The 57,671-nt window shown below is 38.0% G+C and carries 52 protein-coding genes, 5 tRNA genes, 1 other RNA gene and 1 pseudogene (2 of these 59 cut by a window edge); 34 read left to right on the forward strand and 25 right to left on the reverse strand.

Annotated features, from left to right (window positions below; translation table 11 throughout):
- The 5 genes from T432_RS0102445 to T432_RS0102465 form a co-directional block, all read left to right on the forward strand.
- A protein-coding gene (locus T432_RS0102445; protein WP_028884035.1) for an FAD-dependent oxidoreductase crosses the window boundary here: on the forward strand, positions 1–1,373 show its 3' portion. Its footprint begins 358 nt before the window's first position; the window shows 1,373 of its 1,731 coding nt (coding positions 359–1,731); the start codon falls outside the window, past its left edge; it ends in the stop codon at positions 1,371–1,373.
- 51 nt (positions 1,374–1,424) lie between these two features.
- The gene (locus T432_RS0102450) at positions 1,425–3,500 is read left to right on the forward strand and encodes a glycoside hydrolase family 31 family protein (RefSeq protein ID WP_028884036.1); all 2,076 of its coding nucleotides are present in this window, start codon (positions 1,425–1,427) and stop codon (positions 3,498–3,500) included.
- A 9-nt stretch (positions 3,501–3,509) separates the two neighbouring features.
- Entirely contained in the window at positions 3,510–4,391 is an 882-nt protein-coding gene (locus tag T432_RS0102455) for a polysaccharide deacetylase family protein (RefSeq protein ID WP_028884037.1), read from the forward strand.
- A 57-nt stretch (positions 4,392–4,448) separates the two neighbouring features.
- A tRNA-Lys gene (locus T432_RS0102460) sits at positions 4,449–4,524 on the forward strand.
- Between the two features lie 259 nt (positions 4,525–4,783).
- Positions 4,784–5,185, forward strand: coding sequence for a hypothetical protein (locus T432_RS0102465; RefSeq protein WP_028884038.1), 402 nt, complete (start codon positions 4,784–4,786; stop codon positions 5,183–5,185).
- Between the two features lie 447 nt (positions 5,186–5,632).
- Here the strand turns inward: T432_RS0102465 and T432_RS0102470 are convergent, their stop codons facing one another.
- From T432_RS0102470 to T432_RS0102480, 3 genes are read right to left on the reverse strand one after another with little or no spacing between them, the layout of a single operon-like run.
- On the reverse strand, positions 5,633–6,424 hold the full coding sequence (locus tag T432_RS0102470) for a thiazole synthase (RefSeq protein ID WP_028884039.1): 792 nt from the start codon (positions 6,422–6,424) through the stop codon (positions 5,633–5,635).
- 1 nt (position 6,425) lies between these two features.
- On the reverse strand, positions 6,426–6,644 hold the full coding sequence (thiS, locus tag T432_RS0102475) for a sulfur carrier protein ThiS (protein ID WP_028884040.1): 219 nt from the start codon (positions 6,642–6,644) through the stop codon (positions 6,426–6,428).
- A gap of 1 nt (position 6,645) precedes the next feature.
- A complete protein-coding gene (locus tag T432_RS0102480) occupies positions 6,646–7,728 on the reverse strand; it encodes an FAD-dependent oxidoreductase (protein WP_028884041.1) in 1,083 nt (360 codons plus the stop codon).
- On the opposite strand from T432_RS0102480, the gene T432_RS0102485 reads away from it, so the two are divergent.
- On the forward strand, positions 7,727–9,322 hold the full coding sequence (locus tag T432_RS0102485; RefSeq protein ID WP_248646260.1) for a RecQ family ATP-dependent DNA helicase: 1,596 nt from the start codon (positions 7,727–7,729) through the stop codon (positions 9,320–9,322). The genes T432_RS0102480 and T432_RS0102485 overlap by 2 nt on opposite strands.
- Here T432_RS0102485 and ruvB read toward each other — a convergent pair.
- From ruvB to dusB, 8 genes are read right to left on the reverse strand one after another with little or no spacing between them, the layout of a single operon-like run.
- Positions 9,303–10,376 (reverse strand): Holliday junction branch migration DNA helicase RuvB, encoded by a 1,074-nt coding sequence (gene ruvB, locus T432_RS0102490; RefSeq protein WP_014111900.1) that lies wholly within the window; start codon positions 10,374–10,376, stop codon positions 9,303–9,305. The genes T432_RS0102485 and ruvB overlap by 20 nt on opposite strands.
- A gap of 12 nt (positions 10,377–10,388) precedes the next feature.
- The gene (locus T432_RS0102495; RefSeq protein WP_028884043.1) at positions 10,389–11,624 is read right to left on the reverse strand and encodes a TRAP transporter large permease; all 1,236 of its coding nucleotides are present in this window, start codon (positions 11,622–11,624) and stop codon (positions 10,389–10,391) included.
- Positions 11,624–12,079 (reverse strand): TRAP transporter small permease, encoded by a 456-nt coding sequence (locus tag T432_RS0102500; RefSeq protein ID WP_028884044.1) that lies wholly within the window; start codon positions 12,077–12,079, stop codon positions 11,624–11,626. Before T432_RS0102500 ends, T432_RS0102495 begins: the two co-directional genes overlap by 1 nt.
- Positions 12,080–12,082: 3 nt before the next feature.
- On the reverse strand, positions 12,083–12,658 hold the full coding sequence (ruvA, locus tag T432_RS0102505; protein WP_014111897.1) for a Holliday junction branch migration protein RuvA: 576 nt from the start codon (positions 12,656–12,658) through the stop codon (positions 12,083–12,085).
- Positions 12,659–12,663: 5 nt separating this feature from the next.
- Positions 12,664–13,212: a crossover junction endodeoxyribonuclease RuvC gene (gene ruvC / locus T432_RS0102510; protein ID WP_028884045.1), complete on the reverse strand. Its 549-nt coding sequence runs from the start codon at positions 13,210–13,212 to the stop codon at positions 12,664–12,666.
- Between the two features lie 12 nt (positions 13,213–13,224).
- The gene (purH, locus tag T432_RS0102515) at positions 13,225–14,817 is read right to left on the reverse strand and encodes a bifunctional phosphoribosylaminoimidazolecarboxamide formyltransferase/IMP cyclohydrolase (RefSeq protein ID WP_028884046.1); all 1,593 of its coding nucleotides are present in this window, start codon (positions 14,815–14,817) and stop codon (positions 13,225–13,227) included.
- Positions 14,818–14,820: 3 nt separating this feature from the next.
- The gene (locus T432_RS0102520; protein WP_028884047.1) at positions 14,821–15,066 is read right to left on the reverse strand and encodes a helix-turn-helix domain-containing protein; all 246 of its coding nucleotides are present in this window, start codon (positions 15,064–15,066) and stop codon (positions 14,821–14,823) included.
- A 17-nt stretch (positions 15,067–15,083) separates the two neighbouring features.
- Positions 15,084–16,064, reverse strand: coding sequence for a tRNA dihydrouridine synthase DusB (gene dusB / locus T432_RS0102525; RefSeq protein ID WP_014111893.1), 981 nt, complete (start codon positions 16,062–16,064; stop codon positions 15,084–15,086).
- A 31-nt stretch (positions 16,065–16,095) separates the two neighbouring features.
- Here dusB and T432_RS0102530 point away from each other — a divergent pair, with 31 nt between their 5' ends.
- Both T432_RS0102530 and T432_RS0102535 read left to right on the forward strand, forming a co-directional pair.
- Positions 16,096–16,905 carry a cytochrome c oxidase assembly protein gene (locus T432_RS0102530; RefSeq protein ID WP_014111892.1) on the forward strand — a complete coding sequence of 270 codons (810 nt, stop codon included), beginning with the start codon at positions 16,096–16,098 and terminating at the stop codon, positions 16,903–16,905.
- A 2-nt stretch (positions 16,906–16,907) separates the two neighbouring features.
- Entirely contained in the window at positions 16,908–18,242 is a 1,335-nt protein-coding gene (locus tag T432_RS0102535; protein ID WP_028884048.1) for a DEAD/DEAH box helicase, read from the forward strand.
- Here T432_RS0102535 and T432_RS0102540 read toward each other — a convergent pair.
- From T432_RS0102540 to T432_RS0102550, 3 genes are read right to left on the reverse strand one after another with little or no spacing between them, the layout of a single operon-like run.
- Positions 18,228–18,608 carry a thioredoxin family protein gene (locus T432_RS0102540; protein WP_028884049.1) on the reverse strand — a complete coding sequence of 127 codons (381 nt, stop codon included), beginning with the start codon at positions 18,606–18,608 and terminating at the stop codon, positions 18,228–18,230. The two genes, T432_RS0102535 and T432_RS0102540, sit on opposite strands and share 15 nt — an antisense overlap.
- On the reverse strand, positions 18,605–19,642 hold the full coding sequence (locus T432_RS0102545; protein WP_028884050.1) for a quinone-dependent dihydroorotate dehydrogenase: 1,038 nt from the start codon (positions 19,640–19,642) through the stop codon (positions 18,605–18,607). Before T432_RS0102545 ends, T432_RS0102540 begins: the two co-directional genes overlap by 4 nt.
- A gap of 2 nt (positions 19,643–19,644) precedes the next feature.
- Entirely contained in the window at positions 19,645–20,235 is a 591-nt protein-coding gene (locus tag T432_RS0102550) for an NUDIX hydrolase (protein WP_028884051.1), read from the reverse strand.
- A gap of 152 nt (positions 20,236–20,387) precedes the next feature.
- On the opposite strand from T432_RS0102550, the gene T432_RS0102555 reads away from it, so the two are divergent.
- The 5 genes from T432_RS0102555 to T432_RS0102575 all read left to right on the forward strand — a co-directional run bounded on the left by T432_RS0102555 (position 20,388) and on the right by T432_RS0102575 (position 22,533).
- A tRNA-Leu gene (locus tag T432_RS0102555) sits at positions 20,388–20,476 on the forward strand.
- 57 nt (positions 20,477–20,533) lie between these two features.
- Positions 20,534–20,624, forward strand: a tRNA-Ser gene (locus T432_RS0102560).
- Positions 20,625–20,644: 20 nt separating this feature from the next.
- Positions 20,645–20,721 (forward strand) — tRNA-Pro (locus T432_RS0102565).
- 89 nt (positions 20,722–20,810) lie between these two features.
- Positions 20,811–21,482: a c-type cytochrome gene (locus T432_RS0102570; RefSeq protein ID WP_028884052.1), complete on the forward strand. Its 672-nt coding sequence runs from the start codon at positions 20,811–20,813 to the stop codon at positions 21,480–21,482.
- A 1-nt stretch (position 21,483) separates the two neighbouring features.
- Positions 21,484–22,533, forward strand: a complete 1,050-nt coding sequence (locus tag T432_RS0102575; protein WP_028884053.1) for a c-type cytochrome — start codon at positions 21,484–21,486, stop codon at positions 22,531–22,533.
- Positions 22,534–22,547: 14 nt separating this feature from the next.
- On the opposite strand, the gene T432_RS0102580 is transcribed toward T432_RS0102575, so the two are convergent.
- The gene (locus T432_RS0102580; RefSeq protein WP_028884054.1) at positions 22,548–23,906 is read right to left on the reverse strand and encodes a phosphoglucose isomerase-related protein; all 1,359 of its coding nucleotides are present in this window, start codon (positions 23,904–23,906) and stop codon (positions 22,548–22,550) included.
- A 45-nt stretch (positions 23,907–23,951) separates the two neighbouring features.
- Here T432_RS0102580 and galU point away from each other — a divergent pair, with 45 nt between their 5' ends.
- Positions 23,952–24,812, forward strand: coding sequence for a UTP--glucose-1-phosphate uridylyltransferase GalU (gene galU, locus T432_RS0102585; protein WP_028884055.1), 861 nt, complete (start codon positions 23,952–23,954; stop codon positions 24,810–24,812).
- Here galU and folK read toward each other — a convergent pair.
- The 3 genes from folK to T432_RS0102600 are packed head-to-tail and all read right to left on the reverse strand — an operon-like array spanning position 24,794 to position 27,343.
- Positions 24,794–25,285: a 2-amino-4-hydroxy-6-hydroxymethyldihydropteridine diphosphokinase gene (gene folK, locus T432_RS0102590; RefSeq protein WP_028884056.1), complete on the reverse strand. Its 492-nt coding sequence runs from the start codon at positions 25,283–25,285 to the stop codon at positions 24,794–24,796. The genes galU and folK overlap by 19 nt on opposite strands.
- Complete coding sequence (gene pcnB, locus T432_RS0102595; protein ID WP_028884057.1) at positions 25,278–26,633, reverse strand: polynucleotide adenylyltransferase PcnB; 1,356 nt, start codon at positions 26,631–26,633, stop codon at positions 25,278–25,280. Before pcnB ends, folK begins: the two co-directional genes overlap by 8 nt.
- 26 nt (positions 26,634–26,659) lie before the next feature.
- Entirely contained in the window at positions 26,660–27,343 is a 684-nt protein-coding gene (locus tag T432_RS0102600; protein ID WP_028884058.1) for an HdaA/DnaA family protein, read from the reverse strand.
- Between the two features lie 69 nt (positions 27,344–27,412).
- On the opposite strand from T432_RS0102600, the gene purM reads away from it, so the two are divergent.
- Positions 27,413–28,468: a phosphoribosylformylglycinamidine cyclo-ligase gene (purM, locus tag T432_RS0102605; RefSeq protein ID WP_028884059.1), complete on the forward strand. Its 1,056-nt coding sequence runs from the start codon at positions 27,413–27,415 to the stop codon at positions 28,466–28,468.
- Here purM and miaA read toward each other — a convergent pair.
- Genes miaA through tsaE form a run of 4 tightly spaced genes read right to left on the reverse strand, consistent with a single transcriptional unit; the run spans position 28,442 to position 33,188 of the window.
- Positions 28,442–29,380: a tRNA (adenosine(37)-N6)-dimethylallyltransferase MiaA gene (miaA, locus tag T432_RS0102610; protein ID WP_028884060.1), complete on the reverse strand. Its 939-nt coding sequence runs from the start codon at positions 29,378–29,380 to the stop codon at positions 28,442–28,444. The two genes, purM and miaA, sit on opposite strands and share 27 nt — an antisense overlap.
- Positions 29,380–31,119, reverse strand: coding sequence for a DNA mismatch repair endonuclease MutL (gene mutL, locus T432_RS0102615; protein ID WP_028884061.1), 1,740 nt, complete (start codon positions 31,117–31,119; stop codon positions 29,380–29,382). Before mutL ends, miaA begins: the two co-directional genes overlap by 1 nt.
- 3 nt (positions 31,120–31,122) lie before the next feature.
- Positions 31,123–32,700 (reverse strand): N-acetylmuramoyl-L-alanine amidase, encoded by a 1,578-nt coding sequence (locus T432_RS0102620; protein ID WP_028884062.1) that lies wholly within the window; start codon positions 32,698–32,700, stop codon positions 31,123–31,125.
- Positions 32,664–33,188: a tRNA (adenosine(37)-N6)-threonylcarbamoyltransferase complex ATPase subunit type 1 TsaE gene (gene tsaE, locus T432_RS0102625; protein ID WP_028884063.1), complete on the reverse strand. Its 525-nt coding sequence runs from the start codon at positions 33,186–33,188 to the stop codon at positions 32,664–32,666. The genes T432_RS0102620 and tsaE overlap by 37 nt, the downstream gene beginning before the upstream one ends.
- A gap of 63 nt (positions 33,189–33,251) precedes the next feature.
- Here tsaE and xerD point away from each other — a divergent pair, with 63 nt between their 5' ends.
- The 3 genes from xerD (at position 33,252) to T432_RS0102640 (ending at position 35,280) form a co-directional block, all read left to right on the forward strand.
- Positions 33,252–34,154: a site-specific tyrosine recombinase XerD gene (gene xerD / locus T432_RS0102630; RefSeq protein WP_028884064.1), complete on the forward strand. Its 903-nt coding sequence runs from the start codon at positions 33,252–33,254 to the stop codon at positions 34,152–34,154.
- Between the two features lie 33 nt (positions 34,155–34,187).
- Positions 34,188–34,262 (forward strand) — tRNA-Arg (locus tag T432_RS0102635).
- 223 nt (positions 34,263–34,485) lie between these two features.
- Complete coding sequence (locus T432_RS0102640; RefSeq protein WP_028884065.1) at positions 34,486–35,280, forward strand: DODA-type extradiol aromatic ring-opening family dioxygenase; 795 nt, start codon at positions 34,486–34,488, stop codon at positions 35,278–35,280.
- On the opposite strand, the gene T432_RS0102645 is transcribed toward T432_RS0102640, so the two are convergent.
- A complete protein-coding gene (locus T432_RS0102645; RefSeq protein WP_028884066.1) occupies positions 35,281–36,555 on the reverse strand; it encodes an O-antigen ligase family protein in 1,275 nt (424 codons plus the stop codon).
- 2 nt (positions 36,556–36,557) lie between these two features.
- The gene (locus tag T432_RS0102650) at positions 36,558–37,076 is read right to left on the reverse strand and encodes a hypothetical protein (protein WP_028884067.1); all 519 of its coding nucleotides are present in this window, start codon (positions 37,074–37,076) and stop codon (positions 36,558–36,560) included.
- A gap of 71 nt (positions 37,077–37,147) precedes the next feature.
- Here T432_RS0102650 and T432_RS0102655 point away from each other — a divergent pair, with 71 nt between their 5' ends.
- The 12 genes and pseudogenes from T432_RS0102655 to greA all read left to right on the forward strand — a co-directional run bounded on the left by T432_RS0102655 (position 37,148) and on the right by greA (position 52,897).
- Complete coding sequence (locus T432_RS0102655) at positions 37,148–39,952, forward strand: PD-(D/E)XK nuclease family protein (protein ID WP_028884068.1); 2,805 nt, start codon at positions 37,148–37,150, stop codon at positions 39,950–39,952.
- Complete coding sequence (locus T432_RS0102660) at positions 39,942–43,280, forward strand: UvrD-helicase domain-containing protein (RefSeq protein ID WP_028884069.1); 3,339 nt, start codon at positions 39,942–39,944, stop codon at positions 43,278–43,280. Before T432_RS0102655 ends, T432_RS0102660 begins: the two co-directional genes overlap by 11 nt.
- A gap of 28 nt (positions 43,281–43,308) precedes the next feature.
- An RNA gene (gene ffs / locus T432_RS08260) (signal recognition particle sRNA small type) lies at positions 43,309–43,406 on the forward strand.
- Between the two features lie 16 nt (positions 43,407–43,422).
- Positions 43,423–44,511 (forward strand): annotated as a pseudogene (gene dnaX / locus T432_RS07870) (DNA polymerase III subunit gamma/tau); the annotation flags it as partial.
- Between the two features lie 92 nt (positions 44,512–44,603).
- Positions 44,604–44,993: a DNA polymerase III subunit gamma/tau C-terminal domain-containing protein gene (locus T432_RS0102670; protein WP_028884070.1), complete on the forward strand. Its 390-nt coding sequence runs from the start codon at positions 44,604–44,606 to the stop codon at positions 44,991–44,993.
- 4 nt (positions 44,994–44,997) lie between these two features.
- Complete coding sequence (locus tag T432_RS0102675) at positions 44,998–45,324, forward strand: YbaB/EbfC family nucleoid-associated protein (RefSeq protein ID WP_028884071.1); 327 nt, start codon at positions 44,998–45,000, stop codon at positions 45,322–45,324.
- Positions 45,325–45,327: 3 nt separating this feature from the next.
- Positions 45,328–45,924, forward strand: coding sequence for a recombination mediator RecR (gene recR, locus T432_RS0102680; RefSeq protein ID WP_028884072.1), 597 nt, complete (start codon positions 45,328–45,330; stop codon positions 45,922–45,924).
- 44 nt (positions 45,925–45,968) lie between these two features.
- Positions 45,969–47,120 (forward strand): glutamine-hydrolyzing carbamoyl-phosphate synthase small subunit, encoded by a 1,152-nt coding sequence (gene carA / locus T432_RS0102685; RefSeq protein WP_028884073.1) that lies wholly within the window; start codon positions 45,969–45,971, stop codon positions 47,118–47,120.
- A 5-nt stretch (positions 47,121–47,125) separates the two neighbouring features.
- Positions 47,126–50,371 (forward strand): carbamoyl-phosphate synthase large subunit, encoded by a 3,246-nt coding sequence (gene carB / locus T432_RS0102690; RefSeq protein WP_028884074.1) that lies wholly within the window; start codon positions 47,126–47,128, stop codon positions 50,369–50,371.
- A 119-nt stretch (positions 50,372–50,490) separates the two neighbouring features.
- Positions 50,491–50,955: a bacterioferritin gene (bfr, locus tag T432_RS0102695; protein ID WP_028884075.1), complete on the forward strand. Its 465-nt coding sequence runs from the start codon at positions 50,491–50,493 to the stop codon at positions 50,953–50,955.
- 44 nt (positions 50,956–50,999) lie between these two features.
- Positions 51,000–52,325, forward strand: a complete 1,326-nt coding sequence (locus T432_RS0102700) for a solute carrier family 23 protein (RefSeq protein ID WP_028884076.1) — start codon at positions 51,000–51,002, stop codon at positions 52,323–52,325.
- A gap of 95 nt (positions 52,326–52,420) precedes the next feature.
- Positions 52,421–52,897: a transcription elongation factor GreA gene (gene greA, locus T432_RS0102705; protein WP_028884077.1), complete on the forward strand. Its 477-nt coding sequence runs from the start codon at positions 52,421–52,423 to the stop codon at positions 52,895–52,897.
- Here the strand turns inward: greA and yhbY are convergent.
- A complete protein-coding gene (yhbY, locus tag T432_RS0102710) occupies positions 52,894–53,481 on the reverse strand; it encodes a ribosome assembly RNA-binding protein YhbY (RefSeq protein WP_028884078.1) in 588 nt (195 codons plus the stop codon). The two genes, greA and yhbY, sit on opposite strands and share 4 nt — an antisense overlap.
- Here yhbY and T432_RS0102715 point away from each other — a divergent pair.
- From T432_RS0102715 to glmM, 4 genes are all read left to right on the forward strand, one after another.
- Positions 53,480–54,115 (forward strand): RlmE family RNA methyltransferase, encoded by a 636-nt coding sequence (locus T432_RS0102715; RefSeq protein ID WP_028884079.1) that lies wholly within the window; start codon positions 53,480–53,482, stop codon positions 54,113–54,115. The genes yhbY and T432_RS0102715 overlap by 2 nt on opposite strands.
- A 116-nt stretch (positions 54,116–54,231) precedes the next feature.
- Entirely contained in the window at positions 54,232–56,133 is a 1,902-nt protein-coding gene (gene ftsH, locus T432_RS0102720) for an ATP-dependent zinc metalloprotease FtsH (protein WP_028884080.1), read from the forward strand.
- Position 56,134: 1 nt separating this feature from the next.
- Positions 56,135–56,986 carry a dihydropteroate synthase gene (gene folP / locus T432_RS0102725; protein ID WP_028884081.1) on the forward strand — a complete coding sequence of 284 codons (852 nt, stop codon included), beginning with the start codon at positions 56,135–56,137 and terminating at the stop codon, positions 56,984–56,986.
- On the forward strand, positions 56,983–57,671 hold the 5' portion of the coding sequence (gene glmM / locus T432_RS0102730; protein ID WP_028884082.1) for a phosphoglucosamine mutase. Its footprint extends 679 nt past the window's final position; the window shows 689 of its 1,368 coding nt (coding positions 1–689); the start codon lies at positions 56,983–56,985; the stop codon falls past the right edge of the window. The genes folP and glmM overlap by 4 nt, the downstream gene beginning before the upstream one ends.

Consider the following 57,671-nt stretch of genomic DNA (forward strand, 5'->3'; position numbering starts at 1 on the left):
TTTCCGCTCAAATCGATATTATTGTGGCTGACTCTTTGCAAAGCCAAGCTCTTAGAGTGGCATCTCCTGAGGCACTTCTTGCTACTTACGATGGTCTCGAAGAAGTCCAAGATTTAGTTCATGCAAAACAGTACAAAATCATATCAAGCGAAGAGATCCCCAACTCACATAAGCTTTACAAAATATCCAATCCACATCGCCCGCAAATTATACCTGTTGCGAATCCTAGTTCTGTTGCCATTATCGGAGCAGGGATAGCAGGCACTAGCATTGCCAACGAACTAGCTTCTCGTGGTCATAAAGTCGATATATATGACCCCAAATTCGCACATATGCCTGTAGGTGAAGCCCTAGAGACATCCGCAGGTGCAATAACTCCTGTAATTACGGCCGATGATAGCCCTAAATCTCGCATATCTCGTGCTGGTGTTTTAAGGGCATACGCTAGGTGGCAATGCTTTTTTGACCATCAAATTTTCCCATGTGGCACGCTTGAGGTTGATCGGGACAAAGGGTATGCAAAATCGCTTGCTGAGGCTGTTGAAATATTGAATTTCCCTAAGGACTGGATTCGCAGAGTTACAGCTCAGGAGGCGTCTGAAATTTCTGGATTTCATATAAAAAAGGATGCTGTATTTCTACCCTATGGAATGCAAATCTCACCGCTTAAGATGATTAATGCATTACTGGAGCGGGAAAATATATCAACGCATGCACAATACATAACTGCAGTGAAGCCTTCATCGGAGGGAAAGTATATATTATGTGGCAATGATAACTTTAACTCACCAGAGTATGAATACGTGGTCATTGCCACCGCAATAGATACGCCTAAACTTCTAGCATCAAGTGGACTTGATTTCACAATCTTGAAATCTGGTCATCGCACGCCATCGGTACCAAAATTTGAAACTTTGCATGCACTTAGCGGCGAGACGCTTCGTGTACCGAGTCAGATGGTCAATGGTGGCCCCAAATGCATAATTGGGGGCTTGGGATATTTTTTACCTCAAATGGGCGGATATTGTGTTATGGGATCTACATATAAACACGGTGAGATGAATCCGCAATTAACGGCTGAAGGGGAGAAGGCTATACTCTCAAAAATTCCCGTGGATTTTGAATTTACTGCGGATGAACTTATCGAGAATCAGGGATTAAGAGGACATGCTTGTATAAGGGCTGTAATCAATGGAAGAACGCCTATTATTGGGCGTCTTAAGGGAACAAATGTTTTTTTAGCTTGTGCTTATGCCTCTCATGGTATGACTTGGGCTAGCTTAGGGGCGGAAATTATTGCCACAGAAATTGCGGGTGAACCTGCTCCTCTTACTAGGGATTTATTGAAAATAATGGCCCCTGAGAGTACGTGATAGGGTCGTTTGGTTTAAAATATAGGACTACCATTTTAAGAATTCAAGCCTGTGACTACAATTAAGCATTTAGAATTAAGTTCATCATCTATTAGCGGCCCCGTAGAATTCTGTGAGTTCAAAGTCTCCAAAACATTCAATTTTAGAATTGAAGTTTCTGCGTTCGGGGCTTTTAGGTTAAGAATCACGCCCATTAAATCCAAGGAATCAGAAATTAAATCTGTAGGTCCTGAGTTGCTTATCTCTGATTTATATACGACTGCAGAGATTGAATTTAAAACGATTAAATTAGGAAAAAGTTGGAGTTTGACTTATCAGAACTACTGCTTAGAAATTAGTTCTAGTCCTTTGTGTTTTAAATTTTTTAAAGATGGAAAATTGGTATTGTCATCTGGGGCAGAAGCCCTTTCCTATGATGATGGTAGATGGGGTCTTAGTCTTGATACTAAAGAGGACGATATTTATGGTCTCGGCTATCTAAGACCTGATATAGAATGCACCGAGATTTCTGAAGGTAGCTTACCATACGCATGGAGTACTAGTGGTTGGGGAATTTATGCTGCCTCAGCTCATAATGTGAGCTATAGTTTTAAAGATGAATTCAAAATTTTATTTTCTGAAGATCAGCTGGATTTGTTTGTATTTTTAGGGAATATAGAGGAATTATTTAATCAATTCAATTCCCTGATTGGTAGGGCTTATGGGTCACCGCTTCTGAGTTCTGGGCATTGGTTGGTCCAAACTAAATCTTCTCCTTTGAATGAATTTATTAACTATAGTCGAAAATTAATAGAAGAAGGTTATGGTATAGATACCTTAAAACTTTCTTGTCCTTCTGTATTTGTTTTTGAAGAAGATAAACCAAATTTTGATTTAGATGAAGAGAGAGTGGGTAGGTCTAATCAGCTTAAATCTGTGTTAGATAGAAACAAAAAGCACCTATCATTGCCAGCTTTTCCAGCTTTTTTAAAAGGCTCTGATTTATTTAAACATTTGAATTCTAAATCATGGCTTTTGAAATCTGAAGATGGTGAGATAGTTAGTTTTAATTTTGAATCCAATGAGTATGTTGTACTTAATTTGCATAATAAAGATGCATATAAATTTTGGCAGGATAGAGTTCAACAGATATTAAATGGGCTTGATGCTTCATTATCTTATTCTTGTGATGATTATGCATTGCCAGATTTGCCTTCTTCTTACTTTGTTCTCCTAGAACATTCTCTTGCTCAGGCTCAAGCTAAAAACAAATCTCCTAGTGAAGTTTTTATTGATAGACAAAATCTAATTGCAAATAGCTCTAGATCATTGGGTCTAAGTATAGATAGAGAGATTTCTAGTTTTAAAGATCTTTTGGACGTGCATAGAGAGCACATTGCCACCCAAGTAAGTGGTGTCGTTACTGAAGCTCATAAGTTTAGAATTAAATGCACAACCCAAAACGAGAATTTATTTTTAAGAGCGGTTGCCTACTCATTATTTAGTGGTGGATTTGCATTTATTGCAGAGGATGAATATCTTCCTATTAATTTTTCTAAGGAAATTCAGGATAAGGCCAAAACTCTTATTAGTTGGTACTACAGGCTTCTTCCAACATATCTTGGAATTATTGAAGATTCCTCTAGAACAGGTCTTCCTGTACAACGCATTATGCAGATAGCATTTCCAGATGACGAATATTCTCATGATTTTAAAAATCAATTTATGTTTGGATCATCTTTGTTGGTAGCTCCAATTTTTGATGATTCTGAAAAAGTTGAGATTTATTTGCCTGAGGGTGAATCTTGGTGGGACTTAAATACTGGTATTAAATATGAAGGTGGTCAACTGCTCTCATATCATTGTCCTAATGACTCGATTCCTCTTTTTGGGCGCGATGGTCATATGCTATGCCTTGGGCCTGAGCTTAAGCGTTTGGCTGATTTTAATTCAGCTAAGGTTCTTGATGAAGTTTGGTTATTTGGTATGCCTGTTCATAGTCCTCAAGTAATCCGCAACAAGATTCGAATTATGCAGATGCAGGGTTCGAGTTATATAAAAGGGTTTGAAGGTCTTAAGATACTTCCATCGCAAGGACTAGTTATAAAAAGACGCGGTGCTGAAGTCCGCATTTCTCCAGCTCGTTAAACTCTTCTTATGAGAAAGGCTAAAGTTATACCTGTTCTTAGGTATACCCATGTCACACCAAATGGTGGGGAAGAGAATTGCCCACCGAGCGTGTTTGCAAAACAAATGAGATATCTTAAAAGAAGAGGTTTCAATACAATTTCTTCTTCTGAATTTGCCGAATTTTTGCAAGGAAAAGCTCTACCCAAAAAATCCATTATGATTACATTCGATCATGGGTTTTTGGACAATTTTGTTTATGCATTTCCTATACTCGACAAATTTAAAACTAAGGCAAATTTTTTTGTATATACGAGCTTTATTCGAGATGGTGAAGCAAGAACAACTTATCAGTCTGATGAGATACTTCCGTATTGCCCACCCAATGAAAAATGTAAGGCCATAATTAACTCAGGGCATCCTGAAATTGTAATGATGAACTGGGATGAACTTGGTTACTTGAGAGACACGGGACTTATATCTGTTGAGAGTAATGGGCATTCCCCTACAAGATGGGACCAGCAGCTTAATTCTGAGGGCCGTTTGGCTATGTTAGAAAAAGAGCTTGAACTAAGTAATAGCATTATCGATAATAAATTAGGAATTAATTGTGAGCATTTAGCTTGGCCCCACGGTTACTTTGAACCATCCTATCTAGAGGTTGCCAAAGAAAAGAGATTTAAATATTTTTATACCGAAAACGCTGATGGCGTAAACACAACAAATTTAGACTGCGAGACAATTTATCGCATCACACCAAACTATCAAACTTTGAGTGGTTTTATTCTTCATATCTGGCTTGTAAGACATCCTAAATTATTGAATTTGCTTAAAAAGCTTCGTCTCTACAATTTGTTCTTTCCTCGAAACGTACATTTTGAGCCACAAGAGACTATTGACATGATAGATTGATATATTTATAATAATTTTCTTTTATTTGCAAATTTAAGTGGATATTTAATTCTGCAAGGGTTGGTAGCTCAGTCGGTAGAGCAGCGGACTTTTAATCCGTTGGTCCCGGGTTCGAATCCCGGCCAACCCACCACTTATCCCTCTTTGAATTCAATCTCCCCCTTTATTTCTACGTTCAAAAGAATTTTCGGTAATGAATAGATCATTAACGTGAAACTTTTAATTCTAAAACCATGCCATAATAGCCTCAACTATGGCTAATACGGTGAGTACTTAAGCTATGAAACCCATTGATTTTATGACGTTTTTTGATGTTAAAACGAGGATATCGTTTTTTTGACGAAGGGCTAGTTATTGTGTAGTATTTACGTTTAGGGTTAAGGGGATATGGTATGGACAATTTTTTAATATTTAAAACAGCTCCAAATGTAGATTATTTTTACGATATAGATGCAGAAGGGACTGGGGAGTTGATATTCAGATTGAAAGATGACGATTTAAACTATCATCCGAGAATTATTCTAAAAGGAAAATTCCGAAGTTCTGAAAATGAAATTGAATTAAATGAGGTTGAAAATATGTATATAGTTGAAAAAGCAACCTATAAAAAATCTACCTTCGGTAAATCTTTATTGGGCTATATAACCATGGGGCCTATTGGATATTTGTTAGGTGGTCTAGATGATTATGAAGAAGGTGATGAAGTTTTTTTTAAAATAAGTTTTAAAGATGGTAGTAGTTTAATTGCGTTTGGATCAATCTGGGATTATAAGTTAGCTGAAAGTTTTTTTTAATAGCTTCAAAAGTACAAATTTTTTTTTTGGCACCGAAAGGTGCCTTTTTTTATGAGTAAATTATGAAACAAATAGGTGGATTATCGATTGGTCTTAGTTTGAATAGTGCATCATTTATAAATCAGATCAAATAGACAAATAAATTTATAAATGGGTTTAACGACAAAGTTAATCAAGCAGGAGAATCAGCTACCAAATCATTAAAAAAGGCGACAAGTTGTGTTGAAAATTTAAATAATAAATTTTCCGTTATTAGTTAAGCTAGGAGGATTGGGATATTTAAAAAATATAGTTATGTCAGGTATATCAATTTCTGATACCTACGGACAATATACTTCACGTTTGCAGAAAGCTATATCAGAAACAGACACTCAATATCCTCAATACATCAAATCCCTAAATCAATTCACTCTATGCTTCCGTCACGACACATCTCTTTGCTTGATCCTACAAACTAAATGGCCTACCACTAACCTGAGTGCTTGGAATAGCCATATCCTGTTGAGACATAACACCAGCCTCATAACCCAACCTACCAGCCTCTATCGCTAATTTGAAGGCTTTGGCCATCCTAACTGGATCATGCGATTGCGATACGGCTGAATTTAAAAGCACCGCATCAAACCCAAGTTCCATAGCATGAGCGGCATCTTTTGGAGATCCAATTCCTGCATCAATCACTAAAAAAGCATCAGGTAATCTAGCTCGCAATATACGTAGAGCAAAAGTGTTTATTAAGCCTTGACCTGAGCCAATTGGAGCACCCCATGGCATTAAGACTTTGCATCCAGCATCAAGTAATCTCTGGCAAGTAACCAGATCATCAGTGCAATATGGAAATACTTCAAATCCTTCTTGAATAAGCTTCTCAGCTGCTTTTACTAATTCGAACATATCGGGTTGCAGCGTATAATCATCCCCAATTACCTCTAGCTTAATCCAATTAGTTTCGAAAACTTCGCGAGCCATTAAAGCCACATTTATTGCATCATGGGCTGTTTTGCATCCTGCAGTGTTTGGCAGTAAGGCCGCCCCACTCTGTTTTAAGCCGTCAAAATATAGAGATTGTTCATTTTTCATAGATGTACCGTCGCCCATTTGTCTTTTAAGAGAGACGGTAATTACTTCAGCTTCCGAAGCAGCCAAAGAATCAAGCAATATTTTTGGAGAAGGATATTGTGCAGTGCCTAGAAAAAAACGGCTCTTTAAAGTTTTTCCGCCAATCGTATATTCGCCCATTTCAACCCCCTGTAATTGGAGTAAAGGTACTCACTTGATCAAGCTCTTGCAATATGTAGGTGCTTCGTTGAGATTTCGGTATGAAATTCGAATTCACTGCACTTGCGAGTGAAATTTCTTCTTCAGATTTTGAGAAAATCTCTTGTTCTAAAAACGCTTCTAAAGAAGTGCCTTCATCAATATTTCGAATCTCATTGTTTAAGAATATTTTTATAGTCATATTATTTTGCAAGCGTATTCATAACACTATAATTATCGCCCAGTAATGGTCTTAGAGAATCTTCAACCACAGCTGGAGCTATAAGCCATCCATGTCTGAAAAGTCCATTAACCCTAGTTAGACCAGGCTCATGTTCAATTCTAGGTAAATTATCTAAAGTCGCAGGACGTAAATTCGTTTCAGTATGAATAATTCGTGCCTCAGATATATCTGGCAATACACTGTGGGCCGCCGTCAATAACTCCACCATACTGCGTACCGAGATAGGGCTTCGGTCTTCAGACTCAATCTCACTTGCTCCAACAAAAAGTATGTCGGGCTTCCTATGCACAATATATACACGATAACGCGGATGAATCAATCGAATCGGCCGAGACAGCCTTAATCCGGGCATCTGCAACCACATCACTTCGCCTCGAACGCCACGCACATTATTACATGAAATGGTATGAGCATTAGGATGTTTTACCTCTCTAGCACCAACGCCCCTCGCATCAAACACCCAATCAAATTCGTACGAGTCACCACGAACGGTATGAATAACGTGCGGTGACAATGATTTCACAGGCGTCTGCCACCGCCAATAAATATTCATACACGAAGCATAAAGAGCTTGCATCGCCTGCCGCGTATGAATATGTCCCTCGTTTTGTAGCATCCAAGCATGTGAGACCCCGTGAACATCAGGTTCAAGCTTTCTCAATTCTTCCATAGTAAGTGGCAATGGAGCCTGGGCCGCCGGAGCCTTTCTCTGCAACAATGATACAAGCCTATTCGCTACACCATAATCCCCATGATGAGCCAGTATCAGACCTCCCTCATAGTGCAATTCTACGGGCAAACTCAAAGCAGGCACTATAGCTTTCCATAATTCTAAGGAACGCAATCCAAGATCCAAAATAATCGTATCTCCGCTCTCGATTTCGGCAATATGGCTAAGCATACCCGCTGCCGTAAATCCAGCCGCACGTGGATCAGTCTCACTATCAGCCACATCGAAGATAGTGATATCATGCCCTTCGCGAGTCAATAAAAATGCGAGCAATCGTCCAACTAACCCTGCTCCAGCAATGCCTATATGCATGTCAAAACCTATCTTATGTACAATAGTTAGCAAATATTTTAATCCTTATTTTTGTATGGCTGTAGCCCACGATTTACTTACGAGTGTTTTCGGATTCTCCGAGTTCAAAAACAAACAAGAGCAAATAATCAAGCACACAATTGAAGGGCATGACAGTCTGGTTGTAATGCCTACTTCTGGCGGAAAATCACTTTGCTATCAAATTCCAGCTATTGCCCTCGGTGGCAATGCTGTAGTGATCTCTCCACTTATTGCATTAATGAATAACCAAGTCGAATTTTTAAAATGTCGTGGTGTTCGAGCAGTAACCGTTAATGCTAACTCAAATAAGCAGGAATTAGATAATCTAGAAAATCAGTGGATAAATGGTGATATAGATATAGTTTATCTCTCTCCAGAAAAAGTACTGACCTTAAAATTTCTTTCGATTCTTTCAAAGAAAAATGCTTCACTTTTCGCAATTGATGAGGCTCATTGTGTATCCCAATGGGGTCATGATTTTAGGCCAGAGTATTTAGGATTGCATGAGCTTAAATCAAGATGGCCAAATATACCTATGATTGCATTAACTGCAACAGCTACACCAGCAACACGCAAAGAAATTGTTCAAAAGCTTGGTCTGCGTAGTTCACAAATATTTTTATCGAGCATTAAAAGAGAAAATATAAAATACCAAATTGTGGAAAGATCAGTTCCAAATAAGCAGCTACTCGATTTTATAAATAATAATCACAAGAATGAACCTGGGATCGTTTATTGCTTAACTAGGATGAAATGCGAGAGAATTGCCACCTATTTAAAAAATAATGGAATTAATGCGCAAGCTTATCATGCAGGATTGGAAGCAGAGGAACGCAAGTCAATAGAAGAAGAGTTTATGCATTCAAATTCGCTAGTGGTAGTTGCGACCGTTGCTTTTGGAATGGGGATTGATAAGCCTGATGTGCGTTTTGTTGCACATATAGAAATGCCACGTTCTGTTGAGCATTATCTTCAGGAAACTGGCAGAGCAGGGCGTGACGGCAAACCAGCAACGGCTTGGCTTGCATATGGTCTTAGCGATGTGATTCAGCACTATAAGTTTATTTATGCATCCTTTGCACCGATAGAGCAAAAAGAAAGAATGATGCAAAAACTTTTTTCTATGCTTGGAGTGTGCGAAACAAAGTTAGATATCAGTGAGCAACTAATGAGTTACTTTGGAGAGACAAAAGGTCAAATGCCAACCCCATCCAAAAAAGAATCATCTCATTTGGTAGATTGCACTAGATATGCTCAAATGCTTATGTCTACAATTTTTTGGCTTGAACATATTCATAAACAGAGGTTTGGTTGTGGATATATCATTTCTATATTGTTGGGCAAATTAAATGATGGACGTATTTTGCAAAATGGACATGAAAAACTGAGTACGTTCGGAATCGGCAAGGATCTTAGTGAAATACAATGGTCTCGTATTATGCGTAATTTGCTTATTTACGAATACGTTACCTTTGATATTGAAGGATATTGCACGCTTGCACTAACAAAAAAAAGTAAGCCACTTCTTAAGGGTGAAGTGGGTCTACATATTCCTAATCTATATTCAAAATAGACAGCTGTTCATCTTGGCGATTTGCTGGAGGTGTCAAATTAAAATGATTCCATGCATGAATAGTCGCTACTCTTCCACGAGGAGTTCTTTGAATAAATCCATGTTGTATTAAATATGGTTCGATTATTTCTTCAATGGTGTGGCTTTCCTCTCCGATAGCAGCAGCTAGATTATCTACTCCAACTGGTCCACCTTGAAACTTAAGCAAAATAGCTTCTAATAAACGTCTATCCATATTATCTAAACCAATAGGGTCAACCTCAAGCATACCCAATGCATCAGATGCAATTTGGTCAGATATAAGACCATTGTTTCGAACATCTGCAAAATCACGAACGCGTCTAAGTAATCTATTGGCAATACGAGGCGTTCCACGCGATCTTCTTGCGATTTCATATGCACCCTTTTGTTCGATATTTGCTCCAAGCAAACCGGCACTTCTTTTGACTATATGAGTTAAATGATCTGTTGAATAAAACTCAAGTCTTGAGATAATGCCAAATCTATTTCTTAATGGATTTGTAAGCATACCAGCTCTAGTAGTTGCTCCCACTAAAGTGAAAGGTTGTAAATCTATTTTTATACTACGAGCCGCAGGGCCATCTCCTATCATAATATCAATCTGAAAATCTTCTAGTGCAGGATATAAAATTTCTTCGACTACTGGAGATAGTCTGTGAATTTCGTCAATAAACAATACATCGTTTTTGTTTAAGTTTGTAAGAATAGCAGCTAGATCTCCTGGTTTCTCTAACACAGGGCCAGAAGTTTGTCGCATCTTGGTGCCCATTTCGTTGGCAATGATATGGGCTAGCGTCGTTTTTCCGAGTCCTGGCGGTCCGAAGAGTAATACATGATCAAGAGCTTCATTTCTATTTTTTGCGGCTTTAATAAAAATCTCAAGCTGCTCACAGACCTTATCCTGTCCCTTGTAATCAGCTAATGTTTTAGGACGCAAAGCCTTTTCGAAAGACTCTTCTTTCGAATCCACCATCTCATTTTGAACAATACCTCGATTAGCAGGTGATTGAATATTATCTGGGATTATAGGCATAGAACTCTCTATTTAAATAGGTACGTATGTAATAAATAGTACAACTATAAATGATAGCAAAACAAAAGGTATAAGTGATTTTATAACTCTCTCTATCGGTAGGTTTGATACTGTACATGCCGCAAATAAATTAACCCCAAATGGAGGAGTAATCATACCTAAAGCAAGATTGACCACAATAATTAAACCAAAATGAACTGGGTCGATTCCGAATTTTATAGCTAAAGGAAGAAGAAGAGGTCCTAACACCACGATGGATGCTGAAGTTTCGACGAACATTCCAATAACAAACAAAAGCACGTTTAAAGCTAGTAAAAACTGTATTTTGTCCTGAAAATTATCTGCAATCCATGTCCCTAAAAATTGAGGAACTCCTGAGAAATTCAAAATAAAACTTAGGACAGATGCATTTGCGATTAAAAATAAAATTACAGAGGTTGATATAGTACTATTTATAAAGGATTTAGAAATCAGCTCTTTGTTAAGTGTGCCGTAAATGCCTGCGATTAGGATTGAATAAATTACTGAAATTATAGATGCTTCAGTAGGTGTAAAAATGCCTCCGTATATGCCGCCTAGTACAATCACTGGCAATAAAAGAGCTAAAAATGCACGTTTAAAGGATGCGAGCAAATCTCTTTTATCTTCTGATTTTCCAATATCGATTTTGTTTTTAGAGGCATAAAAAATTGCATATACGCATAAAACAAATGCAATAAAAATTCCTGGAATAAATCCAGCACTGAATAAATCCACTACATTAGTTTTAGTAGATACAGCATAAAGAATCATAGGCACAGAAGGTGGAATTATTACACCTAATTCTGAAGCCGTAGCTTGAAGCGATGTAGCAAATTCATTGGAATATCCACGCTTGACAAGTGCAGGAATCAAAATTGAACCTACTGCAAAAGTCGTAGCCACACCTGAACCTGCAATCGCTGCAAATATCATGCTTGTAAATATGCAAGTGCATGCGAGCCCGCCTCTTAAACTACCAAATAGGCATTTTGAAAAATCTATAAGTCTTTCTGAAACCCCCGATCTAAGCATGATTTGACCAGTTAGAATAAAAAAGGGGATCGTTGCGAGCGGAAAGCTATCCAAAGAAGCGTAATAATTTTGAACTAAAACTAGAGGACTTAAATCAGCAATTTTTAAGCCGAAAAGCGTAGCAAATCCAATGCTTACCGCAATAGGAACAGTAAACACAAAGAAAATAATCATGGTGATAAACATCAAATGCATTACATCACCTTGATTCTTTTTGATAGAAGATTGATTAATATGGTCAAAGCTGACATAGCAGATCCGACAGGAATTGCTAGATAGGCCCAAGATATAGAAATATCTAGGCCGGCAAGCATTTGCTTTCTGCTTCTTAAAAACATCTCGTAGCCTAAAACACTTAATGCCACAAGAAAAACAAGACTAATGGTCATAGCCACAGTAGATACATGTTTATGTAATGCCTGTGGCAATGTCAACTTAAGCACATCCAGCCTGAGCATTTTTCCATCTTCAAAAGCCAGTGGCAATGCAGTAAACACAAGCCAAATTATTGAAAATCTAATCCAACTCTCTGTCCATACCGATGGTTTAATTAAGATAAAGCGACTAATAATTTGAAAAAATCCAGCTAACAGAGCCGATGCTAGTAGTAATACGCATAAGAATCGCAGAAAGTCAAAAAACTTTTTCATTAATTACTTATCCATAGAACGCAATGCTATACGCACACCTTCAGTAGCATCTATATCCTTAGGCAATGCACTTATAGCCTGTTTAGCTTGTTTATCTGAATAGCCGAGATTTAGTAAAGCTGCAAGTATATCGTTATGATTTTTTGAGTTTGAAGATTTATCTGAGCTGCTACCTAACTCAGGCATTTTTCCTTTTAGCTCAAGCAATATTCGTGCTGCTGTTTTCTTTCCGATACCTGGAACTCTTTCAAGTTGAGATGAATCTTCAGACTCAATAGCACTATAGAGTGCATCTGGGGTCATCCCTGAGAGTATGCCCAAAGCACTTTTAAACCCAATACCATTTACTTTGACTAAGGCCCTAAAAGTCGCTCTTTCCTCTTCAGAAATAAAACCATATAAAGTATGAGCATCCTCTCTCACTGCAAGATGCGTATAAAGAGTCACCTCCTGACCAATATCAGGAAGTTCATAGAATGTAGTCATCGAAACGTCTACATCATAGGCAATACCGCCTAAATCAATGCAAACAGTTGGCGGAAATTTCGAAATTAATTTTCCTTTCAAACGACTAATCATAAAACCTACTTATATTTGATCCTACCACCCCTCATCCTTGCAGTATGACTTGAGTCCAAATTCATTTCTTTAAGTATATCGAGAGTAGGTAACATATGTGCATGAGTTATAGCACATGCCAATGCATCCGCAGCGTCCGATGGCGGCATCGCACCTAAATTCAATATGTATTTGACCATCTGTCGGACCTGTTCTTTAGGTGCTCTCCCATTTCCGCTAACGGATTTTTTTATCTGTAGTGCAGGGTACTCATACACTTCCAATCCCAAACTAGCTAGAGATAAAAGAGCCGCCCCACGTGCTTGACCAAGCAATAGGGTAGTCTTGCCGTTTTTATTCACGACAACCTCCTCAATACAAGAAGATTTTGGGTTGTAGTGATTGATTACTTCCTTCACTCCCTCCATAATATGTAGAAGGCGCTTATACAACGGCAAATTTGTTGGGATGGCAATGGTCCCGCTTGCGACATACTGAAGCTGCCCATTTTGAGCAGTTTCGATTACACCGTATCCAGTTAACCGTAGCCCTGGGTCCACACCTAATATACGCACTAGGTCCTCTTTTTAGTGTCTAAAGTGACGCATTCCAGTGAATACCATGGCAATGCCATGTTCATCAGCCGCAGCAATCACTTCCTCGTCTCTAATGCTTCCGCCTGGTTGGATAATGCAATCCGCACCTTGAGATACGATAACATCAAGTGCATCTCTAAATGGGAAAAACGCATCCGATGCAGCCGCTGTTCCTTTGAGATCAAGACCATTTGCCTCAGCCTTGATAGAAGCGATTCTTGCAGAATCTAGGCGACTCATTTGACCAGCTCCAACACCCATAGTCATGCCGTCAGCACAAAAAACGATGGCATTAGATTTAACGAATTTTGCAATCTTCCATGCAAATAATAGGTCTTTCATTTGCTGCTCAGAAGGCTGTTTTTTCGTTACAACTCTAAACTCAGATTCAGATTCTTTAGAGGTATCTGGAGTTTGAACTAACCATCCTCCCCCAACACGCAGTACATTGAATGGGTTTTGTGCATGACCTAAAGGCAAACGCAACACGCGAACATTTTTCTTAGCTTTAAGAAATTCCAAGGCTTCTGGATGATAATCTGGAGCCAATAAAACTTCCATAAATTGTTTACTTACCTCTTGAGCAACGGAAAGGTCTACTGGACGATTAAAAGCGATAATCCCACCAAATGCCGATGTCGAATCAGTTTTAAAAGCCTTTTGATAAGCTTCCAATGCACTTGCACCTATTGCAACTCCGCATGGATTTGCGTGTTTAACAATAACGCAAGCAGGTGCATCAAATTGTCTAACACACTCCCAAGCTGCATCAGAATCTGCAATATTGTTATATGAAAGTTCCTTACCCTGCAATTGTTTAAATGCTGACAGTAAGCCGCTTAGCGTAGCATTTGTATCTTTATAAAATGCTGCCTTTTGGTGTGGATTTTCTCCGTAACGTAAGATTTGGCCAATTTGAGCTTGAATTGATAATGTTGAAGGCCACTCCATTTTTTGTGGAGCTGTATCTGCTGCAGGCTCTTCATCCTCTAAACTAGTTAAATACTGGGCAATCATCCCATCATAAGCCGATGTGTGTGCATATACTTTAGAAGCTAGTTTAAGTCTTAAACCATAGCTTGTATCACCTCTTTTATCAATTTGTTTTAAAACTTCGTCGTAATCTCGTGGGTCGATTATTACAGTAACGCCCCCAGCTTGATTGCCGTGATTTTTTGCGGCAGCCCTCAACATCGCAGGACCGCCTATATCAATATTCTCGATAGCATTTTCGAAAGTACAATTCGGATCTGAAGTAGCATCTTTAAATGGATACAGATTCACTACTAAAAGATCTATTGGATCAATACCATTTGCCTTCATGGTGGCAATGTGCTCGTCTTTATCCCTTCTTCCTAAAAGTCCACCATGAATTTTAGGATGCAAGGTTTTTACACGACCTTCTAATATTTCAGGAGACCCTGTGTGCTCTGAAACTTCAGTCACTGGTATACCAGACTGAGCCAATAATTTAGCTGTCCCACCAGTTGATAAAATTTTTATGCCGCGAGAGTGGAGTGATTGAGCAAACTCAACGATACCAGACTTATCTGATACAGAAATTAGAGCAGTTTTAATAGCCATAAATTAATTTTGAATTAAGTTATAAGAGAGTAATTTTTTTCTTAATGTGCTTCTATTAATACCAAGAATTTGGGAGGCTTTGGATTGATTTCCATTTGTCTTTTCCATAATCTTTTCTAATAAAGATTTTTCAACGCAGCTCATGACCATCTGCCATACATTGTTTGGATCATTGCCTTCAAGGGCTGCAAAATATCTGTCCAAATTTTGGTTTAGAGATTTCTGAATAGAGTTAATACTTTCAGTCATTTTATTTAGTTAATTAATTATTTATTTATTTGTTTATTGAACCATTGATCTACAGCTTTAAACTGAGATTTAGTATCTTCTATAAGAAGTAGAGACTTAACGAATTCTCGTGCTTGAGTAAATGGAGCTAAATACCATGATAGATGTTTTCTAGCTGTTCTAACTCCAGTGGTTTCACCGTAAAATTCATAGTGCTCTTCAAGATGTTCAAGTATAACCTCTTGCATTTGACTAAATGTGGGTTGAGGAATAATTTTATGATAATTTACGAAATGATAAATTTCGTTAAAAATCCAAGGGTTACCTTGAGCAGCTCTACCTATCATAATACCATCGGCACCAGTATAGTCTAGAACGTATTTAGCTTTTATTGGCGAATCTATATCTCCATTAGCGATTACAGGAATTGAAATATTCTCTTTTATTTTTTTGACTGTCTCATATTCAGCTTCTCCAGTATAAAGCTGAGCCCGTGTTCTTCCATGTATTGTTATAGCACTTACACCTAATGATTCAGAGAGCATAGCAATCTCAAGTGCATTCAAATTATCCGCATCCCATCCTGTTCTAGTTTTAACAGTAACAGGTATATCAAGTGGCTTACATACATTAATAACAGATTTTAATATTTCTTCAATCCTCATAACATCTCGCATTAATGCGGATCCACAAGCAACATTACAAACTTTTTTTGCGGGACAACCTAAATTTATATCAATAATTTGAGCACCTTTTGATATATTAAAAATCGCAGCTTGTGCCATCATTTTTGGATCTGCACCGATAAGCTGAACGCATATTGGTTCAACTTCACCTTTGTGGTCAAGTCTGCGAGAAGTTTTAATGCTGTCCCACAGTTTAGGGTTACTAGCTGCCATCTCAGAGACTGCATAACCAGCTCCAAGCTTTTTGCAAAGTCTCCTAAAAGGCCTATCTGTAACGCCTGCCATTGGGGCAACAAAAATATTATTACTTAATTCCCAGTGACCGATTTTCATATAAAATAAGGAAGTTTTTTTTGGTAGAAATATGAATTTAAGTATATTGCATTGGTTAACGCCTTGGGAGTTTTCTCCTACGTTACTAGTGCTTTTCTTTTTAGCAGCACTTCTATTTCTTAGAGGCCAATCAAAAGTAAAAGTAAATTTAATAAGAAAAGCACTATTTTGGTTTGGTTTTGTCTTGTTGTATCTAGCAATTCATACGCACCTTGATTACTACGCAGAAAGAGTGTTTTTTGTACATAGAGCTCAACACGTAGTATTACACCATTTAGCACCAATTATTATTATGGGATCTTACCCGCTTTCAGTGTTTAAAGCTGGTTTGCCATCATCAATAAGAAAGAAAATATCAAAATTTTGGGACTCCAAATTAGGTGGTGTCTTATATAAACTCGGAACTAATAAATACTTTATACCATTCATGTTTGTATTTTTAGTTCTTATCTGGTTAGTACCTTCAATACAGTTTTATTCAATGCTTGATCAGATGTGGTATCGAATCATGAACTGGTCAGTTGTCGTGAGTGGTTTTTTATACTGGCATATGATTCTGGATAGAAGATCAAAGCCTCTTGCATCAATGAGTCATTTATCTAGAGTAATTTCACCAATAATTTCTATGGTGCCACAGATTATTGCAGGTGTATGGATAAGTAGTTCAGAGAGAGATTTATTTCCATTATTTGATTTGTGTGGCAGGGCATTGCCAGTGACACCACTTGAAGACCAAGCACTAGGAGGCTTAATTATGTGGTTGCCTGCTGCTATTATTGAATCATTTGGCTTTGTGGCCGCATTAGCCATTTGGCTTAATAGATCGTCCAAAGGACGTTAGAAATGGATAAAAAAGAATTTAAAGAATTTGGATTTCACTCAAAAATCCTAGAAAACATTTCAAATACAGGCTATCTGCATGCCACCCCGATACAGGCCTTATCATTTCCACCAATATTAGAAGGGCGTGATGTGATGGGTGCTGCACAGACAGGGACAGGGAAGACAGCGGCATTTACATTGCCACTTTTAAATAGAATGATCCCAAAGGCAAGCTTCAGCACATCTCCCGCAAAGCATCCAGTACGCATGCTTGTACTGACACCGACGCGAGAGTTAGCGGAGCAAATTTCTAAAAATGTCATTGCATATGCAGATGGTTTGCCGCTAAGAACTTCTCTTATTTACGGAGGCGTGGATTTTAATGCTCAAAAGCATGAGCTTATGCGAGGTGCTGATATTGTTATAGCCACTCCTGGCAGGCTACTTGATCATGTTGAGCAGAGAACTATTAATTTGAATCAAGTTGAATTTCTGATTTTGGATGAGGCTGATAGGATGTTGGATATGGGTTTTATGCCCGACCTATTAAAGATTCTTGCTCAACTTCCAAGCAGAAGGCAAAGTCTATTATATTCAGCGACATTTAGCGATAACATTCGCTCGCTTGCTCAAAAGTTTTTGCATGATCCAGTTGAGATAACAGTTGCATCAAATAATTCGACAGCTTCTACGATTACGCAAGAGATTTTTAGTGTGAGTGAAGCGGAAAAAAATGCAGCTCTGCTCTATCTTCTTGCCTCACGTAATTTTAATAATGTAATTATTTTCTCAAACAGAAAAATAACCTGTAAAAATCTTGAGCGATATTTAAATAATTTAGACTTATCGGCTCAATCTCTTCATGGAGATAAAACGCAAAGCGAGAGAACAAAAGCTTTGAATTTATTTAAAAGTGCGAAATGCAATATTCTAGTTGCTACTGATGTTGCTGCACGTGGACTTGATATTAGTGATGTGGATGCCGTGATTAATTATGAGCTCCCACCGACATCTGAAGATTATGTACACCGCATAGGAAGGACAGGAAGGGCTGGAAGAAAGGGCATTGCCATCTCAATGTATTCAAGCGATGAGAAAGAAAGTTTGCATGAAATTGAAACCTTGATTGGAACGAAATTTAGAAGTACAAAACTTAGCATTCCTGATATGTTTAAGATAAATTTTTCAAGTAACAACAGGGGAAACTTGCAATCAATTAAAGAGGAATTTAATAAAAATAAATTCTTCTATAAGCCCTATGAAGAAGAGGAAGCTCCGTTATCAACGCAAGAATTTAATTCCAAAAAACCTAAACTTTATAACAAAAATGTGCCAGCTTTACTAAGAAGAAAGTAACTCTTGCACAAGCATTTTTATATCTGACGGGCCTGAATTCGTATGTCCTTGGTCGTTTTCGAGCATCCTCTTAAGATGTAGAATGTGGGGAAGCATCGTTCCATAAAAGATATTTGAGCCATTTTTTTGGATCAGTATCGTGGGAAAATCCTCTACATCCAAGTCGTCCAAAAGCTCTGGATCCTCTTCAATGTCAACCCATAAAAATAGCTCTTTGCGTTCTTGGCTTAGTTTTTTAAAGGCATCATAGAATTCAACGCAAGTTCTACACCATTGAGCACAATAACAAACAACAATAGCATCAAATGATTTTATGGTTTCGGCTAATTCATTTGCTTTTGGCTTAAGTGGTGAAGTAAATATCATTTTCTTAAAGCGTTCAAACACTCTTCCACTAATTGTGGTCCGTGATAAATTAAGCCAGTGTATATTTGAATTGCATTTGCCCCAGCAGCAATTGTCTCCTTAGCGGCATCGCCAGATTGAATTCCACCCACTCCAATAATCGCTTTATCGCTTGATAGTTTTTCTCTTAGTCTTCTGATTACACGCAATGACATTTGATGAAGCATAGGTCCAGATAAGCCTCCAGTCTGCGATGCAAGTTCGTGATTAGCTATTGACTGGCGCGAAATTGTAGTATTTGTGGCAATGACTCCCTCAATATGATGCTCTGTTATTAGAGCGGCAATCTCATCAATTTGCTCATCCTCTAGGTCTGGAGCTATTTTTAGAGCAATTGGTACATAACGGTGATAGTTTTTTTGCAATTCAAGGCGTTTTTCGTGAAGAGTTTTAAGTAAATCTTCTAAGGAACTTGAGTTTTGTAAGTCCCGTAAATTTTTTGTATTAGGGGAGGAAATGTTTATGCTTACATAATCTGCATAAGGATATACTCCTTCTAATCCAATTAAATAATCTTGCGTTGCTTCTTCAATAGGTGTGTCAGCATTTTTACCGATATTTAAACCTAAAATTCCACCGTTTTTTTGAAATGAGCTTTGTTTAACGTTTTGAATAAATGCATCCAAACCATTATTATTAAAACCCATCCTGTTAATTAAAGCACTATGCTCTGGAATGCGATATAACCTAGGTCTTGGATTGCCTGGTTGTGCTCTTGGTGTCACCGTGCCGATTTCAAGAAAACCGAAACCAAGCCCTGCTAAAACATCAATATAATCCCCATTTTTATCAAGACCAGCAGCTAAGCCTACAGGATTTTTAACCTTCAAACCCATAAACTCAGTTTCAAGCGGTGGAAATGATTTTTGCAGAAATCGTCTAAGTATTGGATTGTTTGAATATTTCTTAAGCTGATTCAAAGTCCATACATGAGCATCTTCTGCGTTCATATTGAATAAGAATCTACGGACGTAGTGGTATGGATTAAAGCTCATAGTTAAGAAATAATATTATTGGATTCAATCGAGAACTTAGCCGTAGGTATTTGTCCGCTTGCTAAGGCATTTTGAGTTTCAGGTAAGAAATAGTGTTTTAAAGTTGTATAAATGGTGCCAAAAGCAAGTTCATCCCATGGAATTTCATCTTGATCAAAAAAACCAATTTCAAGGGTTTCTTCGCAAGGATTAAAATCAATATCAAGCAAGTCCGCTAAATACATAATATGTACTTGACTTACATATGGGACATCTATAATCGTAAACAGTCCCTTGATATTAACTTTAGCTGAAGCTTCTTCCATGGTTTCTCGAATTGCTCCTTCTGTGGATCCCTCTTTAAGTTCAAGAAATCCTGCTGGCAATGTCCACTTTCCATATCTAGGCTCGATACCTCTTTTACATAGAAGAACTTTCCCCTCATATATTGTTAAAGTACCAGCCACTACAAGAGGATTTCTATAGTGAACGGCTCCACAATTTAAGCAGACATCACGTTCACGATTATCTCCAGGAGGAATCATATGTGTTAACTCACTACCACATTGTGTACAAAATTTCTGCTTAATAGGAGCGGGATGTAATTCGGGCATAATCAAACCTGTTTTGAATCTTCTATATTGTAGACTAGAAAACAATTAGTGGTATTAAGGTTACACTTCTAGCTTAAATATATAAACATTAATTATTTTCGTTAAACAAAAATAAACCCTATGCTATACTTATTAACTTCACTATTTCCTAGGCACTCGTGGTGAAATAGGTAGACACAAGAGACTTAAAATCTCTCGGACATTTACGTCCGTGCCGGTTCGATTCCGGCCGAGTGCACCAAAGAGATGGTATATTGAGTTTCTTGATTTGATACCTTATACTTTTTTTCTTTATTTTGGAAGCTTGGCAGAGCGGTTGAATGCACCGGTCTTGAAAACCGGCGAGGGTTTGTAGCCCTCCGTGAGTTCGAATCTCACAGCTTCCGCCACTTTAAATAGTGAGTCTTGTCGGGGCATAGCGCAGTCTGGTAGCGCATCTGGTTTGGGACCAGAGGGTCGTAGGTTCGAATCCTACTGTCCCGACCATTTCACTCTCTTTAGTATATCCCCTAAATAAATTTTCATAGTTTTTCTCTAAAATGTTCTCTATAGATATGAATCTAGGGGGTATTTTTATGAAAAAAAATATTATGAAAGCACTAACATTAAGTATGTTTATGTTGGTCGCATCTAATTCCATCAATGCTCAAACTAAGACTGATGCGGATCTTGAAGCCTCTATACAAAGAGGAAAACAAGTTGCTCAAGTTTGTGTGGCCTGTCATGGCGAAAACTTTCAGGGCATTGTTGTATCTGAAGACGAGGTCAGACCTCGTTTGACTGGTTTAAATAAAGATTATTTAAAACATCAAATCGAATCATTCAAAAACAATTCTCGTGAAAGCATAATTATGTCCCCGATGGCAGGCATATTGGACGACGCAAAAGCAGAGGATGTTTTTAATTACATAGCATCATTGCCAGTTATTAAAGATACTAAAAATATTGATGAATCATTGTTAGCTAAAGGAAAAAAATTAGTCTACGAAGGGGATTGGGACAGAAATATTCCACCCTGTATGGGCTGTCATGGGCTTGATGCCTATGGAGTCGGTTCAACTTTCCCTAATATAAACGGTCAATCATCTGAATACATAAAAGCCCAGATTAAATCTTGGAAGGACGGTAAAAGAAATAACGATACTCTACATCTAATGAAAACTATAGCTAGTTATTTAGAAGAGGATGATATCAATGCAGTTGCAGCTTGGCTTGCTTCACAACCAGCTAAAAGAGGGGAGAAATAAGATGATTAAAAAGATTCTGACAGTTACTCTTAGTATTTTTATGAGTGTATCTTTCACAAATGTCTTGGCACAAAAGATTTCTAAAATGGGTGCTGATCTCACTCAAGAAGAAAGAGAATATCTTAAAAAAATGCTTCCTGGTTTTCCAGAACCAAAAGATGATGAATTTGTACATATTCCTCCAACCATGGAAGATTTAGAGGCTAGTGATTTAAATCCAAAACTTAAAGAAGTTATTAAAAGAGGTAGAGATCTTTTTGTAAACACACAGCAGCTTCGCGGTAAAAACGTTTTTAATAATTTAAATTGTTCGAACTGTCACATGGCTGAGGGACGTAGGCCGTTCGCAGGTCCAGTTTGGCCAGCTATAGTTACATTGCCAGATTTTAGAGGAAAAAATGGTCACGTTAATAATTTTGAAGAGCGTATAGTTGGCTGTTTCTCTTATTCTATGAATGGAAAATCACCCGAGTATGGTAGCGATGATATGGTTGCTATAGCCGCATATCATCAGTGGTTAGCTAAGGGTGTTCCTATGTATCCTGGAGTTAAGATATATGGTCGTGGATTTCCTAAAATGCAGGACCCTCAAGAGAAGCCTACAATTGCTAGAGGTAAGGATAAGTACATAAAAAATTGCTCTGTTTGCCATGGAGAAGATGGACAGGGGGTTGTTCAAGGAGACCACGTTGTTTTTCCTCCATTGTGGGGTGATAATTCATATAACTGGGGTGCGGGAACTGTTCGTAATTTCACATTAGCTACGTTTATTAGATATAACATGCCGTTTGGTCATGGTGGATCAGTAAGCGAACAAGATGCGTGGGATATTGCACAATTCGTTAATTCGCAAGAGAGACCACAAGACCCCCGTTACACAGGTGATGTGAAAGAGACTCAAGAAAAATTCTTTAAAACATTCCATAAACACACGCAATATGCAAATGAATTGGATGGAAAAGTATTGGGTAACCATTCTAATACTGGATCTAAGCCCTTCTTAAAGCCCGAACTTCTAAGGCCTAGGACTTTCACACCATCAAAAGAGTAAAAATAAGGGGCTATCTAAGCCCCTTTATTTGATTGTTTCCCCCAATCCACACCCCATTGGTCATATGGATTTATATCCCATATAACTGATTTTATGAATGTCTCATGTTCATACAAAGCTATGATTGAACCTAAGACTCTTGGTGTAAGCTCTTTGTATTTAATTGAATTTGAAGGGGTTGTTCCTTTTAATTTTTGAGAGGGTGGAAGGTTTGCACAAGCATTGCCAAAATATAAAAGTTCTCTTTGATGTTTATATTCTTCGAACAAATCAGTCAAACTCTCATTTACAATAAAATCTACGCTAGTTGGGTGCATTCCCTGATGCAGCCATTGAAAATAAGTATGATGTGCTTGTGTACAGTTCAAGCCCCACACAACGCCTTCGGTAGACAGCTCCACAGCATCACCTGAGATCGTTACAGATTTTCCGAGCGATTCCATTTTAAGTTGCTGTAGATATGGATTTAAGTACTTTAACTTAGGGTCATAGATGGCAATGTTTGTGCTTTTATGCTCAAAAATATTTTGATTTATTATGGAGTGCATGGCCATAAGTATTGGTATATTTGAGGGCGTCTCTTGCTCCCTGAAATGCTTATCTATTATTTGTGCGCCCTTAATAAATTCGCTGTAGGCATCAGCTCCGCATGCTATTGCAGCCGTCAAACTATACATAGTCCAAAGAGAAAATCTACCTAATATACCATCTGGTACAAATTTATTTTCGATAGGAATTTCAAGTTCATCTAGTAATTCATTATTTTCAGAAATTCCAATTATGTTTTTGAACGTATCTTTGGGTTTTTCCTTTTTAAGCCATTCTTTTACCTGATTAAGATTTGATATAACTTCCTTTGTTTTTAAGGTTCTTGAGACTACGACAACTAATGTTGACTCTGCGTCAAGCCTTTGGGGTAGATGACCATTTAAGTTAGGGTCAAAGGAAGATAGAAATATTATTTCTGGGCTTTGTGGATTTTTGAAAGCATCAACAAGAAGCTTAGTTCCCCATTCATTGCCACCGATACCTATATGTATAACGGTCTTAATTCTATCTATATGTGAAAATTCTTTTTGGTATCTTTCAAAGAAGCCATCGTAGTTATTTCTTTCAAAAAGATGATTAGATGGATTCCCTATAACTGGTTCAAAAATTTTCTTTCGTTTATTGTGAAAATCTCTTAGGTTAAGAAGATTCTCAAATAGCTCAACAGTTTTTGAAGATTTCTTTTGAAAAGTAAAATCGAGAGTTAAATTTCCAATTTCATGTTCATCAGGCTCTGGTGTGAATTTTATAGAATGCACTTGATTAGCAAATTCATCCCAAACTGTGCGAAATTTTGTTGTGGTAATATTTTTTGAATTATCCATAATCATTGCTGAACATGAGTTGTCCAATTATAAAACCTTAACAATATGAGCAAGCCGACTACACAGATAAAAAAAGCAGTTTTTCCCGTGTTTGGGTATGGGACACGGTTTTTGCCTATAACGAAAGCATTGCCAAAGGAGATGCTACCAATAATCGACAAGCCACTTTTGCATTACGCTGTAAAAGAGGCCGTGGATGCGGGTATCGAGGATTTGATTTTTATTGTGGGCGGTAATCGACAAAGTATCGAAGATTATTTTGATAGAAATCTATTGCTCGAATCAAAGCTTAGGGAAGAGGGAAAAGAGGATTTGCTTCGCATGGTAGAGGAAATTGTTCCTTCAAATGTGAATTGTATTTTTATTCGCCAACATGCACCGATAGGCCTAGGGCATGCGGTTCTTCAAGCTAGACCTGCAATTGGGGATGAGCCGTTTGCGGTTTTGTTAGTGGATGATTTGTTTTATTGTGAAGAACAGGAGCCTTCTGCGTTAAAAAAATTGATTAATACCTATTTTGAGACGAGAAGCACAGTCATTGCCACCCATGAGGTGGGGCGGGACATAATTCAAAATTACGGTGTTATCGAGGGCATTTTAGATAGCGAGACAGGAAGCTATGTTTTAAGTGATATTATTGAGAAGCCCAATCCAAGCCTTGCTCCATCAAATATGGCTATTTTGGGACGTTATGTGCTAGAGCCTGATATTTTCGAGAGTTTGCGTCAGACGCAGCCAGGAAAAAACGGGGAAATCCAACTTACAGACGGTATTGGGAGGCTACTGAAAAGTAAGCAAGTCAGGGCTTTACCCATCACTAATCTTCACTTTGATTGCGGCTCTAGAGAGGGATGGTATAGGGCCAATATGTTCTATGGTCGTAAAGTTTATGGATTTAAAGAGTAAGTTGTCTTCTCGATTTTTTGATTACATGGCAGATTTGCAATCCAAGTCTCAAGCGATTGTCCTCCAATTTCTAAATCTGGATTGAGTTCTCTTAGAGGCACTAAAACAAAAGCTCTTTGTGTGATACGAGGATGCGGTATTGTGAGTCTATCGCCCTTTATTTGCATATCATCAAACAACAATATATCTAAATCGATTGTACGGGGTGCGTTTTTATAGGGTCTTTGACGGCCTAGGTCCAACTCTATTTTTTGCATAATCGAAAGCAATTCAAATGGATCTAGTGAGGTATTTATTTGAATAACGGCATTAAGATAGTCTTCACCGTCGCTTTCTACAGGACTTGTTTTATAAACACTTGAAGTTGCTAAAAGCTCGATATCATCGCATTCTACAAGCTTTGATATCGCCTTATTGATATACGATAGCTCATCGCCTAGATTCGCTCCCAGACCTATAAAAACCTTATGCACTCTGTAGATTCTCAGTCACTATTATGACATTGGATTTTTTCTTGCGTCGACGAGGTTTACGTCCTGAGCCAGGCTGATTTCGTGTGCTTTGTATAAATTTGTCAATCATGGACTTCTGCTCTTCCTGTGAAGCATTTGCAAGGTCCATCCACCATTGAGCTTTAATGCTGTCAGTCTGATTTGATGCGGCTCTAAGCTGCATAAATTCACATGCGGCCCTAAAATATGGGCTCGACATTACGCCTTTAAAGGACTTGGGTTTTTGATTATCGAGACGATATTGCATAATCCAAATCTCTCGAATCAAACCTAGGTGCCTTTTTTGAATTTGCAGCTTGCTTAATTGTTCCTCTAATACTTCAGAAATCGATTCTTGAAGTGCAAAGAACATATTCTGCTTATTCTCTTTTATAAGAGTATCAAAATGAGATTTAACTAGAGGCCATAATATCGCTGCATATAAATAGCTCGGATTAATGCTTTTGTTAAGACGTACTCTCTGGTCCGTGCGCTCAAAGGCAATTTGCAGAAATTTTTCACTACTCTCTAAGGCTAAAACCTTATCTAATAGTGGCAATGTCCCCTTATCCAATTTCAATTTTCGCAGCTCTCGAATGCAATATAGTGAGTCACCGCAAGTTAGTAATTTGAATGTCTCATCAAATATACGCGAATCAGGTACATTGCTTATAAGGTGAGAGAGTCGACTTATCGGTTCATAAGTCGATGTGGCAATGTTTGCGCCTAATTTCCCCGCAAATCTGATAGCCCTCAACATACGAACTGGATCCTCACGGTAACGCTTCTCTGGCTCACCTATCATGCGTATCTGAAGATTTTTAATATCTCTAAACCCGTTATGATAGTCATACACTATTTCATCAATCGGGTCGTAGTACATCGCATTAATTGTGAAATCGCGGCGCTCTGCATCCGTCTCAATCGTTCCATAATTATTATCCGATAGAATTCGGCCATCAGAGTCTTCAGGCAATTCACCAGATGCACGGAAAGTAGAGGTCTCAATAATCTCAGGACCAAACATCACATGAACCAATTTAAATCTTTTGCCAATGATTAACGCCCTTCGAAACAGTGGTTTTATTTCTAAGGGCGTTGCATCTGTGGTTACATCAAAGTCTTTTGGAACCTGTCCTAGCATTAAGTCACGTACGGCTCCCCCGACAATAAAGGCGGTGTGCCCGTGACTTCTAAGAACTTCACACACTTTGATGGCGTTTCTAGAGACTAATCGACGGTCAATTCCATGCACGGATTTAGGCACTTTTTTAAGCTTCGATTGATTAAAACCGAAGAAATTAGCGACCTTTGCTGAAATTGACGACATAGATAACAATTAGAATAAAAAGAAAATTATAGCCTAGATGATTCTAATCGGCTAATTACATCTTTAACAAATGGAATCGTTATAGTTCTTCTCTCAGAAAGAGACAACATATCTAAACTATCAATCAGATTGAATAGAAATTTCAAATCACGCGAACAATAAGAGTAAAGCCATTTGATAACATCATTTGGCAAGTCCCATCCCATTTCACGAGCTCTTTGAATCATTGCCACCCTAAGGGATTCATCTGATAATGTTTGCAGTTCATAAACAAGCCCCCATCCGAATCTATTTCTAAGGTCTTCTCTAATTTCAAGCTGCTTTGGGGGCTTATTACTACAGATGGCAATGCTTACGTCGCTACTCTCCGTCCCCGAAATTTGCAGCTTAGTAAAAAGATAAAAAAGTGCATCATATTGCTCAGCAGAAAATTCATGAATATCATCTAAGAAATAATTTTTCTCTTCAGTATTCAGATCCATAGAATTTTTTGGAAATGACTTAGAATCAAAATAAATTCCGCCATATTTATTTTGAAGAGCTTTTAGTAAATGTGTTTTTCCGCTTGATTCAAAACCCCAAATATAAATAACTGGAGGAAATCGTTTATTTAATATATTTATAAGTTCTTCGTTTGATATTGGATTGAAATTATCAAATGTTAGTTGCGGTTTTGTTAAAACCTGATTTATAAGCATTTGATTAGACATAGAATTTCTGTAGATGACTTTTTAATATAAAATATTGCCATTCATATTTTACTCTATCGGGACTTTTCCATGTCAAACCCTAAAACCCCCTTAACATATCGTGAAGCAGGCGTTGATATAGACGCTGGAGAGTCTTTAGTGCAACGTATCAAGCCTATTGCAGCTAAAACAAATAGAGATGGAGTCTTATCAGGAATAGGTGGGTTCGGTGGGCTTTTTCAAATTCCTTCAGGATATAAAGAACCAGTTCTAGTGTCAGGAACAGACGGTGTTGGTACAAAACTAAGATTAGCTTTCGAATGGCACAGACATGATACTGTTGGAATTGACCTTGTTGCTATGAGCGTTAATGACATACTTGTGCAAGGGGCCGAGCCTTTATATTTTCTTGATTATTTTGCTTGCGGAAAATTAAGCGTTGACATTGCCGCATCTGTAGTAGGTGGTGTGGGTACTGGATGTAAGATTTCAGGTTGTGCCTTGATAGGCGGTGAGACAGCCGAAATGCCTGGGATGTATCCTGAAGGTGAGTATGACCTAGCAGGATTCGCAGTTGGTATCGTTGAGAAAAGCAAGATTATCACAGGTGAATCAATTAAAGAGGGTGATATTATCCTAGGTCTTGGCTCAAGTGGGCCTCACTCAAATGGCTATTCATTGATTCGTAAAATTATTGATCTCACAGGTGCTAAACCAGATATGCCATTTGGAGAAAATCCATTTAAAAAATTCGCTGATTATGTTATGGCTCCAACCAGAATATACGTTAAGCCAGTGCTTGAAGCCATCAAAAAATTTGGCGATTCAATCAAGGGTATGGCTCATATAACAGGTGGTGGACTTACTGAAAATATTCCGCGTATTTTGAAAAATAATATTGCAGCTCAAATTAATAAAAATTCTTGGACTAAACCAGAGATTTTCAACTGGCTTCAATCACAGGGAAATGTCGAAGAAAGCGAGATGCTCCGCGTCTTTAACTGTGGCATAGGTTTTGTTATTGTTGTCGACCCTAAAGATGCACAGGCTTTAAAAACAATGCTCTCAGATAGTGGTGAAGTTGTGCATGAAATTGGTCAGATAGTCGCAAATACTGGCTTAGCCCCTCGAGTTATTTACGCTTAAGCAGTTTTCAAAAGCCTCCAAAACAAGCTTGTTTTTTTGGGGGCTAAAACAATCGATTCTAGTCCTATCTTCTATACTTCTTAACCATGTAAATTGGCGTTTTGCTAGTTGTCGCGTAGCTGCAATTCCTTTTTCAATCGCTTCTTCAAGACTAATTTGACCCTGAATGTATGCCCATAATTGACTATATCCAACACATCTTATCGATGGCAATGCCTCCGTTAAATCTCCTCTGTTGAATAGTCCCTGAACTTCTTCTAAAAATCCCATCTCCATCATTTTTAAAAATCGCTCGCGTATCTTTTGATGAAGAAGTTCTCTATTATCGGTTTCTAAACTTATTGTGCAAAATTCGTGTTCGCAGTCATTGTTTTTTTCGCTTGCTAAAAACTCAGACATCGGTTTTCCAGAAATTAAAAAAATTTCATATGCACGCGAAATTCTTTGACTGTCGTTAGGAGCTAATCTTGCGGCAGTAACAGGGTCAACCGCTTTTAAGGCTTTATGAATTTCTGGCCATCCGTACTCTTGAGCTTGTGCATCAATTCTTGCCCTAACTTCAGGGTCAGAGTGGGGAAGTTCATGTAGTCCCTCTCTTAATATTTTGTAATACATCATAGTTCCACCTACGATTAGGGGAATATGATTTCTAGAAGTTATTTCATCGATAAGTCTTAAAGCATCATTTCTAAAATCAGAAGCGTTATAAACTTCAGATGGATCACGAATATCAATCAAATGATGGGGACAATGCATCTCCTCTTTAGTTGGTTTAGCCGTTCCAATATTCATGCCTCGATATATAGTCGCTGAATCCATAACGATAATTTCAATTGGATATTTTTTTGCTATATAAAGAGCGGATTCAGACTTTCCAGACGCAGTGGGCCCAACGATACAAGCCACACGCATTATTTGCCTCGCATAAAAAGTTTATCCAAATCTTGCATCGACCATGCGTACCATGTAGGTCTACCATGGTTGCATAAATCGGCTCTATCGGTTGATTCCATTTGCCTTAAAATAGAATTCATCTCTGTGATGGAAATGCTATCGTTTGCCCTAAATGCATTATGACAAGCCATTGTTCCAAGAATCTCATTTCTTTGTTCTTCAAGAATAGAGGAACTTCCGTATTTCTCAAGGTCTTCGAACACATCTTGAATTAATGCGGAAATATTTGCACGGCTAAGGATACTTGGAACTCCCGTAACAGCCACTGAATTGGGACTTGTTTGACGCAAATGCAATCCCAATTCATTTAAAAAATCAGAATACTCCTCCAATAATATAAGCTGTTTTTCTGGAATATTTACTGATATTGGAATCAATAACTCCTGCACGGTTACACCCCCCTGTGAGGCCGAATCTTTAAGTTTTTCGTACACAATTCTTTCATGTGCAGCGTGCATATCAACGATAATTAATCCGTTTTTATTTTGTGCAAGAATATAAACACCATGAAGTTGACCTATCGCAAAACCCATAGGCAAGTCATCTTCCTCTTTTGGTGAGCTTTTTGGCGGCTCTTTAGGCTCACTTACAAACAAGGGCGCATATGATTCTAAGCTTCTTAAGTCGAACCCTTTTTGCGTTGGCAATGATTGTGCTTTATAAGCCGTGCGGTGCGGCTGTTCATTTTTAATTATTTCCTCTTGAGTACCATAGGATTTAGCCAATGTGTTTTTAAGAGTATTTTGAACAAACGAATATATGGCTGACTGATCTCTAAAACGAACTTCATATTTTGCTGGATGCACATTAACGTCTACCATTCCAGGATCAATATCTAAAAATAAGATATATGAGGGCTGTCTATCTCCATGTAATACATCGCTATATGCACTTTTTACGGCATGTGCCAATGACCTATCTCTCACAAATCTGCCATTTACAAAAAGATATTGTTTATCTGTTCTTGACTTAGCTTCAGAAGGTTTAATAATTAACCCTCTTAGAGTGCACAAAGAAGTGCTTTCATCAACTTTAAAAACGCTAGTTAGATAATCGGCTCCCACAACATCTTTAATGCGATGAATAAATTGGGATGCATTCCATTGTGAATATATTTTGTCGTTGTGAAAAACTCTAAAAGTGATTTCTGGATTAGCTATCGCTATTTTTTTTATGATATCAATGCAGTGAGAAAATTCTGTCGCCTCAGTTTTTAAAAACTTTCTGCGAGCAGGTATTTCATCAAATATTTGATTGACTTCAACAGTGGTACCTTGTGAGCCGCTTGCAGCCGAGATTTCCAGTGAAGCACCATCAATTTGCCAAGCGTTTTTAGATTCTGGTATTCGTGATATTACTTTCAGTCTTGCGACTGATGCAATTGAGGCTAAAGCTTCACCCCTAAACCCCATGGACTTTACTTGCTCAAGTTCACTAAGCTCGCGAATTTTGCTAGTGGCATGACGAGTAACAGCTAAAGGTAATTCATCTTTCGGTATGCCAGATCCATTATCTCTAATATAAACTCTTCTGATACCACCCCCGTCAAGTCGTATTTCAATCTCTGTTGAGCCTGCATCGACAGAATTTTCTATCAGTTCCTTAACAACCGAGGAAGGTCTTTCAATCACTTCCCCAGCTGCAATCTGACTGATTAATCTATCAGGAAGAAGATGTATTTGTCTACGAATCGACATAAATTAGGATTTATAAGCAAGTGGAGGATTTGTGTCAAAATAATCATCCAACCCTCTAACAATAGCTTTTGCTACAGTTGGATGATTTTTTGAATTCATTAAAAAACTTTCCTCTTGAAGATTTGATATAAATGCTACTTCAATAAGAATAGAAGGAATATCTGGTGCCTTTAGAACAGCAAAACCAGCTTGTTCAACACGTCTGCTTTTTAAACCTTTTACTTTAGAAAGTGAGTTTAAGACACGATGTCCAATTTTAAGAGAATCATTAATTTGGGCTGTTGTTGATAGGTCAAGCAATACACTAGCAGTAGTCCTGTCATGAGAACTAATGTCAAGACCACCAATCAAATCTGCGGAATTCTCTTTTTTGGCTAACCATCTAGCAGCCGCACTAGATGCCCCTTTACGTGAGAGGGCGAATACTGAAGTTCCACGAGCTGTCCTATTAGTGAATGCATCTGCGTGTATAGAAACAAATACATCCGCTTTGACGCGTCTAGCTTTTTGAACGCGCACATGCAATGGAACAAAGAAATCAGCATCGCGAGTCATATAGGCTCTAGTATCTGACCTAGAATTTAATATATCTCGCAATCTTCTACCGATAGATAGAACTACATCTTTTTCCCGAGTACCACGTGCTCCAATTGCTCCAGGGTCTTCACCGCCATGTCCAGGGTCTATAGCAATTAGAATAGGACGTTTTTGCGAATTCTTTTTAATGGTTACTTGAGGTTGATGGTCTAAAGTAGAGCCTTTAGTGGGTAAATTTTCAATGCGTGGATTTTTCTGTGCAACTTGACCCGCAACTTTAGGTACTTCAACATCAGGCTTCGTATTTTGAAGTTGACTAATAATATTTGATAATGGATCGCTAGAGTCAGACTTCTGTGCCAAAGCCATTAGCGGATCTTTAGCTACTTTTGGATAAAGGTCTAATACAAGTCGATATTTGTAATTTCCTACAGGCTTTAAGGTAAAAACTTGTGGAACTATAGGCTCTTTTAAGTCAATAACTATTCTTACAACATTTGATCTATTTTGAGCTACACGTACCTGAGAAATATAAGGGTCGTTTGGCTTAATTTTTGAAATTAAAGAATTCAATGCAGCATTCATTTGAAGACCATCAAGGTCTACAACCAATCTATCTGGGCCATTTAATGTAAAGTGCTCATGCTTAATTGGAGAATTTAGCTCTAGAGTTACCCTAGTATACTCATCAGCTGGCCAAGTTCTAACCGCTAAGATTTGAGAAGTAGTTCCAGAATTTGTTGTAGCAGCTTGACTAGCGGGCTTTTGGAGTTGTAAATCCTTTGGATCTTTATTAACGGCAGGGGATGTCGTAGGCTTCGTGCTAGGTGGAGCCTTTGGAATCGGTATAGAATCCCCGCTTAAGGGACGTCCTAAAGGAGTGAATTTAAGCTGCTCATTAGAATTATTTAAATCGACTATAGGTGCATTAGCCGCTTTAGAAATTTTTGAAATAACGGGCAAAAACAAAGCGGCAGCACCTGCTGTAACAATGCGGCGCCTATTGTTCACTTTTTGTATATTTTGCTCATCATTGATAGACATGCAACTCCTCTATCTGAAAATGCATTGATTTTTGCAATTCGACCCTCTCCCTCATAGTATAAAGTAATATTCAAATCAGGTTGTGGCAATGTTTCCTTTGCCATCTCAGGCCACTCAATTATAGAAATTCCTGGTGAGCTTAAGGTGTCATTAAAACCAGCCTCAAACCATTCCAATGGATCATTAAATCTATAAAAATCAAAGTGATATAAGTATAATCTAGAAACTTTATAAGTTTCAAGCAGGGTATATGTTGGACTCTTTATTCGACCAATGACGCCAAATGTCCTAAGAAATTCCCTTGCTAATGAAGTTTTGCCCGAACCTAATTCCCCACTTAAATAAATTTTAAAATTAGGTTCAATACTTACGGGTTCATCATTCTTCTTGTATATAAGAGAATCGACGGCCTTCGCTAAGTTTTGACCTAATAGAAGAGTGTCCTTTTCTTGATGTAATTGAATTTCAAAAGTATCGGAAGTGTTCATCTAATAAGTAAAATAAATTAAGAAATTTGAAATCATAAGTAATTTTATTATTTGCTTAAAATTATGTCAGAAGAAAATAAGTTATGGATTGATAGATTTGTAGACTCATTATGGTTAGAAGAAGGTCTTTCTAAAAATACCTTAAATTCCTATCGTCTAGATTTAAATTCCCTAGACAAATTTTCTGCTGAAATTAGTAAAAATTCAAATTTACTTGAATTAAGTGCAAACAATCTGAACGACTGGTTGCAAAAACTGAGTGTTGAATCTAAACCTACAACTATCAATAGAAAATTAGCCACTGTAAGAAAATTCTACGCATGGGCAATTCGGCAAAATCTAATTAATAAAGATCCGTGTTTAGGACTTGTGACTAGAAAAGTCCCGCAGAGATTGCCTAAATCAATTAGCGAAGCTCAGGTAGAGGAGCTTTTGAACGCCCCCGACACTAAAACTGCCTCAGGTCTTAGAGATAAAGCGATGCTTGAAGTTTTGTATGCAACTGGGATGAGAGTAAGCGAACTCATTGCCATCAAAACAAATGAATTAAGTTTAGATGCGGGTGTTGTTAGAGTGACTATGGGAAAAGGGGCTAAAGATAGGCTGGTTCCAATAGGGGAGGAGGCAGAAATTCATGTAAAGAAATACTTAGAGGAAGGAAGGCCGCAGCTTGAACATCAAAAGAAAAATAATTTTGTTTTTCTAAATAAATATGGTCAGGCTATGACTAGGCAAGCTTTCTGGCAGATTATTAAGAAATATGCCAAATTTACAAGCATAAAAATTCCACTCTCACCACATGTACTAAGACATGCTTTTGCTACTCATCTTCTAAACCATGGGGCTGATTTGAGGGTTGTGCAGATGCTATTAGGACACGTAGATATTTCTACTACTCAGATTTATATTCATGTCGCTCGTGAGAGACTTAAATCAATACATCAAAAACATCACCCAAGGGCATAGAAAAATAGCCTCTTTGTTATAATTTAGAGTTTACACCCCGTAGTTCAATGGATAGAACAAATCCCTCCTAAGGATTAGATGCTGGTTCGATTCTGGCCGGGGTGGCCATGCGCTCTATCCTCCAATAGTGTCTTAAATATGCAACGTTATTTAAATAAAGAGTGATAGTTTAATTCTCTCACAAAATTTAAATTAGATGACGAAATAAAAATTTCTGTTTATTTCCAAATATATAAGAAAATTACAACTACGATAAGCTCCAATTAATGTTGTAAAAATATCGTTTTATAATGTGTGTAATTTATAACAAAATGTAATTTCGTAATTAGTTATGCAACCAGTATTTTTCATATCCCATGGTGGTGGCCCTTGGCCGTGGATTCAACAATGGGAGCAGTCTTACTCAAAGTTAAGAAATTCTCTACATAATATTCCAAGTTTGCTTGAATTTCAGCCTAAGGTTATTTTGATGATTTCAGCCCACTGGATTACAAGAGGTGGGTTGGGCATTATGAATAATCCTCGTCCTCCTATGCTTTATGACTATTACGGATTTCCTCCATACACATATTCCATTCATTACAATGCACCTGGTCATCCTCAATTTGCTAAAACCTTAAATTCTCATCTTAAATCATATGGTTTTGAAACTTCTTTTGATTCGGAACGAGGTTTAGATCATGGGGCTTTTGTTCCTTTGGCGGTTGCATTTCCAGAGGCTCAGATTCCTGTGGTTCAATTGTCAATTGAGGCATCTTTCGATCCTAATTATCATTTGGCTCTTGGTGAGGCTCTCAAGCCACTAAGAGGAGAGGGTGTATTAATTATAGGCAGTGGACTGACATTTCATAATATGCATTTATTTAATCCAGAGGGTTCCCAACCCTCCGAAGATTTTGATGCATGGCTTCAGGACTCGATTATCGGTAAGACTTATGAACAACGCAAACAGTCTTTAATAAATTGGGAGATGGCACCTAGTGCGAGAGTCTGTCATCCTCTAGAGGATCATTTGACACCTTTAATGGTTGCAGTAGGTGCTGCTGGTTCCGATGAAGCTCAATTAAATTATTATGAGCAGTCTGCTATGGGCGGAGTTACAGTAAGCGGATACAAATTTGGTTAATCAATAACTGGAATTTGTCCTCGTATGGGAATTTTCTGCGTTTCTAGTAAGAGCCCATAAAATTCCCAAACCCAATATCCAATACATAGTTCCTTCATTGTGGCTAAATACCGCTTGAGTTAACCCAAATACCATATATCCCGAAACAAAAATTACACCTATTGATGCGGGTAATGTAATTGAAGGATTTTGTTTTCCTATAGTTCTTTTTAAGAAATAAGTAAAACTTACAAAATAAACAGCAATTAGTGCTAGTAAGCCAAAAATGCCTCGTTTTACAAACTCATTTATATATTCATTATGTGGATGTCTATGAAGATATACATTAGATGAAACAAGCCCTTTAGAGTAATCAGATTTCATCTTTTCCAAGTATCCAACTTCCCCCCAACCAGTTAAGGGCTTTTGCTCAATCATATCAGCCGATAAGCGCCACATTTCTAATCTAGACAAAATTGAAGTATCCAAAGTTGAAGGGTTGGTGGCTTGGTTAAATACTGTATTGACCATTAAATCAACTCTTGTTTGGAAATTTGTATTTAATTGATAAAAAGTAAAAAGTGCAATTATTAATATGCTTGAGGTTGTAAATAGAAAGAATATTGACCTTTTAAAAGGTCTAATACAAATTAATGAAACTAATAAAAGTCCGATGGGTAAATAAATCCATCCACCTCTTGATCCTGAGAGAATTGAAGCAATCAATCCCAGTAGAAAGCCAAAAACCCCTAATAGAATGTATAGGCTCTTTGGCTTAAGTTCATTAAGATAAAAAAGTGTTATTAGAGACGCAAGCCCCCAAACTAAAGCGAAATTACCGAAATGAATTTCAAGCATATCCCCGTTTGCGCGTACAAAATGAAACATAAAAATATCTTGAAGTGCAAATGCTCCAAATACTATTGCACCCAATTGAACGCAGAGAACAAATATCCATTTTTCAAAATGGATAAATCTTAGACAATAAACAAATAATAATCCTAAAAGAATTTTGCTTGGGCGATCATAAAAACGTCCCGACTCTCCATAATAAATGCTCACAGCATATGATATGAACACCATAATTGCTAAGGATAAAAATAACGCCCAGTCCCAACGAGAAATTGAATAAAAGCTATCTAGTTTACGAAGCTTAAATATTAAAAAAAGGCTAGCTAAAACTAGTAGTACATATGAAACTGAGTAGCCATTTGCTAATGCACAACCGAACACAAAAAATACGATTATGCCTAAATAAAATGTTTTGTTTATCAGAGGATGAATTCTAGAATTCATATTTAGAAAATGCTCATTTGAGAAGCTTCAGTTGAACGTGTATAACGAAAGGTAATTGTACTTTGATAATCCTCTCTAGTTCCTACTTTAACGCTCAAATCCCATGTAGGAATCGCTGCTTGTTCCTCCATTTTCTTTATAAATTTACCTACTTCTAATTCCCCAGCTTGCCTAAGTTTGTACACAAACTGTTCTTGGGCAGACCAAATTAGTCCGTCTTTAGGACCTGGTAAGTCTGGGTTGTATGTAAATCCAGGATAACGGATTGCATAACCATCAGTAATTTTGTCGTTAGTTGGAAAATCCACTTCACAACCAATAGCCGCTTCAAGTGCAGCTTTAGATGGAACATAGCTAGGTGATTTTAAATTTCCAGCCCTCAAAGCCAAAAGTTCATCGCATAAATTTACGATTTCATTTGGACTGACATTTGATAAAAACTTAATAATAGTGGTCCAATTTTTGTTTTTTTGGACTTGACTAGCACAAGCTCTTAAGTGTTTTAGCTGCTCGTTATTCATAAAAAATTAACATAGATTTCGTTAAATTTTAGCAGACTATAATTAGTGAAATAATTTGACAATGGTGTCCTATGCCTCTTTCAGACTTTGACTCATGCACTTTAGATGATCTTAATAATATTCCAACCCAAGACATATTGATATTGACAGCAAGCAATCGACTAACTTTTGATGTAAGAAGGCAGTTAATTTCACATCTAAAAAAAACAGATTCAGAGAGAAAAGTATTTGAACTGCCTAGTGCGTTTTCATTCAAAAGATGGATTAGGAATTTTGTACCTGATCTGCAGTTCCAATTTCCCAATATGCCTGTAGTCTTGAACGATATTGCAGAGAATTATTATTGGAATATGGCTTTGGATATACCGAGCAAGAAAAATCAAGATGAGCACACACCAAAAAAAAATAAAAATTTAAATGACACTGAGTCATTTATTAAAAATTGGTACGAAAGTAGTAATTTTGGAGAGAATAGAAAAATTGAAAGTGATGAAGATCGCTTCGTTCTACCAATGCTATCTCAAACTAAAGCCACAAGATTGGCTGCAAATGCTCATAAATTATTGTGCGATTGGTCTATAAAAGTAGATGGTTTTGAACGTACACCTGAGTATGAACTATTCTCTAAGTGGAGAGAAAAGTATCTTAAAAATTTAAAGAAAAATGAGTTCTGGGATTCAGTAAAACTTAAGGAAAAAGTCCTAGAAAACATTCAAAACGGCATCTTAAAAGTACCTAAACATATAGTCTTGCATGGTTTTTATAAAATCACTCCCTACATGCAAAGTATTTTGAAAGTATGTAAGCTAAAAGGTTCGACGGTACGAGTTTTATATACACAAAGACCTCGTGCTTCTGACGTATCATTGTTTAAGGCTAAGGATATAGAGACTGAAATAAAGTATGCTGTCGATTGGGCTTCTAAATTGCTCGATGCTGACCCAAATAAGAAAGTGGCCATAGTTGTGCCTGAGTTGCAGTCAAATCTTCTACTTTTGCAAAGAGAACTTAAAGGCTTGAAGAATTGGCATATCTCCTTAGGTCGTCCTTTAATTGAATGGAGTTTAATTAAATCGATTATCTATTGGTTTGAACTTATTCTTAATTTACATAAACCCAAAATCCCCCTCCTTTTAGTTGGCAATGCTCTCCTTAAAGCTGAATTTGGTTTTACAGAGAAAGAAAGGGAGAAATTAGCTCATATAGATTTTGAATTAAGAAAACGAACTGGTAGATATATTTCAAACAAAGATTTGTCAGAGATTTTTTATAAAAATTTCCATTTAAAAACAGAAATTCTTTTGCGTGAAAATGATGACTGGATTAATGCTGGAAATAAAGATATAAGCCATTGGGCAGATGCTTTCAGGATTACATTAACTGAATTTGAATTTCCATCAGATGCACCAATCAATAGCCATAACTACCAATTATGCAAGGCCCTTGAGACAGTACTTAATTCCTTAAGTGCCATGCATCATATGCTACCTGAAATTGATGCACATGAGGCAGTTAGTTTATTAAAACAAAGTCTTACTGAAACTGTTTTTCAATTTCAAAGAGATGCTAATTCTAAGCTTGATGTTATAGGCCCATATGAAGTTGAAGGTGGAAGATGGGACCATGTGTGGGTGTGTGGATTGCAAAGCAAAACATTGCCACAAAGTCCAAGTCACAATCCTTTAATTCCACTATATGCACAAATTAGGGCAGGAGTCGATTTAACCACATGGGACAGCACTTGGGAGCTATCGGAGCAAATTTTTAACGGTATTCTCCATACTTCGAGTGATATTGTTTTAAGCTTTTCGGAACAAAATGATAAACAGAAACTATTTCCGAGCCCTTTATTGCAACCATTTTTAGAAGACGAAAAAGAGCTTGCACCAATTGAAATACAAGCTCGTGAAAAAGCTATGATGCAATTATTAGACGATAGGCAAGGTCTTCCATTTGACGATGATATAAGGCGTGGTGGGTCTAATATGGTGGAATTACAGTCATTAAATCCTCTTTGGTACTATGCAAAATATAGATTGCATGTTGAGGATTTAAAACCCTATCCAAAAGATGATTACGACTCATTAGTTAGAGGTAATTATCTACACAAAATTCTGGAAATTTTTTATAAAGAACATAGGTCCTCAAATTCATTGGCACAGATTGAAAATTTAGAAGAAGATATCGATAAATTTATAAGACGTGCTTCAAATGAAATTCTTGCTCATATTGATTCTTCTGTTATACGTGAAACTATCGAGCAGTCTGCAAAAAAAGTGATTTTATATTTTCTAAAGTCTGAGTTGATGTGTAGAGTGCCGTTTGAAATTGTTCATTTAGAAAAAAATGAGCAATATTCTAAAGGGTATATGGATGTAAATTTTAAAGTAGATAGAGTAGATAAGGTTGGCGATAAATATTTAATAATCGATTACAAAACATCAAATCCAACAACGTCAAGCAATCTAAAAAAATATTGGATTGATAGAGAGCGTATGAAAAAGAGCCAACTGCCTTTTTATGCATCTTTAATTGAAGATGAGATATCAAATAATGTAATTGGTGTTTTGAATGTTTTTCTACATCAAGGGCGCATAAGTAACAAAAAAATAAGTAAAACTTATGCTGGTGTTTTAGGTGATGAAACTCTTTTTGAAAATTCTTCTGATGCAGTTGATATGCAGCCTTTAAATTCAGAAGATTGGATTAATACACTACAAACTTGGCGGACAAAGATAGATTCATTGCTCGAAGAAATTGAAGAAGGTCATGCGCCTAACTCATATTTAGACTTAAAAGATATGGAGTATTGTGAGATAAAACCTTTCCTTCGACTCTTTGACCAAAATGAAAACGAGGTTCAAAATGACGAATAAAATTTCACCAGATCAAAAGCAAAGAGACCTTGCATTAGATCCACAAAAATCATTTATTGTTCAGGCACCTGCAGGTTCTGGAAAAACTGAAATTTTATCTTTAAGAATCTTGTCACTTCTATCAATTGTAGAAAAACCTGAGCAAATATTAGCAATTACATTTACAAAAAAAGCAGCATCCGAAATGCTTGAGAGGGTGAGGCACAAACTCATTGCCTACAGCAATCCTGAGCCAGAATCTGAATTTCAGAAATTGTCGTGGAAACTAGCTAATGATGTTGTAAAAAGAGATAAAGAAAAAAATTGGAAGCTCTTAGAAAATATTGATCGTCTAAGGATTCGCACAATTGATTCTTTTACAAATAGTCTAGTAAGAAATACACCTCTTATTTCGGGCGTTGGGTCTGGAATCGATGTTACGGAAGATTCAGTAGACCTTTTTATGGAAGCTGTTGATTTAATGCTTGAAGAATACGACTCGTATCCCTTCTTACAAGAAGTTCTTAAGCATTTGGATATGCGATTTGATATCTTTAGAAACCTTATTGTTGAGATGCTTAATAAGCGCCAGAATTGGCAGGATGTTATTAAACGTAAAGTGCCATCGCAACAGGTTTTTCAAGAGTCCTACGAGAATATCGCAAATGGCTATCTGAAAGATTTATCAAGACAAATTAATCATGAAGACTTGAAATTAATTATATGGCCATTGATTCGAGCAAATTATTTAGAAGTATTATCAATTCATAAAGGTTTTTTGAAAGCTAACGATCCAGACTTTGTTCCAGGTTTCTCATTAGAACATATTCCATTTTGGAAAAAAGTGAGGGAATATTTTTTAACGAATGAGGGCAAAGTAAGAAGTCAAGCCGCTAGGGCTCCTAATATTGATACCAAAAGTAAGTACTTCGAACCCTTTAAAGAGTTGCTTTCTCAAAATAAAAATAATACAAATCTTGTTAGGGCACTTTTAAATGTATGTTACCTACCAGATAGGTTTACAAGTCTGATTCATAATTACGAAATTTTCTTTGCGACTTTGGAATTTGCATTAGAAAAACTCGAAGTGGTTTTTGCAAAACACTCAAAAATAGACTTTACTGAATCTGCTTTTAGAGCTTTAAAAGCTCTTGGTGAGGCAGATGACCCTACAGACCTGCTTCTCAAAATCGATAATGACATACAGCATGTGCTTATTGATGAGTTTCAGGATACCAATTTAATGCAAAAGCAATTATTAGAAAAAATCTGTTATGGGTGGCAACGTGGCGACGGTCGGACAATTTTTTTAGTCGGCGACCCAATGCAATCTATTTATAGATTCCGTCAAGCTGAAGTTGGTATCTTTATTGAATACGCAAGAAAAGCTAAGATTAACAATGGAAAATCATTGCAGGAACAAAACGGTGTAGTAGGTGAAGTGCCTCTTGAGTTTTTAAGTTTGAGCGTAAATTTCAGATCAAATAAAAATATTATCGATTGGGTAAACAAAACTTTCTCAGATAAATTTCCAATTCTGGATAATTCGGACATGGGAGCTATATCATTTACACCGTCCGAAGCTTTTAAAGATGAGTCACCAGATCAAAGTGTTCTTTCGTACGTATACCAAAGAGATATGGATAGTTGCTATAAGCAAATGGTTGATCAGGTAAAAAGGGCTCTGAGTGAAAATTCTGATTCATCTAAGCCAGTGGGAATCTTGGTTAGATCTAGAAGCCATCTAGAAGATTTGGTTAAGCAATTAAATGATGCTGGAATACCCGTGAAAGCTATTGAAATGGTTCCTCTAGGAAATACTGAAGAGATTATGGACCTTGTTCAATGTATAAGAGCACTTAGTCACAAGGGAGACAGATTAGCTTGGATGTCAACTTTAAGGTCTCCTCTATGCGGTCTTTCTCTTAATACATTAACGAAAATTTTCGAAAGTAGAAAAAAATTGTCTCCTCCTGAAGCATTAAGAGAAGTTCTGTTAGATAAAAATTTTAAAGCTTCAGTCGATGAGGATGAATTTGCTCGCTTATTTTATGTCAGTGATATCTTACTTCGGAACCATTTAAATTATTCAAATCTAGCATTCCCGCATTTTGTTGCATCAGTTTGGGAGGACCTTGGAGGAAACAAAATCTATTCAGATGCCGCTCAACAATCAAACTTAAAAAGGGTTTTTGAGTTGCTCGAGGAAAGTGCTCCTTATGGTGATTTCAATCTTGAAGATTTCGAAAGAAAGTTAGCCAAACTCTATGCTCAAGACATAGTTCGAGGGCCTGTAGTTGAAGTCATGACCATGCATGCAGCCAAAGGGCTTGAATTTGAAGAAGTGTTTTTATTTGGCCTTAATAAAAAAGCACAAAACTCTAAATCCAGTCTTATAGAGTTTGAAAACGAAGGATCTAATTTCTTAGTAAGCTACATTACTGAAAAAGCTACTGGAATAAAAGATGATTTATATGAGTTAATCTCAAAAAGAAATAAAGAAAGAGAAGCTTATGAAACTATGCGACTTATCTATGTTGCATGTACAAGGGCTAAGAAAAAATTGCATTTATTTTTAAACATTACGAATGATAAGCATGAGGCAGTTAAAAATTCAGTTGCAGGTATGCTTGATCTTATAACTGATATAGAAATTAGAGCTGAAATTTATAAAATTGAAAGTGAAGAGGAATCAGAGGACCAAAAAGAAGAGGGCAAAATTGAATATATTGATAATTCCCAAATCCGAAGGCTTAGTTTTGAGGAATTAAAGGCACCTACTGCAGAAAGCTCGTCCATTGCCAACTTAGCGGTAAGAGAAACTAAAGCATGGCAGTTTGATGATCAATTTATGGCTAGTGTCGGCCATGTTGTGCATATGTGGCTTGAAAGGATGGGTAAAGACAGGCTTGAAGGCTGGACTTTAGAAAAAATAAAAAATTCTCGAGGTCTAGTGCAAAATCATTTATTTGCATTGGGATTACCTAATGTCGCTCTCACTCGTGCAACTACACGTGTTATTAAACTTTTATGCAAAGCTTATGAAGATGAAAATGCACATTGGCTTCTCACCCATGCAAATGCTATTCAGGAGTGGTCTTTGTACGATGAAATCGCCACTGAAAAACGTTTTGATGTAGTCGTGGATAATGGAGATCATTGGCTATTGGTGGACTTTAAAACTAATTTGCCGCATGAGGAAGAGGAGATTGAGGATTTTATAAAACGCATGATTAGAATCTATACGTCTCAATTAAATCAATACGCAGAATATCTAAAATCCTTTGATAATAGACCAGTAGTTAAGAAACTTTTCATTTTGCATACGTGTGATTTTATAGATATTTGATTATTACCGTTGTGTTAAAATTCGTAGCGGTGGGCCCCTTCGCATGGGTCGGCAGTGAATCTGGTCAGGTCGGGAACGAAGCAGCCACAGCTGTGCAGATCTAGTGCCGAAGTCAGGCTCACTCTTCTTTTTAGGATCATCGATGAGCTATTTAGTTCTTGCTCGCAAATGGCGCCCTAAAGACTTTTCAAGTCTTGTAGGTCAAGACCATGTAGTTAAAGCCTTATCGCACGCTTTGGATACTGAGCGTCTTCATCACGCATGGTTGTTTACTGGAACCCGAGGGGTAGGGAAAACTACATTAGCACGCATCTTAGCTAAATCCTTAAATTGTGAAACAGGTATAACTTCTAAACCTTGCGGTGTTTGTCAGGCATGTAGACAAATTGATGAGGGTAGATTTGTAGATTATATGGAATTTGATGCCGCTTCAAACCGCGGAGTTGAAGATATGACGGCACTTATTGAGCAAGCAGTATACGCCCCATCAGTAGGTAGATTTAAGGTTTATACCATAGACGAGGTGCATATGCTTTCGGGCACGGCTTTTAATGCCATGCTTAAAACTTTAGAAGAGCCTCCTCCACATGTAAAGTTTATTTTAGCGACAACTGATCCACAAAAAATACCTATCACTGTAGTGTCCCGTTGTTTGCAGTTTAATTTGAAAAATATGGCTCCTGAGCAGATTGTTTCTCATCTTGAATATGTGCTTGGTGAGGAATCAGTCTCGTATGAAAGACCTGCATTAAGATTATTGGCTCAGGCTGCAGCTGGCTCTATGAGGGATGCATTATCGATAACAGACCAAGCGATAGCATTTTCATCAAATAACATAACACTAAGTTCTGTTAGAAGCATGCTTGGCTCTATTGATCACACCTTCTTAGCTAGGTTATTAAAAAATTTACTATCAGCAGATGCTTCTGGTTTAAAAGAAGTAACTGATGAACTTGCAGCTAAAGGGTTTTCATTTTCACAAGCACTAGAAGATTTAGCTGTACTTATATCTAAAATCGCAATCGAGCAAAAAATCCCTAATACTGTTAGTGAAGAGGATTTGTTATTTGAAGAGATAAAAGAAATAGCTAAGAGTGCAGACCCAGATTTATTGCAGCTTTTCTATAGCATTGCCATCCATAGTAGGAAGGAACTAGGATTTTCTCCAGATGAATATTCGGGTTTTATGATGGCATGCTTGCGTATGATTTCGCTAGCAGATGGCGAATCAATACTTCCAAAACAAGAATTTACTGAATCTAATCCTCAGCTTGAGCCAGAGGGTAAAAAAAAAGTCCACAGCTAGCCGTAGCTTTTGAAGATTTGAACGAGAACACCTGGACGGAATTAGTTAAAACATATAGCGAGACAGGTTTTAGTCACCAAATAGCAATCAACTCTGAATTTTTAAAAACTGATGGTGATGTAATCTACCTGAAATCGGATATTCAAGAAGTTATATTAGATAAACATAAAACTAAATTAGAAAAATTTCTAGGTGATTATTTCGGACGAAAAATACAAATATATTTTGAGGCTGGGGATGTCAAAATCACTTTGCATAATAAGCAAAATGAAGAACATAACGCTAGGATGGCTGAAGTTATGAAAAAAATAGAAAGCAATGATTTTATTAATGATTTAAAAGAGCATTGCCAAGCTAAACTTATACCTAATTCAGTTACAATAGCCGATAAAAATTTAAAGGACTAACATTATGATGAAAGGTAAGATTGCTGGCTTGATGAAGCAAGCTCAGCAGATGCAAGATAAGATGAAACAAACACAAGAGGAGCTTAGCAACACAGTAGTTGAAGGAGTTGCTGGCGGAAATCTAGTTACAGTTTCTATGACTTGCAATCATGAAGTAAAACGTGTCTCCATCGATGATTCTGTCCTTGAAGAAGATAAAGAATTTTTGGAGGATTTGATTGCTGCAGCTCTTAACGATGCACATCGTAAAGCAGAGGAGACTTCAAAAGAGAAGATGGAAGCTGTGACAGGCGGATTAACTCTTCCTGGTGGAATGAAACTTCCATTCTAATTTATGACTCGAGAACCTGAGCCACTCCAAGCACTTGTAGATTCAATTGCAAATTTACCAGGTATTGGTGTTAGAACCGCTAGGAGACTGGCTTATCACCTATTACAGCACGATAGGAGCGGGGCAGAGTATCTAGCTATAAATCTTCAAAGGGCTTTGCAGACACTTAAACATTGCCACAAATGCAATAATTTCTCTAGCACGGATATATGTGATATTTGTGCATCAAGCAAAAGAGATGCGTCCCTTTTATGCGTGGTTGAGACTCCTGCGGATTTGGTTCGCATTGAAGAGAGCCATGGATTTAATGGGCTATATTTTGTTTTGATGGGCAGGATATCTCCTATGTCATCTAAAGGTGCACAAGGGCTTAACTTTGAACATTTAATTGAAAGAGTTAAGGACTTGGATGTAAGAGAGGTAATCATTGCCACCAACTTTACGGCTGAAGGTGAGACTACAGCTCATTTTATTAAGACATTTCTGACTGAGATGGGTATTAATACATCACGAATTGCTAGGGGTGTACCAAGTGGCAGTGAGCTTGAATATGTAGATGCTGCCACTATTGCATGGGCTTTAAACGATAGAAAGAAATAGTCTCAAACGTTATAATTAAAAGTATTTTTTTTCGGAATTGCACAATGCTTCACGCACTTTTAACTAAGGGAGAAAAAGAATTCCCTAGTGCTATTCTTGCACTGGCTGATGGTACTGTTTTTAAGGGCATTTCAATTGGAGCTGATGGTCATACCACAGGTGAAATTGTTTTTAATACCAGTATGACGGGATATCAAGAAATCCTTACTGATCCAAGCTATTCACAGCAAATTATCACTCTCACTTATCCCCATATCGGAAATACAGGCATTAACAGCGAAGACATAGAGTCTGACATGATTAGGGCGGCTGGGCTTGTTATTAGAAATTGTCCAAAAGTAGTGTCATCTTTTAGGGCTGAGAAATCATTGCCAGAGTATTTAAAGGAAAACGGCATTGTTGCTATCTCTGAGATCGATACTAGAAAACTCACTCGCATACTTAGAGAAAAGGGTGCTCAAGGAGCCTGCATTTTCGTGGGCGAGGATGAAGAAAAGGCTGTTGAGTTAGCTAAAAACTATCCTGGAATGGTTGGCCAAGATCTAGCGTCTGAAGCATCGGTCAAAGAAAACATTGACTGGACTCAAGGGGCTTGGTCTTTGAAGAATGGCTATTCAAGCGATGTTCCAAGCAAATTTCATGTTGTGGCTTATGACTTTGGAATTAAATATAACATCTTGCGTCTTTTGCATGAAAGGGGTTGTAAGGTTACGTTAGTGCCTTCTACTACAAAAGCAGAAGATGTATTGGCCTTAAATCCAGATGGGGTGTTTCTGGCTAATGGTCCTGGTGATCCTCAAGCTGTTGAATATGCTATTGAGACGGCAAGGGTAATTCTAGATAAGAAAGTTCCATTATTTGGGATATGTTTGGGCCATCAGATTATGGGTTTGGCATTGGGAGCTAAAACTCTGAAGATGAAAGCTGGACATCATGGAGCTAACCATCCAGTAAAAGATCTGCAGACTGATTGTGTATTTATTACTTCGCAAAATCACGGATTTGCGGTGGATGCGGAGACATTGCCACCAAATACTAAGGTTACTCATATATCTTTATTTGACGGCAGTTTACAAGGATTTGAACTTACCGATAGACCTGCATTTTGCTTTCAAGGGCACCCAGAAGCAAGTCCTGGACCTCACGATACTCTCCCACTTTTCGATAAATTTATCGGCCTCATGGAGGCTAAGTAAAAATTATGCCTAAACGTACAGATCTCAAAAGTATTTTGATTATTGGGGCAGGTCCAATCGTTATTGGACAAGCATGTGAATTCGATTATTCTGGAGCTCAGGCCTGCAAAGCATTGAAGGCGGATGGTTATAGAACTATTCTTGTAAATAGTAATCCTGCGACTATTATGACGGACCCAGATACGGCCGATGTAATTTATATTGAGCCGATTACATGGAAGTCTTTAGAAAAAGTAATCGAGATAGAAAAGCCTGATGCGATTCTGCCAACTATGGGTGGCCAAACTGCACTCAATTGTGCTTTGGAGCTGTCCAAAAAAGGTGTATTAGAGAAACATGGAGTTGAGCTAATAGGGGCAAATGCACAAGCTATTGAGAAAGCTGAAGATAGGATGAAGTTTAAAGAAGCTATGTCTTCTATTGGACTAGAGTCGGCTAAATCAGGCATTGCCCACAGTATGGAAGAAGCGTGGGAAGTTCAGCGACGCATAGCAGAAGAGATTGGGACAGCGGGATTCCCTGTAGTAATCCGCCCAAGTTTTACTCTTGGGGGCACGGGCGGGGGCATTGCTTACAATCCAGAAGAGTTTGAAGAAATTTGTACACGTGGATTGGAAGCCTCTCCTACGAATGAATTGCTAATTGAAGAGTCTCTCTTAGGGTGGAAAGAATTCGAGATGGAGGTTATTCGCGATAAGGCTGATAACTGCATCATTATTTGTTCAATAGAAAATTTGGACCCTATGGGTGTGCATACTGGGGATTCGATTACGGTAGCACCAGCTCAGACATTGACAGATAAAGAATATCAAATCATGCGCGATGCATCGATAGCTGTTTTACGCGAGATTGGCGTGGATACTGGTGGATCGAATGTGCAATTTGCCGTAAATCCAGAGAATGGTCGCATAATCGTTATTGAGATGAATCCTCGAGTATCACGATCATCTGCATTGGCATCGAAAGCTACAGGATTCCCTATTGCAAAAGTGGCTTCACGTCTTGCTGTTGGATATACTCTTGATGAATTATCAAATGAAATAACGGGGGGTGCAACTCCTGCTTCATTTGAACCGACACTGGATTATGTAGTTACCAAAATTCCTCGATTTGCATTTGAAAAATTCCCACAAGCTGATTCACGTTTAACTACTCAAATGAAATCAGTTGGTGAAGTTATGGCCATTGGTCGCACTTTCAAAGAATCATTCCAAAAAGCATTGCGTGGTCTTGAAGTTGGTGTTGATGGGCTAAATTTAAAAACTGTGGATCTTGAAAAACTTCAAGTTGAACTCGCTGAGCCTGGACCAGAACGTATTTGGTTTGTGGCGGATGCTTTTGATCGTGGCTTCTCTATTGAAGATGTGCATAGACTTACGAAAATAGATTTATGGTTCTTAGAGCAAATCAAAGAAATCGTTGATATCGAACTTGCATTAGAGCAAAAAACTTTAGGTGATATCGATGCGGAAATTATGCGATTACTTAAACGTGAGGGGTTCTCGGATAGACGATTAGCCTATCTATTAGATACTTCAGAATCTGAGATTCGTAAGATAAGAATTCAACAAGGAGTGCGACCAGTTTATAAACGTGTTGATACATGTGCAGCTGAGTTTGATACTAAGACAGCTTATATGTATTCCACATATGAAGAGGAATCGGAAGCATTGCCAACTAACAAAAAGAAAATTATGGTGTTAGGGGGCGGACCAAATCGCATTGGACAAGGGATAGAATTTGACTATTGTTGTGTACATGCGGCTTTATCGCTCAAAAGCGATGGATATGAAACCATTATGGTCAACTGTAATCCTGAGACGGTGTCCACAGACTACGATACGGCAGATAGGCTTTATTTTGAGCCATTGACTTTGGAAGATGTGCTTGAGATTGTGGAAGTTGAAAAACCAGTGGGTGTTATTGTGCAATATGGAGGTCAAACGCCACTTAAACTTGCACGCGATTTAGAGCTAAATGGGGTACCGATTCTTGGAACCAGCCCAGAATCGATTGATATTGCAGAAGACCGCGAGCGATTTCAAAAACTTTTACAGAAACTTAATTTGAAACAGCCTCCGAATCGAACTGCGAGAACTGAAGAGGAAGCATTGACACTGGCAAATGAGATTGGGTATCCGCTTGTAGTGCGTCCCTCGTATGTTTTAGGCGGTCGTGCGATGGAAATTGTGCATGACCAGATGGACCTTGAGCGGTATATGACGGCGGCTGTTAAGGTATCCAATGACTCTCCTGTGTTGCTAGATCGTTATTTGAATGATGCAATTGAGATTGATGTTGATTGTATTTGTGATGGTACGGATGTTTATGTAGCTGGAGTTATGGAGCATATTGAGCAAGCTGGCGTTCATTCGGGAGATTCGGCTTGCAGTCTTCCTCCGCACTCTTTAACTAAAGAGATGATCGAAGAAATTAAACGTCAAACGCGACTTATGGCCAAAGCATTAAATGTTCGCGGTCTTATGAATGTTCAATTTGCAATTCAAGCTAATGAAGTATATGTTCTTGAAGTTAATCCAAGGGCCTCTAGAACAGTTCCATTTGTCTCAAAAGCTACAGGATTGCCAGTAGCGAAGATTGCAGCACGTGTAATGGCCGGAAAATCTCTGAAAGATCTCGGTGTAACAGAAGAGAAATCGCCTAAGCTTTATTGTGTAAAAGAGGCAGTATTTCCTTTTGCAAAATTCCCAGGAGTCGATACCATTTTAGGACCTGAGATGAAATCTACTGGCGAGGTTATGGGAGTCGGTGAGACATTCGGCGAAGCATTTGTGAAATCACAAATCGCCGCAGGAATCGATTTACCTAAAGCGGGGCTTGTATTCTTGAGCGTTAAAGATTCCGATAAGCCGAAAATCATACCTATTGCCAAAGGATTGCTAGATCTTGGTTTCAAAATATGTGCAACCCGCGGAACTGCAAGTGCAATTTATGAAGCAGGCATTCCAGTTCAGGTTGTAAATAAGGTTACGGAAGGGCGTCCTCATATCGTGGATATGCTTAAAAATGGAGAGTTGAATCTGGTTATCAATACGGTTGAAGAAAAGCGAAATGCTATCAACGATTCTCGCTCCATTAGGACAAATGCACTTTCTGCTAGAGTTACGGCTTATACGACAATCGCAGAAGCCTCGGCTGCTGTAGAGGGTTTGAAATACTTGAGATTAGAAAAGGGCATTCGTGTTTATCCCTTACAAGCTATTCATGAATCGAATCAGGCTGTTAACTAGAATGCAATTGAGAGTAATTCAGATTTACCAAATGAGCTGAAAAAGGGCTTAACCATTGATTCTTCGTGGTTTAGCCCTACAATAAACTATCATTATTAATAGAAACTAAGGAGCAATCCATGAAGGGAAGCCATAAAGTTATCGAATACTTTAACCAATTAATATCTGGCGAACTTGGTGCCCGCGATCAATATTTCATACATTCTCGTATGTATGATGAATGGGGATATTCAAAATTGTATGAGCGTCTTAATCATGAAATGGAAGAAGAGACGCAACACGCAGACGCATTGATTCGTCGTGTGCTTCTTCTTGAAGGCGTTCCAAACATGCAGGTTGAGCAAATCAACGTCGGCTCTGATGTTGTAAGCATGCTTAAGAACGACCTAGCCCTAGAGCTAAAAGTTCGTGAGGACCTAAAGAAAGGAATCGTAATATGCGAGGAAGAACGTGACTTTGTATCTCGTGATATTTTGGTAGATCAGTTGCAAGATACTGAGGAAGACCATGCTCACTGGCTAGAGCAGCAATTACGGCTTATCGACGAGATGGGTCTTCAAAACTACTTGCAGTCTAAGCAGTAATACTTCAAAATGGGAGGGTTTACCTCCCTTTTTTATTTTTTAAAATGTCTTATTTCCCACAGTTTAAAAAAGTTACTTCAATCCAAGCGGGGCAGGTAGTAGCTCCGCACGAATATTTACCTCCCCTTCAATCTCTTCTAATGGGTGCACAACACGTAGTTGCAATGTTCGGTGCCACGGTTTTAGCCCCTTTGCTTATGGGATTTGATGTAAATCTGGCTGTTTTAATGTCTGGATTAGGTACTTTTATCTTCTTTATTTTTGTAGGTGGTCGTGTTCCTAGCTATTTAGGCTCTAGTTTTGCCTTTATTGGAGGCGTTGTCTCTGTAACGGGCTACGTAGCAGGATCAGGCCCTAATCCAAATATTGGCGTTGCATTGGGTGGCATAATAATGTGCGGCTTAGTCTATGCATTATTTGGTCTTTTAGTCTCATATGCCTCTAAAAATGGCAGTGCTACTCGTTGGATTGATAAACTTATGCCTCCTGTTGTTACAGGTGCTATCGTTGCGGTTATAGGCTTAAATTTAGCCCCTATCGCGGCTAAGAGTGCCATGGCTTCTGGAAGCTCTTTTGATGCCATGATGGCAATGCTTACGGTACTAAGCGTTGGTATTGTTGCAGTATTTACACGTGGTACCGCTCAAAGATTATTAATTCTACTAGGTCTTATATGTTCATATCTAGTCTATTTTTTATTAACTAATGTATTTGGATTTGGGACTCCTATAGACTTTACAGCTTTGAATAATGCCCCTTGGTTTGGATTGCCAACTTTAACAGCACCTGAATTTAAGTTTTCTGCGATAACAGTAATATTGCCAGTTGCTGTGATTTTAGTAGTTGAGAATTTGGGCCATATTAGGGCTGTTAGTGCCATGACTGGTCAGGATCTTGATAAATATTTAGGTCGTGCGTTTATGGGGGACGGTGTGGCTACCATGATTTCTGGCTCAATGGGTGGCACTGGTGTCACAACTTATGCTGAAAATATTGGTGTTATGGCGGTCACAAAAATTTACTCCACTCTTTTATTTTTGGTGGCTGCTGCATTTGCTGTATTACTTGGATTTTCACCAAAATTTGGTGCTTTGATAAATAGTATCCCTGGTCCTGTATTGGGAGGAGTTTCGATGGTCGTATTCGGGCTCATTGCCATCTCAGGGGCTAGGATATGGGTTATCAATCGAGTAGATTTCTCCGATAATAAAAATCTTATAGTCGCTGCTGTAACGCTAATTATGGGTGCAGGAAATTTTGCAATTGAATTTGGAGGCTTTAAATTAGAGGGTATTGGTACGGCCACTTTTACGGCTATTATTCTTTATGCCCTATTAAATTTAAAATCAAAGGAAATACCGAAAATCTAATCTAACTTGTAATTTTATTTTTCTTAATTATAATTACTAAATGTTTGGACGCTCTACGAGTCAGTAGGGCGTCTTTAATTTTTCTTAGAGGGATTATGGCTACACTACCATTGACTAAAGCAGGATCGATTAGACTTACTGAAGAATTACAAAAATTAAAAACGGTTGAGCGACCAGCTGTTATTCAAGCCATAGCTGAGGCTAGAGCACAAGGCGATCTTAGCGAAAATGCTGAGTATGATGCTGCTCGTGAAAGACAGGGCTTTATCGAAGCAAGAATTAAGGAATTAGAGGGCGTTTTATCTAACTCTCAAATTATCGAGCCGTCAACATTAGAGGCAGGAGAAAAGATTGTCTTTGGTGCAACTGTAGAGCTTGAGGATCTTGATAGCGGCGAGCATGTAAGATACCAATTAGTGGGTGATGCTGAAGCAGATATAAAACTGAATACTATTTCAATATCTAGTCCTGTAGCACGCGGTCTAATAGGTAAACATGAAGGTGACACGATCAAAATCAATGTACCTTCAGGCGAAAAAGAATATGAAATACTAAGCGTAGAGTATATTTAATCTTTATTTCTACGTCCCGCCCTAAGTGTGAGAGAACTTCCTTTTCTTCTTGGGATTGATGGCTTACGAACAGGTACTTTAGGTTTACTAGTTTTAGAATCAGCTGTCTTAGGTGCGGGTTTACCTGCTTTTGAAATAGGTTTTGCTTTAGCTTTTCCGCCCTTGTTTAATATAGTTGAACTAGTTGAGCCTGCCCATTTACCAGCGGCGGCTTGTTTTTTAGTTATATAAGCTTCATTAGGAAGTCTTTCGCTAGCTTGACGAGGTTTACTTTGTTTTATAAGTGTTCTGTAGATATCGTTTTCTCTATAAATAGTTAAAATCTTACCTACATGGGAGATGATTTCACAGTTGAGGTTTTTAATTATCTGATCTGCAAGTTCGATTCTGTAAGATCTATCGTCACCTGCAACTTTAATCTTAATTAGTCCGTGTGCGTTTAAATTGTGATCGATTTCCTGTAAAACAGATTCTGTTAAACCGTTATCCCCAATCATAACCACTGGCTTTAAACTATGGGCACTTGATCTTAATAAACTTTTTTCTTTTGAAGAAAGTTTTTGATTTTTTGATTCAATATTCATGGCTAAAAATAAATTTTCTAAAAATTGGATTCATCAACATATAAATGATCCCTACGTTAAATTGGCTCAACAAAAGGGATACAGGGCTCGTGCCGCATTCAAACTTATTGAAATTTTAGACACTGAGAAGCTTATGCGAAGAGGAGACATTATAGTCGACTTAGGTTCTTCTCCAGGTAGTTGGTCTCAAGTGGCTAGAGAAAGACTGTTGCATAAAGGCGAGATTGACGGAAGAGTTATCGCACTTGATTTACTACCAATGGAACATATCGAAGGGGTTGAGTTTATTCAAGGCGATTTTAGAGATGATGAGGTTTTAGAACAACTAGAAGAAAAAGTAGGTCATCAACAGGTTGATCTCGTTATTTCGGATATGGCTCCTAACTTATCTGGAATAAGCTCTGCTGACTCTGCACGAATTGAGCATGTGGTTGAGTTGGCAGTTGATTTTGCTACAAATCATCTAAAACCCGAAGGGGCACTTATAGTTAAGGCCTTTCACGGTAGTGGGTTCTCTCAACTTGTTGAATTATTTAAGAAAAATTTTGTAAGAGTAGTTGAAATAAAGCCTAAGGCTTCACGCGATAAATCATCAGAAACTTTTATAGTCGCTAAAAGACTAAAAGCAAAATAAAATTCCTTAATATTGTGCTAATCTTGAATAAATATACTTTCACCCTCATATCCAAGTGGTATGGTGTAGAATAATTAGTTCTTTCTATAAGAATTACAATCTATAGAGGAAAAATTTTGAATAATTCATTTTCTAAATTCGCTTTATGGGCGATATTCATAATTGTTTTATTTACCGTATTTCGTCAGTACGATGATCGCGGTCCTTATGCTTCTGCTGTTTCTTACAGCCAGTTTATGGAGGATGCTAAGAACGGTAAAATTCAATCTGTTGTCATTCAAGGTAACACCCTAAATGTTACTCAATCTGATGGTCGTCAATACGAACTAACAAGTCCTAGTGATATTTGGATGGTTAGTGATCTTATGGAAAACGGTGTTCGAGTTTCTGCTCGACCTCCTGAAAAACCGTCATTTTTATTAAGTGCATTAATTTCATGGTTCCCTATGATTTTGCTTATTGGTGTATGGATATTTTTCATGCGCCAGATGCAAGGTGGCGGAAAAGGTGGTGCATTTAGCTTCGGTAAATCCCGTGCACGTATGCTGGACGAAAAAAATAACAATATTACTTTTGCGGATGTTGCGGGAGTGGATGAGGCAAAAGAAGATGTTCAGGAAATTGTTGAATTCTTAAAAGATCCTTCTAGATTCCAAAGACTTGGAGGACGTATCCCTAGAGGTGTGCTTATGGTTGGCCCTCCAGGAACAGGTAAAACACTGTTGGCTAAAGCAATCGCAGGTGAAGCTAAGGTCCCATTTTTTACTATCTCAGGTTCTGATTTTGTAGAGATGTTTGTGGGTGTAGGTGCATCTCGTGTGCGTGATATGTTTGAAAACGCAAAAAAACACTCTCCTTGCATTATTTTTATTGATGAAATTGATGCTGTTGGTCGTCAGCGCGGTGCAGGTCTTGGTGGCGGAAATGATGAGCGCGAACAAACTCTAAACCAAATGTTAGTTGAAATGGACGGCTTCGAATCTGGTCAGTCTGTTATCGTTATTGCAGCTACTAACCGTCCAGATGTACTAGACCCTGCATTACTTAGACCAGGACGTTTTGATAGACAGGTAGTTGTTAATCTTCCTGATGTCCGTGGACGTACTCAAATATTAAAAGTTCACATGCGTAAAGTACCGCTTGCACCAAATGTGGATGCTTCCATTCTTGCGCGTGGTACACCTGGGTTTTCGGGTGCGGATTTAGCTAATCTAGTAAACGAAGCGGCTCTTTTTGCTGCTCGTAGAAATGGTCGCACAGTTGATATGCTCGATTTTGAAAGAGCTAAAGATAAAATCATTATGGGTGCGGAACGTAAATCTATGGTTATGCCAGAAGAGGAGCGTAAAAATACAGCTTATCATGAATCTGGTCATGCAGTAGTAGCTTATGTACTACCGAAAACAGACCCAGTTCATAAAGTTACCATTATTCCTCGTGGTCGTGCTTTAGGTGTAACCATGCAACTTCCAGAGGAAGATAGATATAGTATGGATAAAGAGCGTCTACTAAATATGATTGCCGTGCTATTTGGTGGCCGTATCGCAGAAGAAGTCTTTATGAATCAGATGACTACTGGTGCTTCAAATGACTTTGAGAGAGCCACAAGCATTGCCAGAGATATTGTTACTCGTTATGGTATGACTGATTCTCTAGGTCCTATGGTTTACGCAGAAAACGAAAACGAAGTGTTCCTAGGTCGAAGCGTAACTAAAACGACTCATGTGTCGGAAGCTACCATGCAACAAGTCGATAAAGAGATTCGCAAAATTATCGATGAGCAATATAAAGTTGCCCGCGATATTATTGAATCTAATCGCGAGAAAATCGAAGTTATGGCTAAGGCTCTGCTTGAATGGGAATCAATTGATGCAGACCAAATCAAAGAAATTATGGACGGAAAAGAGCCTTCTCCTCCTAAAGACCCTGCAGCCCCTTATGATGTGACAGGTGATGCTTCGCCTCCTCCATCTGCTGGTGGTGTAGTTCCTCCAAAAGAATCAGCTAAACCAGTTTAGAATGGTATCTCCTTTTTTATGCGGTCGATATGAAATCGACCTTAATGAATCTCCGCGAATCATGGGTATCGTCAATGTTACCCCTGATTCGTTTTCAGATGGTGGCCTTCATGCTACTACAGATACTGCAATTGAACACGGACTTAAATTAATTCGAGACGGGGCCGATATTATTGATATCGGTGGGGAATCTACCCGTCCAGGTTCCGATCCTGTAAGTGCGGAAGATGAAGTGTCTCGTATATTGCCTGTAATCGAGGGTTTGAAAAATGCGGGTGTACCTATATCTGTGGACACTTTCAAACCCGAAGTTATGAAGATTGTTCTAGATGCTGGTGTAGACATGATCAATGACATAAATGGTCTAGAAAAGCCTGGGGCAATTGATGTAGTCTCTAAATTTCCTAAAGCAGGTGTTTGTATTATGCACATGCATGGGGAACCTAAAACTATGCAGCTAAATCCACCAGACTATCAAGGTGATGTGGTTGCATTTTTGAAGGAATATCTCTTAAGAAGAGCCACGGAAGCAGAAAGCAGGGGCATTGCCACCAATAGAATTTGCATCGATCCTGGATGTGGATTCGGTAAAACAATTGATCAAAATTACGATATTCTCTCTAATCTAGATGAATTTAAAGATTTGGGATATGCATTGCTACTCGGCATTTCTCGCAAAATGATGATTGGCTCTCTTCTTGATATCCCTCCACGAGATAGGGTGGTTGTCAGTGTCTATGGTACTATGGTTGGGCTTGATTTAGGTGCAAATATTATTCGTGTACACGATGTACTTGAAACTAAGCAGGCCATGATGATTAGAGACAAGATTAATCAGCATAGAAGAAAATGAGTAGAAGATATTTTGGTACTGATGGTGTTAGGGGTGAAGTAGGCGGTGATGTTATCAACGCCGAATTTGCTTTAAGGCTTGGTTATGCAGCAGGAAAGGTTCTAACTAAAGAGCATAAGAACAGAAAGCGCCCGAGTGTGCTTATCGGAAAAGACACGCGCGTTTCAGGCTATATGTTGGAATCAGCCCTAGAGGCTGGATTGTCAGCGGCTGGAATCGATGTATTGCTTGCTGGCCCATTACCCACTCCTGCGGTTGCTTATTTGACTAAAGCTTTTCGTTTGGATGCAGGTATAGTTATTAGTGCTTCTCACAATCCTTTCTACGATAATGGTATTAAATTCTTTTCTGGAGAGGGTACAAAACTTCCGGATGATGTTGAGCTGCAGATTGAAAATTTAATCGATGAGCCGCTTGGGTGTGTAGGATCTGATCAAATTGGCAAGGCTCGCAGGATAAATGACGCTTCTGGTCGATATATCGAGTTTTGCAAAAGTACGTTTGCGGGTGATTTGGATTTGCGCGGGCTTAAAATTGTTGTAGATGCAGCACATGGAGCCGCCTATCGCATTGCCGCACCAGTTTTTCAAGAACTTGGGGCTGATGTCATATCCATAGGAGATAAGCCTGATGGGCTAAATATCAACGATGCAATGGGGGCACTTCACCCAGAATCAATAGCACA

The organism is Taylorella asinigenitalis ATCC 700933, from assembly GCF_000687755.1.
GTDB lineage: Bacteria > Pseudomonadota > Gammaproteobacteria > Burkholderiales > Burkholderiaceae_B > Taylorella > Taylorella asinigenitalis.

What these genes read in the sequence shown, in the direction of transcription:
- purM (WP_028884059.1), top strand. Translation starts at nt 27,413, where the DNA reads ATGTCAAACCCTAAAACCCCCTTAACATATCGTGAAGCAGGCGTTGAT.
- T432_RS0102485 (WP_248646260.1), top strand. Translation starts at nt 7,727, where the DNA reads ATGTCAAAACCTATCTTATGTACAATAGTTAGCAAATATTTTAATCCT.
- T432_RS0102530 (WP_014111892.1), top strand. Translation starts at nt 16,096, where the DNA reads ATGAATTTAAGTATATTGCATTGGTTAACGCCTTGGGAGTTTTCTCCT.
- T432_RS0102550 (WP_028884051.1), bottom strand. Translation starts at nt 20,235, where the DNA reads ATGCCCGAATTACATCCCGCTCCTATTAAGCAGAAATTTTGTACACAA.
- T432_RS0102620 (WP_028884062.1), bottom strand. Translation starts at nt 32,700, where the DNA reads ATGTCTATCAATGATGAGCAAAATATACAAAAAGTGAACAATAGGCGC.
- T432_RS0102570 (WP_028884052.1), top strand. Translation starts at nt 20,811, where the DNA reads ATGAAAAAAAATATTATGAAAGCACTAACATTAAGTATGTTTATGTTG.
- T432_RS0102520 (WP_028884047.1), bottom strand. Translation starts at nt 15,066, where the DNA reads ATGACTGAAAGTATTAACTCTATTCAGAAATCTCTAAACCAAAATTTG.
- T432_RS0102715 (WP_028884079.1), top strand. Translation starts at nt 53,480, where the DNA reads ATGGCTAAAAATAAATTTTCTAAAAATTGGATTCATCAACATATAAAT.
- folP (WP_028884081.1), top strand. Translation starts at nt 56,135, where the DNA reads ATGGTATCTCCTTTTTTATGCGGTCGATATGAAATCGACCTTAATGAA.
- T432_RS0102700 (WP_028884076.1), top strand. Translation starts at nt 51,000, where the DNA reads ATGTCTTATTTCCCACAGTTTAAAAAAGTTACTTCAATCCAAGCGGGG.
- T432_RS0102640 (WP_028884065.1), top strand. Translation starts at nt 34,486, where the DNA reads ATGCAACCAGTATTTTTCATATCCCATGGTGGTGGCCCTTGGCCGTGG.
- bfr (WP_028884075.1), top strand. Translation starts at nt 50,491, where the DNA reads ATGAAGGGAAGCCATAAAGTTATCGAATACTTTAACCAATTAATATCT.
- T432_RS0102465 (WP_028884038.1), top strand. Translation starts at nt 4,784, where the DNA reads ATGGACAATTTTTTAATATTTAAAACAGCTCCAAATGTAGATTATTTT.
- galU (WP_028884055.1), top strand. Translation starts at nt 23,952, where the DNA reads ATGAGCAAGCCGACTACACAGATAAAAAAAGCAGTTTTTCCCGTGTTT.
- T432_RS0102600 (WP_028884058.1), bottom strand. Translation starts at nt 27,343, where the DNA reads ATGTCTAATCAAATGCTTATAAATCAGGTTTTAACAAAACCGCAACTA.
- T432_RS0102495 (WP_028884043.1), bottom strand. Translation starts at nt 11,624, where the DNA reads ATGCATTTGATGTTTATCACCATGATTATTTTCTTTGTGTTTACTGTT.
- T432_RS0102650 (WP_028884067.1), bottom strand. Translation starts at nt 37,076, where the DNA reads ATGAATAACGAGCAGCTAAAACACTTAAGAGCTTGTGCTAGTCAAGTC.
- ruvA (WP_014111897.1), bottom strand. Translation starts at nt 12,658, where the DNA reads ATGATTAGTCGTTTGAAAGGAAAATTAATTTCGAAATTTCCGCCAACT.
- T432_RS0102480 (WP_028884041.1), bottom strand. Translation starts at nt 7,728, where the DNA reads ATGCATATAGGCATTGCTGGAGCAGGGTTAGTTGGACGATTGCTCGCA.
- T432_RS0102470 (WP_028884039.1), bottom strand. Translation starts at nt 6,424, where the DNA reads ATGGGCGAATATACGATTGGCGGAAAAACTTTAAAGAGCCGTTTTTTT.
- T432_RS0102540 (WP_028884049.1), bottom strand. Translation starts at nt 18,608, where the DNA reads ATGATATTTACTTCACCACTTAAGCCAAAAGCAAATGAATTAGCCGAA.
- mutL (WP_028884061.1), bottom strand. Translation starts at nt 31,119, where the DNA reads ATGTCGATTCGTAGACAAATACATCTTCTTCCTGATAGATTAATCAGT.
- greA (WP_028884077.1), top strand. Translation starts at nt 52,421, where the DNA reads ATGGCTACACTACCATTGACTAAAGCAGGATCGATTAGACTTACTGAA.
- pcnB (WP_028884057.1), bottom strand. Translation starts at nt 26,633, where the DNA reads ATGTCGTCAATTTCAGCAAAGGTCGCTAATTTCTTCGGTTTTAATCAA.
- carB (WP_028884074.1), top strand. Translation starts at nt 47,126, where the DNA reads ATGCCTAAACGTACAGATCTCAAAAGTATTTTGATTATTGGGGCAGGT.
- tsaE (WP_028884063.1), bottom strand. Translation starts at nt 33,188, where the DNA reads ATGAACACTTCCGATACTTTTGAAATTCAATTACATCAAGAAAAGGAC.
- dusB (WP_014111893.1), bottom strand. Translation starts at nt 16,064, where the DNA reads ATGAAAATCGGTCACTGGGAATTAAGTAATAATATTTTTGTTGCCCCA.
- T432_RS0102455 (WP_028884037.1), top strand. Translation starts at nt 3,510, where the DNA reads ATGAGAAAGGCTAAAGTTATACCTGTTCTTAGGTATACCCATGTCACA.
- carA (WP_028884073.1), top strand. Translation starts at nt 45,969, where the DNA reads ATGCTTCACGCACTTTTAACTAAGGGAGAAAAAGAATTCCCTAGTGCT.
- thiS (WP_028884040.1), bottom strand. Translation starts at nt 6,644, where the DNA reads ATGACTATAAAAATATTCTTAAACAATGAGATTCGAAATATTGATGAA.
- xerD (WP_028884064.1), top strand. Translation starts at nt 33,252, where the DNA reads ATGTCAGAAGAAAATAAGTTATGGATTGATAGATTTGTAGACTCATTA.
- T432_RS0102535 (WP_028884048.1), top strand. Translation starts at nt 16,908, where the DNA reads ATGGATAAAAAAGAATTTAAAGAATTTGGATTTCACTCAAAAATCCTA.
- yhbY (WP_028884078.1), bottom strand. Translation starts at nt 53,481, where the DNA reads ATGAATATTGAATCAAAAAATCAAAAACTTTCTTCAAAAGAAAAAAGT.
- T432_RS0102545 (WP_028884050.1), bottom strand. Translation starts at nt 19,642, where the DNA reads ATGAGCTTTAATCCATACCACTACGTCCGTAGATTCTTATTCAATATG.
- recR (WP_028884072.1), top strand. Translation starts at nt 45,328, where the DNA reads ATGACTCGAGAACCTGAGCCACTCCAAGCACTTGTAGATTCAATTGCA.
- T432_RS0102575 (WP_028884053.1), top strand. Translation starts at nt 21,484, where the DNA reads ATGATTAAAAAGATTCTGACAGTTACTCTTAGTATTTTTATGAGTGTA.
- T432_RS0102500 (WP_028884044.1), bottom strand. Translation starts at nt 12,079, where the DNA reads ATGAAAAAGTTTTTTGACTTTCTGCGATTCTTATGCGTATTACTACTA.
- T432_RS0102580 (WP_028884054.1), bottom strand. Translation starts at nt 23,906, where the DNA reads ATGGATAATTCAAAAAATATTACCACAACAAAATTTCGCACAGTTTGG.
- T432_RS0102660 (WP_028884069.1), top strand. Translation starts at nt 39,942, where the DNA reads ATGACGAATAAAATTTCACCAGATCAAAAGCAAAGAGACCTTGCATTA.
- T432_RS0102645 (WP_028884066.1), bottom strand. Translation starts at nt 36,555, where the DNA reads ATGAATTCTAGAATTCATCCTCTGATAAACAAAACATTTTATTTAGGC.
- T432_RS0102675 (WP_028884071.1), top strand. Translation starts at nt 44,998, where the DNA reads ATGATGAAAGGTAAGATTGCTGGCTTGATGAAGCAAGCTCAGCAGATG.
- ruvB (WP_014111900.1), bottom strand. Translation starts at nt 10,376, where the DNA reads ATGCCTATAATCCCAGATAATATTCAATCACCTGCTAATCGAGGTATT.
- T432_RS0102655 (WP_028884068.1), top strand. Translation starts at nt 37,148, where the DNA reads ATGCCTCTTTCAGACTTTGACTCATGCACTTTAGATGATCTTAATAAT.
- purH (WP_028884046.1), bottom strand. Translation starts at nt 14,817, where the DNA reads ATGGCTATTAAAACTGCTCTAATTTCTGTATCAGATAAGTCTGGTATC.
- miaA (WP_028884060.1), bottom strand. Translation starts at nt 29,380, where the DNA reads ATGCGTGTGGCTTGTATCGTTGGGCCCACTGCGTCTGGAAAGTCTGAA.